We start from the raw sequence: 55,679 nt of genomic DNA, 5'->3' as shown, positions 1-55,679 counted from the left end.
AGCGGTAGACCTGGGGGCGCGCCTCTATCGCCGCCAGATAGGTGTCCAAGGTGGCCTCGACGCGCTCCCGGCGGTCGTTGGGGGCGTCGAGGGCGGCGCGCAGTGAGGCGAGCAGCGCGTCGGTGTGGCGCTTGGCGAGGGCGCGGTAGAGCCCGCTCTTGTCGCCGAAGTGGCGGTACAGGATGGGTTTGGTGATGCCCGCCTCCGCCGCGATGGCGTTCATCGAGGCGTCGGGGCCGTCCCGCAGCACCACTCGGTCCGCCGCCTCCAGCAGTTCCTTGCGCCGCCGCTGGGCAGCCTGCTGCTGATCGTCACGCTGGCTGGTGCCCGTGTCCATGAAGTCGCCTCTCGCCCCCTGTGCTTCCTTGACGCCTGCGAAACGTAACACCCCTGGCCCCGGTGAGGGGGTGGATCGGCCGCGGGAGTTGACATCGTCTACTCGCGAGTAACAGACTCTTGTTACCGACGGTAATAGTCAGGTGGAGGGGTAATGCCGGAATTCTCGTTCGAGCTCGACGACGACCAGAAGGCGGTCCGCGACTGGATTCACGGATTTGCGGTCGATGTGATGCGCCCGGCCGCCGCGGAATGGGACGAGCGGGAGGAGACCCCCTGGCCGATCATCCAGGAGGCCGCCAAGATCGGACTGTACTCGCTGGACTTCTACGCCCAGCAGTACTTCGACCCCACCGGCCTCGGCATCCCGATGACGATGGAAGAGCTCTTCTGGGGCGACGCCGGTATCGCGCTCTCCATCGTCGGCACCTCCCTGGCCGCCGTCGCCGTCCTCGCCAACGGCACCGAGGAACAGGTCGGCACCTGGATCCCGCCCATGTACGGCGACGCGAACGACGTGAAGGTCGCCGCGTTCTGCTCCTCCGAGCCGGACGCCGGATCGGACGTCGCCGCGATGCGCACCCGGGCCGTCTACGACGAGGCCAAGGACGAATGGGTGATCAACGGCACCAAGACCTGGGTCACCAACGGCGGCATCGCGGGCGTCCACGTCGTCATCGCCTCCGTCGACCCGGAGCTGGGCGCGCGCGGCCACGCCTCCTTCGTGGTGCCCCCGGGCACGCCCGGCCTCTCCCAGGGGCAGAAGTTCAAGAAGCACGGCATCCGTGCCTCGCACACCGCCGAGGTGGTCCTGGAGGACGTCCGCGTCCCCGGCCACTGTCTGCTCGGCGGCAAGGAGAAGCTCGACGAACGCCTCGCCCGCGCCCGCGAGCGCGCCCGCAGCGGCACCGAGCGCGGCAAGAACGCCGCCATGGCGACCTTCGAGGCATCGCGCCCGGCGGTCGGCGCCCAGGCGGTCGGCGTGGCCCGCGCGGCGTACGAGGTCGCGCTCGAATACGCCAAGACCCGGGTGCAGTTCGGCCGGCCCATCATCGACAACCAGGGCATCGCCTTCCAGCTCGCCGATATGCGCACACGGATCGACGCGGCGCGGCTGCTGGTGTGGCGCGCATCCTGGATGGCCACCGCGGGCAAGCCCTTCACCGCCGCCGAGGGGTCGATGTCCAAGCTCTTCGCCGGGGAGACGGTGAAGGCGGTGACGGCCCAGGCGGTGCAGATCCTCGGGGGCAACGGATTCACCCGTGAGTACCCGGTGGAGCGGATGCACCGCGATGCGGCGATCTTCACCATCTTCGAGGGCACGAGCGAGATCCAGCGACTGGTCATCGCCCGCACCCTGTCCGGTGTGCAGATCCGCTAGCGGCGGACGCCGGGGGCGTCAGGGTTTGTGCGCGACGCCCCCGTAGACGTCCGTCTTCTCGATGGGCGCGTCGATGTGCGTTTCGGCGGACTCGGGGCGCCACAGCGGGCAGGACACGATGCCCGGCTCGATCAGCTCCAGACCGTCGTAGAAGCGCGCGATCTGCTCGGGGCTGCGCAGGACGTACGGGACCGCGCCGGTGTCGTCGTAGCCCTGCTGGGCCTGCTTGAGCGCCTGGTCGGTGTCCGTGCTGTCGTAGTGCACGAAGTAGCTGCCGGCGGGGAGCGCGTCCTGGAGCCGCCGGGCGATCGACCGGGCCTCGTCGTAGTCCTGGACATGGCCCAGGATGCCCATCAGCATCAGCGCGACGGGGCGGCTGAAGTCCAGCGTCTTGCTCGCGGCCTCCAGGATTCGGTCGGGCTCGTGCAGATCGGCGTCGATGTAGTCGGTGACGCCCTCGGGGGTGCTGGTGAGCAGGGCCTGGGCGTGCCGGAGCACCAGGGGGTCGTTGTCGACATAGACGATCCGGGCCTCGGGGGCGACCCGCTGGGCGACCTGGTGGGTGTTGTCGTACGTCGGCAGCCCGGTGCCGATGTCCAGGAACTGGCGGATCCCGGCCTCCCCGGCCACATGCGTCACCGTACGGATCAGATACGCCCGGGACGCACGGGCCATCACCTCGATGGTCGGCGCGACCTCGCGGTACTGGTCGCCGGCCACCCGGTCGACCTCGTAGTTGTCCTTGCCGCCCATCCAGTAGTTCCAGATGCGGGCCGAATGCGGCACGGACGTGTCGATCTTGCCTAAGGCGGCCTGCCGACCGGGGGTGGACGAGCCGTGAGTCATCTGGGGATTCTCCTGCCATGCGTGAGGCCGTGCTCGGAGCTCCAACTTACCGCCGAGGCAGGCTACTTCACCGCGTCCGGGCGCACGGTGAACACCGGGGCGTGCTGGGCGAGGGTGGTGAAGGCGCGCTCGTAGGCGGCGGCCGCGGCCTCGGTCTCCGCCATGGCCGCGGCCGCCGTGGCCCCCCGCCCGGTCAACCGCTCGGTGGACGCGGGCGGTGACGCCGCCAGATGGACGAAGGCGCCGCCGCGCTCGGCCACCGTCTCGGCGAAGTCGAAGGCCTCGATCCATGTCACCCGGGAGTGTCCCCGGCGCAGCGGCCCGTAGACGAGCTCGCCGACGAACCCGGAGTCCACCGCGAGCGGGCCGGCGAGCCGCAGCCTCTGGCCTGCGGAGCTGGCCAACGTTGCGCAGATTGCGGTAGATTGCCGCCCCCACGCGGGAGTCCTCGAAGGCACAGATCCGGCTTTGCCGGTGGACCCGGTTTCACACGGGACGTTCGACCGGGTAGGTGCGGGGCGCAGTCGATCGCCCCTGCTCCGCTTCGATGGAGCTGGACGCAAGCGATGTGTCACAGCCAGTGACGCCCGTTGTGCAAGCTCGTCGATTTATCGACGAGTAGTTGACTGTGCGTGGCCCGGACGCCCGAGGGGAGTCCGGGACTCGTTCCGCAAGGCTTCGCGGGGTGGCGGGGACCGTTCAGGCGATGAGGAAGTCGGCCCGGCCGGCCTTCGCGGCCTCGAGGAACGAGGCGACCTCGGCCCGGGAGTAGATCAGGGCCGGTCCGGCCGGGTCCGTGGACTGGCGGAGCGCGACGCGGCCGTCCGGCAGTCTCTTGGCCTCGATGCAGGTGCCGCCGTTGGTGCCGCTCCAGGGCTTCTCCCAGCCCTCCGTACCGAGGTCCATGGCCGGCATTCCGCTGTAGACCGGGTCTGTCATGTCAGAGCTCCTTACGCAGTTCGGCCAGGATGGGAATCGTCTCGCCGACCGGCTCGGCCTGGACGGCCATCCGGTCCAACACCTCGAGACAGGTGACGACTTCGCCCGGCTGGTCCACATAGACCGCGCCGGTGACGCTTTCGGTGTAGACGACGTCGGGCAGTTCGGTGAATCCGAAGCGGAAGTAGTGCAGCGGGCCGAAGGCCCCGGGGTGCGGCCCCGCCGCGAACCGCATGATCTGCAGCCGGACCTTGGGCATCGCCAGGGCCTCGATGAGATGGTCGATCTGCCGGCGCATCACCTCGGCCCCGCCGACCGGGCGGCGCAGCGCGGTCTCCTCCAAGATGGCCCAGAGGGCCGGGGCGTCCGGTTTGGAGAGCAGGGCCTGGCGCTTGACGCGCAGGGCGATCCGGCGCTCGATCTCGTCGTCCGCGTCGTTGGGGAACCCGGCGCGCAGCACCGCGCGGGCGTAGTCCTCGGTCTGCAGCAGTCCGGGGACGTAGTGCGGTTCGTAGGCGCGGATGACGGTGGCCTCGCTCTCCAGGCTCACATACGCGCTGAACCACTCCGGTACGACATCGCGGAACTGGTGCCACCAGCCGGGCTGGTTGGCCTCCCGGGTCAGGACCAGGAAGTCGTCGATCTCCGGGGACGGGACGCCGTAGGTCCGCAGCAGCTCCTTGACGTACGGGATCTTCAGGCCGACCTCGGCCTTCTCCATCCGGCGGACCGTCAGCGGGGTCACCTCGACGGCCCGGGCGGCCTCCTCGAAAGACACCTGTGCCCGCTCCCGCAGATGGCGTAGGCGCTTGCCCAGGACCATGCGTAAGACGGTGGGGGCGGCGCTCCCCGGCCGTGCCTCACTCACGTCCTGCCTCCCGGAATCACCGTCATGTGGGTGCAGTGTGCCATGACCTCGGAGCACCGGACAGAGCGATGCGGATCGTTCTGAAATTATCAGGACGAAGCTTGCGAGCTGAGACTGTCGACGCGCATAGTGGGGCACGTGACCCATCTCACGCATCACGGCTGGTGCCCTCAACCACCCTTCTCCGCTAAGGCGTTACGGGCACTCGGCGGCTCGGCGGCGCGCGGCACCGTCATGGGCCGGAGGTGGCCGCGGTGACCAACAGCGCCGCGTCGGGTACCCGGCCCCGGGGCTCGGCCACCAACCAGGCTCTGGCCGCGGCCCTCAAGGAATCCGGCTGCTCATACGCCTCATTGGCCCTGCGCGTCAATGAGCTGGGGCGCCATCAGGGACACTCCTCCAACTACGACAAGGCGTCCGTTACCCGCTGGCTCCAGGGCGGCCAGCCGCGCGGTACGACACCGGAACTGATCGCGGCCGTGCTCTCCCACCGGCTCGGCCGGCCGGTGGCCCCTGCCGAGCTCGGCTTCATCCCCGACCGACAGCGCCCGGTCGTCGCCAGGGCGCTGGCCTACCGGGAGGACGTGGCGGAAACCTTGCACACGCTCGCCGAACTCGGCTCCACCGACATATCCCGCCGCAGCCTGCTGGGCGCGGTCCCCTTCGTCGCCGGCGCGCTGGTGACCCCGCAGCGCGAATGGCTGCTGTGGCTGGTCGAGAACCAGGGCACCGGTCCAGCCGCCGGCGATCCGGCCGCGGCAGCCGACGCCGGCCGGATCGAGCAGGTCCGCGCCGCGATCAGCATGTTCGACGAGATGGACAACCGATTCGGCGGCGGCCAGGTCCGCGCCGGCATCGTCCTGTACCTGTCGACCGAGGTCGTCCCCATGCTCCAGCGCCGCGGCGTGCCCGTGGGCGAGCGACGCGAACTGTTCACCGCCGCGGCCAAGCTGGCCGCGATGGCCGGCTGGAGCAGCTACGACAACGCCGAATACGGCCTGGCCCAGCGCTATATGACCCAGGCGCTGCGGCTGTGCGCCGAAGGCGGCGACAAGGTCCTCGGCGGCCAGATCCTGGCCGGCCTGTCCCATCTGGCCACCAACCTCGGCCAGCCCCAGGCCGGTGTCGAACTCGCCCGGGTGGGCGTGGCCACGGCGAAGAACGCGGGCAGCCCGCTGGGCCTGATGCGGCTGCACGCCATGGCGGCCCGCGGCTACGCGGCCCTCGACGAGCCCCGCGAGGCCGCCCGCGCGCTGCGCTCGGCGGACGCCGCGATGGACGCGAGCCGGGGCGCCGAGGAGGAGTCGGAGTGGGTCCGCTTCCTCGACCACCACTATCTGGCGGCCGAGGCCGCGCTGTGCTTCCGCGACCTCGGCAGCGCGGCGCAGGCGGAGCGCGCCGCCGACGAGTCGGTGCGGGCCAACGGCGACCGGCGCCGCCGCCAGGCCATCAGCCGCTCGGTCCTGGCCACCGCCCATCTCCAGCAGAACCGGCTCGACGAGGCGATCGGCACCGCGGACGTGGCGCTCAGCGCGCTCAGCGGGGTGCACAGCGAGCGCTCGGTGCAGGCCCTGCGCGACTTCCGCACCCGGTTGCGGCCGCACCGCGGTGAGCCCATGGTCCGCGACTTCGAGCTCCGCTCCCGGACCCTGCTCGGCGCCGCGGCCTGAGCCGCGCCACGGCGCTCCTCCCTGGCTCCTTCCGGGCCCCACCGCCATGCGGCCCGGAAGGGGGCCTCACCCGGACCCCGCACCGCCGGGGGTGTGCAGGGCCCGGGCGAGGCCAATGGCGTCTGCGAAAGGGATCCACTGAAAGGGATCCACCAAACGGGGTCCGCCAAGGGGATCCACTGAAGGGGTCTAATAGCCCTCCGCGCTGGGCGCGTTCTGGGCCCGGTCGACCGGGACATGGGCCCCGGAGACCCCGCTGGACGCGTCCGAGAGAAGGAACGCGACGACCCGCGCCACCTCCTGCGGCGCGACCAGTTCGCCGTTCGGAAACTCCGTCGCGAACCTGGCGAACGCCTCCGGCTGCGCGACGCGCATCCGGTCCCAGCGCTTGCCGGGGATGAGCATCGACCCGGGGGAGACGGCGTTCACCCGGATCCCGTCGGGCCCGAGTTCACGGGCCAGCGAGGCCGCGAGATGGATCTGGGCGGCCTTCGCCGCGCCGTACTGGGCCTGCGGCCCCGGCTTCCAGCCGGAGATGGAGGCGATCACCACGACCGATCCGCCCCCGGTGCCGCGCGCCCCGCGCAGATACGGCACGGCGGCCCGCACCAGCCGGGCGGTGTGGCCGACGTTCAACTCCCAGGTGGCGGCCCAGTCGTGGGCGTCGGCATCCTCCAGGCCGCCACCGCGGGCGCCGCCGACGCAGGCCACCACGCCGTCCAGTCCGTCGAAACGTTCCGCCGCGCCCTCGACGAACTCCTCCAGCAGACCCGGCTCGACGACATCGAGCGCCTGGGTGAACAGCGCGTCCCGCTCCTGGTCGTCGGGCAGCGACTTCGCCAGGGCCGCCAGATCGGGCGCGGACCGCGCACAGGTGGCAACCGAGGCGCCGTCGGCCAACAACAGGCGCACGATCTGCTCGCCCAGGCCCCGTGTGCCCCCCGTGACCACGATCCGCTTGCCGTCCACGCCGGACCGCGCGGCCGGGCAGGGCTCCTGCCGGCGGTCCTCACTCACGCTCACCACGCCCGGACCGTACAGTCCGACGGGCGTGCGACCCGAACCACTACGCCTGTACAACCGAACAACCCCCGTGCCCCCTCGCCGACCGGACCGTCCAACCGTTTGTCTACGTGAACGGTGACCGACGTAGTCCCGCTGTCTTCGAAGGAGGAAACCATGCCGCAACCCGGCAGCCACCGCGACCGGGCCGCAGCCGCCCGTGGCGGCCGGCCCCGGCGGGCGGGACGAGGGGCGCGCACCCCTCGCCCCCGGCGCGGATGCCGCGGTGGGGGCCGTAGGCATGCGCTTACCCGCTTACCGGGGCATCAACCACCCCCACCGCGCGCGTTATCGGCGCGACAGGCCGGCCAGACCCGCCGGACCCGACAGACACCGCAGGCCGGACGGAACCGACAGGCAGGACAGGCGCGATGGGCTCGGCCGGCGGGGAGGGGCCGGTGATCTCCTTGGCGACCCGCCGTTTCTTCCGGGCCGAGTTCCCGGCCCGGACCGACCGGGCCTTCGCCGTCCGCCGGATGCTCACCGCCTTCCTGAAGTACTGGCAGCTCGACCATGCCGTGGAGAGCGCGGTGCTGGCCACCAACGAGCTGTTCGCCAACGCCGTGGAGCACGGCAGCAGCGGCCCCGCCGACACCGTCACCGTCACCGTGGGCGTGGAGCCCGCGGGGGACGAGTTGCGCATCGAGGTGGCCGACGGCTCGCCGGTCCGGCCGGTCTTCCGTACGGCGGCCGAGACGGAGGAGTCCGGGCGGGGGCTGGCCATCGTCGACGGCCTGGCCAACGACTGGGGCACCGAACCGCCGGACGGGGACGGCCCGGGCAAGAAGGTGTGGTTCACGCTGGCGCTCGGGCGGACGCGTTAGGGAGCGGTGAGGCGCGGTAGGGCGCACAGACGGCCGGGCCGAGGGTGGGGCGGCGCGACCGGAGCGGACGAGTCAACAGGGGAGACCGGAGGCGACATGCGTGGGCGAGGCACCGTGGAGACCGCCGCGGCCGACTGGCTGCTGTCGTCGGCCGGCGAGGAGCCCGGCCGGGTGCGTGTGCAGTGGGCCAGCGGAAACGGCCTCGCCGACCTCCCGGTGGGCCGGCTCTTCGACCTGGTCCGGATGTCCGAGGGCACCGGGATGGCCGTGGTCCGGACACTGCGGCGGCACGAGGCGGTGATCGGCCCGGTGATGCTGGCCACCGCCAGCCATGTGCTCTCCTTCCTCGTACCGCCCGGCTCGGCCCAGGAGTGGAAGGCGTGGCTGCGGGGCTCCGGCCACGGCCGCCGCCGCGCCGTGGCCGCCGCCGGGCCGGGCCGGGTGCTGCGCTGCCCCCGGCCCGGATGCGTACGGCAGGGCCACATCTGGCTGGTCGGGCCGGGCGGCCCGCTCACCGACAGCCGGGTGCTGTGGGCCGCGCTGCGGGACAGTGCGCCCCCCAGCCCCCGGGACCGCGCCCCGTACGCCCTCTTCCGATAAGCCGTGCCACGACGCCGGCCCCGCTCAGGCCCACTCCGCGCGGTGCTCGACGGCGAAGTCGCGGAAGGAGCGTGGAGCGCGCCCGGTGACGCGGCGCACCGTGTCGGTCGTACGGTCCTCCGCGCCGCGCCGGACGGCCTCGTCGAGCCCGGCCAGCATGGTGGCGAACTCCTTCGGGTATCCCGCGTCGGCCAGCCGCCCGGCCAGGGTCGCGGTGTCCACCGGGACATGGCGGACGGCCCGGCCGGACACCTCGGCGATGATGCGCGCCGCGTCGCCGTAGCCGATCGCCTCGGGCCCGGTGATGGTGTGCGCGGTGTCGTGCGGCCGTTCGTCCAGGAGGGCGCGGGCGGCGACGGCGGCGATGTCGCCCGCGTCGACGAAGCCGACCCCGGCATCCCCGGTGGCGGTGACGATCTCACCGCGCGTACGGATCCCCTGGGCCACCGGGTGGTCGCCGGTGAAGTTCTGCATGAACCACGAGGGCCGCAGCACCGCCCACTCGGGCACGGTGTCCTGGACGAGCCGGTGCAGCGCCCCAAGGCCCGGCATCTCTGGGCTGACCGCGGAGGAGCTGAGCAGCACCACGCGCCGTACGCCCCGGCGGACCGCGTCGGCCAGGAACGGCTCGACCAGCGCCAGCGGCTCGGCCTCCGCCACCGGGGCGATGAGATAGAGATGGGTCACCCCGTCCAGCGCCGCGGCGTGGGTGGCCGGGTCGCGCCAGTCGAACCGGACGGTCTCGTACGGCCGTGCCCCGGGGGCCGGGCGGCGGGCGGCGGCCCTGATCCGGGCGCCGTGGGCGGCGAGGAGCGGCAGCAGCCGGGAGCCGGTGTTCCCGGTCGCGCCGGTGACCAAAACGGTGGGGCCGGTGGGGCCGGTGGGGTCAGCCATCGGCCCGGCCTCCCGCGTACACGGCGGTCAGCTCGTCGAGGATGCCCAGCACCTGGCCGGCGGCGAGCGGGTTCCAGTAGTCGCGGTAGGAGGTGATCTCGCCGTCCTCGACCGTGATGAAGGCGACGTACGCCATGCGGTACGGGCGGCCGGTGCGGACGGCGATCCCCTCCACCGCCCACTCGACGATCAGGGCGTTCGGGTCTTCGGTGCGGTGCCTGACGTCGTGGGTCACCGCGCGCGCATCCAGCAGGTCGGTGTAGTCGCGCAGATACTCCCGCACCGCCTCGCGCCCCTCCAGTCGGCTGGGCCGGCCGGGCGGCGCGAACGGGAACTCCATGGTCCCGTCGGCGGCCCACAGGTCGGCGAACCCGAGCATGTCGTGGGCGAGCAGCAGCTCCTTGGCCCGGTCGAACACCTCGACGGCCGTACGGGGGCGGGGGGTGCGGTGGGTCTGGTCGGTCTGGTGGGTTGTGTTCATGGGCGAGCGTCCCTCGGAAACTCTCGGAAACGAGATTGGACGGGACGGTACCGTTCCGTCCTTCCGGTCGAGCGTAAACGGAACGGTACCGTTCCGTCCATCTGCTACCGTCTGCGCATGCCTGAGCCGACCCGACGCGCCCCGAGCGGCGCCGCAGCCCTGCGCGCCGACAAGACCGCGGCCATCGCCGAGGCCGTGCTCGACGAGCTCGCCGAGCACGGCTACGGACGGCTCTCGATGGAGGCGGTGGCCAAACGGGCGGGGGTCGGCAAGAGCGCTCTGTACCGCCGCTGGCCCTCCAAGCAGCACATGATCATCGCGGTCACCTCCGAGCTGAGCGTCGAACTCGCCGAGGCACCCGACACCGGCTCGCTGCGCGGCGATGTGCTGGCCATGCTCGGCGCGGTGGCCGACTGGCTCACCCATCCGCGGTTCTCGCGGATCTTCCCGGACCTCATCGCCGAGGCCAACCGCGACCCCGAGCTGGCCCAGGCGCTGGCCAGGTCCATCGGTGAACCGCGCCGCTCGCGCGTGACCGACGTGCTCGACCGGGCGGTGCGGCGCGGCGAGCTGCCCCCGGACACGGACCGCGAGCTGGCGCTCGATCTGCTCGGGGCGCTGGTCTACTGGCATGTGTCCATCCGCGGGGTGCGCCCCGACGCCGACTATCTGGAGCGCACCGCCCACACCGTGCTGCGCGCCCTGGGAGCCCGGATGGCCCAGTGAAACAGGGCATGGCGGGACGAGTGGCCCCATCATCGCTGAGTCGGCGGAGGTCCGTCGTCACCTCCACCTCTCGGAAGGAGCCCGCCATGGCAACCGGCCTCTCGGTCCACATCGGCCTCAACCAGGTCGACCCCGCGCGCTACGACGGCTGGAGCGGCGACCTCAACGCCTGCGAGCAGGACGCGAGCGATATGGCGCGGCTCGCCGGGTCCGCGGGCTTCACCGTCACCGACCCGCTGCTCACCTCCGCCGCCACGGCCGACGCGGTCTCCGCGGCCGTGGAGTCCGCGGCCGGCCGGCTCACCGGCGGCGACATTCTCTTCCTCACCTACTCGGGCCACGGCGGGCAGGTGCCGGACCTCAACCACGACGAGACCGGCGACCGGCTGGACGAGACCTGGGTGCTCTACGACCGGCAGCTGGTCGACGACGAGCTCTTCGACCTGTTCGGGAGGTTCGCCAAGGGGGTGCGGATCTGGATGCTCTCCGACAGCTGTCACAGCGGAACGGTGGCCAAGGTCCTGCCCGAGGTGCTCAGCCCCCGCGAGCTCGACCGGCGGTTCAGCACCGACCAGCCGGACGAGGTCGCCAAGCGGATCAGGGTGATGCCGCTTCCGGTGCAGTCCGTCGTCTACAAGCGGGACCGCGCGTTCTACGACGGGATCCAGAACGCCCGCACCGCCAAGGACCTCGCCGAGATCGACGCCACCGTGCTGCAGATCTCCGGCTGCCAGGACAACCAGACCTCCGCGGACGGGATGGTCAACGGCCTGTTCACGGGCACCCTCCTGGACGTCTGGCGGGACGGCGCCTTCGAGGGCAGCTACCGCAGGCTGCACCGGGAGGTCACCAAGCGGATGCCCCCGGACCAGACCCCCAATCTGTTCCAGGCCGGCCCGCCGCTGCCCGCCTTCGCCCGGCAGCGGCCCTTCACCATCTGACCGTCCCTGGCGTGTCGCGGCCGTGCCCGCCGATGACCTGGGTGTGCGGGGCCGGGCCTGGAGAGGTATGACAGAAGAAGGGCACGCCCGCCCGGCCGATCGCTGGTGCCGCGTCGGCCCGCCCCTGCGTACGGGCAGCGGGGAATGAGGTACCCGGATGACTTCGCAAAACCGCCCGCCGAACGCGCGAGACCGCCCGCGAGGGGACGGCGAGGCGGAGCTCAACGATCTCGCCGCCCCGGGAGGTCTGCTCGATCTGCTACGGGTCGCCGCCGTGGTGCTGGACAGCGACGGCCGTGTCGCCCTGTGGAGCCCGGAGGCCGAGCAGCTGCTCGGCTACCGCGCCTCCGAGGCCCTGGGCCAGAACGCCGCCCGGCTGCTGGTCGACCGCGAGAACCGGCGGTCCGCGGTGGAACTGTTCCAGCGGGTGCAGGCGGGCAAGATGTGGGCGGGCGTCTTTCCGGTCCGGCACAAGGACGGCACCGCCCTGCGGGTGGAGTTCCGCACCATGGGCCTGCGCGACTCCCACGGCGACGCCTACGCGCTCGGGCTCGCGGCCGACGAGGGCACCGTACGGCAGCTGGAGACCGACCTGGCCGTCTCCGGCTTCCTGGTCGAGCAGTCCCCCGTGGGCCTCGCCGTATTCGACACGGACCTGCGGTGGATCCTCGCCAACCCGGCCCTGCTGGAGATGAACGGCCTGTCCGAGCGCGACCTGCGGGGCCGGAGCCTGACGGACGTGCTGCCGGGTCTTGACGCCTCGGCCATCGAGGGCGCGATGCTGCACGTCCTGGAGTCCGGGCAGCCGCTGCTCGACCAGCAGACCGTCGGCCGGACCCCGGCCGACCCGGACCATGAGCACGCCTGGTCGGAGTCGTACTACCGGCTGGAGGACCCCGGCGGACGGGTCCTGGGCATCGCGGTCTCGGTGTTCGATGTGTCCCGGCGCCACCGGGAGGCCAGCGAGGTCGCCGAGGCCCGTGAGCGGCTGGCCCTGATCGCCGCGGCCGGAGTCCGCATCGGCACCACCTTGGACCTGCGGCAGACCGCCCAGGAGCTGGCCGATGTGACCGTGCCCCGGCTGGCCGACCTCGCCGCCGTGGATGTGCTGGACGCCGTGGTGCACCGCGAGCCCATGGCCCGGGTGGGCGCCGACGGCTGGGCCCGCTTCCGGGCGCTGGCCGTGGCGGCGGGCTACCCCACCAACGCCGTGCACGCGGCGGACCCGGTCGGCGAGATCGCCCGGTACGACCCGAGCCGCATGATCACGCGCTGTGTCCGTGACGCCCAGCCGATCTTCCTGCCCCAGGTGACCGACGGGGACCTGCGGCGCATCGCGCGCGACGAGGCGTCCGCCGCCGTACTGAGCAAGGAGGGCGTCCACTCCTATCTGGCGGCCCCGCTGATCGCCCGCGGCAGCGTGCTCGGCACCCTCAGCCTGCACCGGACGATCAACGCCCGGCCCTTCGACGAGCAGGACCTCACCCTCGCCTGCGAACTGGCCACCCGCGCCGCGCTGTGCATCGACAACGCCCGCCTGTACGCCCGGGAGCGCGACGCGGCACTTACCCTGCAGCGCAGCCTGCTGTCCCAGCAGCCGCGCGATCTGGACGGCCTGGAGATCGCCTCCCGGTATCTGCCCGCGGTCAGCGCGGCCGGCGGCGACTGGTTCGATGTGCTCTCGCTCAAGGACGGCAAGGTGGCCCTGGTGGTCGGCGATGTGATGGGCAAGGGCATCCACGCCGCGGCGATCATGGGCCAGCTGCGCACCGCCACCCGCGCCTTCGCCCAGCTCGACCTGTCGCCCGCCGAACTGCTGCGCCACCTCGACGACATCACCATCACCCTGGGCGACTCGATCGCCACTTGCCTGTACGCGGTCTGCGATCCGCGCAGCGGCCGCTGCCTGCTGTCCACCGCCGGCCATCTGCCACCGGTGCTGGTGCGCCCCGGCGGGCGGGCCGAACTCCTCGACATGCCCAGCGGCGCGCCGCTGGGCGTGGGCGGCGTGCCGTTCGCCTCGGTCGAATGCGAGCTGTCGCCGGGCACCCTGCTCGCCCTGTTCACCGACGGTCTGGTCGAGAAGCGCCACCAGTCCATCGACGTGGGCCTGCGCACCCTGCTGGAGCTGCTGAGCCGCCAGCAGGGCCCGCTGGAACGGACCTGCGACCAGGTGCTGGCCGCCCTGCACGGGGCGCCGGACGACGATGTGGCGCTGCTCCTGGCGCGGCTGCGCGACCGTTCGCCGCATGGGGGAAGCGCTGGTCAGTGACGTACACCCGTGAGCATCGGCGGTGACGCCGGGCGTCACTTCCTGGCGCGGCTCGGCTGCACCCGCTTCGGCTCGCCCTTCACCTTCGGATGGTCGGGCGGATACGGCAGATCGCCCAGGCCGTGCTCGCGCTCGTCACGGTCGGCCAGCTCCAGGGCGGCCTCCAGGCGGCAGACCTGCCCGTCCATCTCGGCGTGCACATCGCCCAGCTCCCGGAACCGCACCGGCATGGTGGCCAGATCGAAGTCCCGCGGCCTGGCGTCGGGCACCTCCTCCCAGCGCAGCGGCGCCGAGACCGGGGCGTGCGGCCGGGGGCGTACGGAATAGGCGCTGGCGATGGTCCGGTCGCGGGCCGTCTGGTTGTAGTCCACGAACACCTTCTCGCCGCGCTCCTCCTTCCACCACGCCGTGGTGATCCGCCGCGGCGCGCGCCGCTCCAGCTCACGCGCGATGGCGATGGCGGCCCGGCGCACCTGGGTGAAGGTCCACTCCGGCGCGATGGGCACGAACACATGCAGCCCGCGGCCGCCCGAGGTCTTCGGCCACCCCCGCAGCCCCAGCTCCTCCAGCACCGGCCGCAGCTGGCCGGCCGCCCACACCGCGTCCTCGTAGTCGGTCCCCGGCTGCGGGTCCAGATCGATCCGCAGCTCGTCGGGGTGGTCGGTGTCCAGCCGCCGGACCGGCCACGGGTGGAAGGTCAGACACCCCAGGTTCGCCGCCCAGACGACGGCCGCGGGCTCGGTGGGGCAGATCTCGTCCGCATGGCGCCCGCTGGGGAAGGAGATCCGCCCGGTCGGAATCCACTCGGGCAGGTTCTTCGGCGCCCGCTTCTGGAAGAACGACTCGCCCTCTACGCCGTCCGGGTAGCGCTCCAGCGTCGTCGGCCGGTCCCGCAGCGCCCGCAGGACGCCGTCGCCGACGGCCAGGTAGTAGCGGGCGACGTCCAGCTTGGTGAAGCCCCGCTGCGGAAAATAGACCTTGCCGGGGTTGGTCAGCCGTACCGTGCGCTCGCCGACCGTGAGCTCCGCCGTCTCTGCCATGGATTCAACGCTAGGCCCGCGGGGCACAGGCCACCTCCCGGCGGGCGCCGGGCCGGGGAGGGACGGAGAATCGGGGCATGGACCTTCCGGTGATGCCGCCGGTGGAGCCGATGCTGGCCAAGTCCGTGGCCGCCATCCCGCCGGGCATGTGGTACGAGGCGAAATGGGACGGCTTCCGGGCGCTCGTCTTCCGCGACCGGGACGAGATCGAGCTGGTCAGCCGCTCGGGCAAACCGCTGACCCGCTACTTCCCGGAACTGGTCGGCGCGCTCCGGGCGAATCTGCCGCCGCGCTGCGTCCTCGACGGCGAGATCGTGATCGTACGCGGGAGCCGTCTGGACTTCGACGCGCTCCTGGAGCGCATCCACCCAGCCGATTCGCGGGTGCGCCGGCTCGCCGAGGCGACCCCGGCGAGCTTCGTGGCCTTCGACCTGCTCGCGCTGGGGGACGAGTCCCTGATGGACACGCCGCTGCGGCAGCGGCGGGACGCGCTGACCGAGGCGCTGCGCCAGGCCGCGGACCCGGTCCACACCGCGCCCTGGACCGATGACCAGGCCCTCGCCGAGCAGTGGTTCCAGCAGTTCGAGGGCGCGGGTCTGGACGGCGTCATCGCCAAACACCCCGACCTCGGCTACCGGCCGGGGGAGCGGGTCATGGTCAAGGTGAAACACGAGCGGACCGCTGACTGCGTGGTGGCGGGGATGCGGCAGCACAAGTCAGGCCCGGTCGTCGGGTCGCTGCTGCTGGGCCTGTACGACGCCGCCGGCCGGCTCCAGCACGTCGGCGTGTGCGGCGCCTTCTCGGTGCGGCGCCGGCAGGAGCTCATGGCCGAGCTGGAACCGCTGCGGATGGACACCCTCGCAGGACACCCCTGGGCCGACTGGGCCAGCGAGGAGGCGCAGACGCGCGGCCGGATGCCCGGCGCGCCCAGCCGCTGGACCGGCGTCAAGGACCTGTCGTGGATGCCGCTGCGGCCGGAGCGGGTGTGCGAGGTGGCGTACGACCATATGCAGGGCGACCGCTTCCGCCATACGGCCAGGTTCCGCCGCTGGCGGCCCGACCGCGAGCCACGCGGCTGCACCTACGCCCAGCTGGAAGAGCCGGTGCGCTACGACCTGCGGGCGGTGCTGGGTACCTGACGCCCCCTCAGCGCCCCTCAGCAACCCCCGGGCGCTCCAGGAGTGCTTCCGTGCGACCCCCCGCCGGATGAGCGACGGCGGACACCGCGGCCGATCCCGACTGGTGGGCGGGGCAGGCTCGTTAAGGTTGACGTATGACGGCCTATACGCCTTCCTGGCTACCGCAGCCGAACACCGCGTACGCGGTGGAGGTCGCGCGGAGGATCGGCTTCGCCACGGTCATCCTGCTCGACACCACGGACCCCGCGGTCTCGCACATCCCGGTGCAGGTCGACCCCGGCGACGACGAGCGCCCCCTGACGCTGTTCTTCCATGTGGCGGCGCACAACGCCATCGCCGAGCGGATCGACGACGACTCGCGGTTCCTGGTCGTCTTCCGCGCCGTGGACGGCTATATCTCGCCAACGTGGTACGACCACGAGAACGTGCCGACCTGGAACTACGCCGCCGTCCATATGTACGGCGGCGCCGAACCGCTCACCGACAGCGGACTGCGCGCGCACCTCGGCGCGCTCCTGGACCACCACGAGCCCGCCCTGGAGGTCCGTGAGGAGTTCATCGAGCAGTACCTGCCCGATATCCGGGGCTTTCGGATGACCACCCCCCGCGTCGAGCCCGCCTTCAAGCTGAGCCAGGACAAGAACCGCCCCTCGTTCGACGGGGCTCTCGCCGGTGTCCGGGCACGTCAGGAAGGGGCGCTGGCCGACGAGATGGCGAATCTCAGACGGCAGCTCGGCGACGGGGGCTGAGGACCAGCTGACGACCGAGGGGGCGGAGCGAATGCTGGACCTAGTCGAAATCCTCGCGGGGATCGCGACGATCGCCGCCACGCTGACCACGTTCGCCTATACCGTCTATCGGGCCCTCGGACGGGGCAGGCGCGATCCCACCGGCGGCCCACTCGCCCCACGCGGCCATATCCCCCCGCTCGCCCCCGGCGCGTTCGTCAACCGTGACGAGGCGGTGTGCCAGCTCCGCGCCGCCGCCGGCCGGCCCCACACCCGGATGGTCGCCCTCGTCGGCGGTGGCGGGATCGGCAAAACAGCCCTTGCCATCCGGTTCGCGCGAGCTGCCGAAGGCGCCGTCCCGCAGCGCGGGCGGCTGCTCCGCCGCCTGGGCCGCAGGCCCTCGCCCGCCGTGTTCGAGAAGGTCGTCTGGGCGACGACCCGGCTTCGGCCGGTCGGCCTGGACTTCCTCGGCGATGTCATCCTGGCGATGGCCCCCAGCCATATCCCCCTGGCGCAGACACTCACCCGGCGCGTCGACCAACTGGTGGGGCTGCTGCGCGCCGAGCGCCATCTCCTGGTGATCGACAATGCCGAGACGGTGCTGGCCACGACCAGCGCGACCGACCGCGCGACCCACGAGGAATACCAGTACATCTTCCGGGCGATCGCGGAGTCCGAGCACCGCTCCGTCGTGCTCATCACCTCCCGGACCCCGATTCCGGTCCACCCACGGCTCTACGACAGCGGGCACTGCGTCGAGATCCCCCTGCACGAGATGAGCCCCGACGCCGCCCGGCGGCTGTTCGACATCCGGCTCGCCCAGCTGCACGAGGCCGGGCAGCAGCTGGACCCGCCGCCCGAAGGGGTCGGCCCTCCAGGCAATCCGCTGTTCGTGGAACTCGCCGCGCTGCAGTGCGTATCGAGGGACGACGGGCACACCACGCGCTTTCCGCCGTCCGGGACCGCCGACGACTTCCGGGACGTCGTCCAGTGGCATATGAAGCATCTGTCCGCGATGACCCGCCGGATCGCGCTGCAGGTGGCACTGGCCGTCGACGGCGTCAGCGGTGAGCGGGTCCGTGAACTCCTCGGCGGTGACGTCACCGAGGCCCGTGCGGCGCGTGCGGTCACCGATCTCCGGTTCACGCTGGGGCTGCGCCAGGGCGAGGACGGCCGGTACCACTTCCACCAGGTGGTGGCCGAGTTGCTGGGCCAGTGGCTGGTGTCCGCCTGCGCACGGGAGCTGCGGCGCGGGGAGTTCGACGTACTGCGCTGGGTCCTGCTGTGCTGTGCGTGGGATTCGCGCAACCAGCGTGACGCGACCCGCCGGCGAGTCGTCGTACCGCTGCTGGATCTGCTGGCCGAGGAGGGCGGTTCGGTGACCGCCCCGCTGGTCGCCGCGCTGGACCTGGCTCGGGGGCGCGGGCGGGGGCCCGAGCGGGGTGCAGCGGCGCACCACGGCCCCCACCTCGTCGGCCTGCTGGCGGCGCGGGGGCAGCGGCTCACCGGCCTGGACCTGTCCGCGATGACGTATCGCTTCGTCGACTTCACCGAGGTGGAGCTCCACCGCTGCGATCTGTCCGGCGCCCTGTTCGTCGACTGCCGCTTCGTGGTGCCCCACGGCGGCGTCCTCGATCTGACCTGGTCCGCGGACGACAGCCGCATCGTGGGCGTGGACGCGCTGGGCAACGCGCTGACCTGGCGGGCCACCGACTTCGCCGGTCCGGTGGCCAGGCGGGTGAGCCACAACTGGCTGCGGGCGGCGGGGACTTTGGCCGACGACCTCGCCGTCGTGGGCGGTGACGACAGCGAGCTGATCCTCATCGACACGGTGCGCGACACCGTGCTCGACCGGCGGCGGGCCGAGGGGATGTTCTGGATCCGCGCCATCGGCACCACCCCCGGTGGGCGGGCCCTGTTCGCCGGCGGTGAGGACGGTGCGGTGCGCCGCTGGTCGATCGCCGGCGGACGGCTCACTCTGGACGGCACCTGGCCGACGCGGGCGCGCAGCATCCGGGCGATCACGGCGATCGACGAGCATCAGGCGGTGGTCGCCTGCAGCAATGGCTCGTTCGCGGTGGTCGGCCCGGGGGCCGATGACATCCGCCATATCGAGGTCGGCGGCTCCGACCAGGCGCGCTGTGTCGGCGTCAACAGCTCCACCGGACTGGTGGCGGTAGCCTCCAACGACGTCCTGTGGATCGGCGACACATCGGGCAGCCGGGTGGCCGAGCGGTCGGCGAACGCGCCCATCCGCGCGCTGACCTGGACCGCCGACGGCATGGGCGTGCTGACCTCCGGCGAGGACGGAGTGATCTGGCACTGGCGGGTCACGGCGGACGACGAGCTGAGCGTCGCCGAGCCCACCGGGGTGGCCGTCCTGCGGGAGCGGGTCACCGCGATGCGCCTGGCACACGGCGGCAGCAAGCTCGCCACATCCTGCGAGGGGGAGAAGACGTATCTCGTCGACATCTCCACCGGAGAGGTCAACGCCCTGTCCAACGGCTCGACCCGGCGGACCTGGAGCATCGGTGCCGCGCCCGACGGCAGCCAGGTGGTCACCGCCGGCGAAGACCGGCTCGCCCGTGTTTGGCGGGTCACCAGGGGGTCGGCACGGCTCGCGGAAACCGGGTCGCTGCAGCACGGCGGCCGGGTCTGGCGGTCCTGTTTCAGCCTCTGCGGAAACCACATCGTGACCGCCAGCGACGACGGCGTGGTGCGCGTGTGGAACGCGGGCAACCTGCGGATCGAGGCGGAGCTGACCGGCCACACCGACTGGGTCCTCGAAGCGAGCACCTTGGTACGGGACGGCCGTGAGTACATCCTGAGCGGCAGCAATGACCGGCGCATCGGCGTATGGACCCTCGACGGCGACCATGTGACCTGGCACACCCACCACGAGGCGCGGGTGCTGAGGGTGCGGCGGTGGCGGGACGGCCTCGCGGTGTCCACCAGCAGCGACGAGACCGTGGTGGTGTTCGACCCGCTGGACCCGTCCCGGGAGGTCACCCGGATCAGCTGCCCCGGGCATCGGGCTTGGGGCCTGGACACCCACCCGGACGGCGAGGAATTCGCCACGACCGGCGACGACGGCCGGATCATCGTATGGGGGCGACGGGGCGACACCTTCGCACCCGAGGTGATCGACACCATGCCCGACATGGTGCTCGGCGCGTACTACTGCCAGGGCGGAAGCCTGCTCGTGGTCGGCAGCCTCATCGAGGACGGGATGCGCGCCTACCGCCGGGTCCCCGGCGGCGGATGGCAGCGGGTCACCGACCTGGACGGGGCTGACCGGATCCGTACGTTCTGCTCCATCGCGGACGGCTCGGTGCTGCTCGCGGCGGGTGCCGATGACGAGATCCGGGCATACTCCATCCCTGAGCTGCGCCACCTGGGCACGACGCCTCTGCCGGCCTTCTACGAGGGGTCGTCGTTCGCGGGGGCGCGGCAGCTGACCGCCGGTCAGCGGTCCGCCATCACCACGCTGGGGGCGGTCGGCGCCTCCAACTGACAGGGGAGGCAGCGGGTGCGATCTCACCGGGACTGGCGCATCGTCATACGGGACAGCCGCATCCACGGCCGCGGTGCGTACGCCACTGCGCCGATCGGCCGCGGGGAGATCGTCGCGGTGCGCTCGGGGTCGGTCGTCGGCTATGCCGAGGCCCGGCGGCGCGACGCCGCGTTCGGCGGCTACAGCATGCAGGTGGACGACGGCCTCCACCTGTGCCCGGACAGCGTCGACGAGGTCGACGACATCGCTGTGTACATCAACCACTCCTGCGAACCCAACGTGGGGATCCGGGGGCAGATCACCTTCGTGGCGCTGCGGGACATCGCCACCGGCGAGGAGCTGACCTTCGACTACGCGACGAATGTCGCCACGCCCTACCTCGTCGACTGCCGCTGCGGCAGCGCGTCGTGCCGGTCCACGGTGACGGGGGACGACTGGCGGCTGCCGGAGCTGCAGTCCCGTTACGCGGGCCACTTCGACGCGGTCATCTCCCGCTATCTGGCCGAGCAGGCTGTGCCCTCCGCGCCCGCCACGTCGCCCTCCGCGCCCGCTGTGCCGAGCGCTCCGCCGACGCCGTTCCCCCTCGAAGGCTGTGTCTTCGACCGCGTCGTCGCCGGTCTGGAAGGGGTACCCGCCTTCGACGCCTGGCGCGCCGGGGACATCGACCGGCGGACCTACGTCGATGAACTCCCCGCGATCCTGGAGTTACCGCAGTCGCTGCCGCTGACGGAGAACGAACGGGCGCTCAGCGCCCGGCTCAACTGGCGGGCCGGCGACTTCACCCAGGCCTGCCTGCGCCGACTGGTCGACGCGGGCGCGCTGCCCACCACCGCGTACGACTGGACCGCGCTCCGCCGCCATCTGCGGCTGCTCGCCGCCCACTGGGACCATGAGGGGCGTACAACGTTCATCTTCCCGGAGGAGGCGGCGCTGCTCTACGCGGTGGCGCAGATCCGCGCACCCCGGCGCATCGCCGTCCTCGGGTCCTACTACGGCTACTGGGCGTCGTTCGCCATCGCGGCGACGGCCGGGCGCGGCCATGGCGGCCAAGTCGTGCTCATCGACATCGACCCCGCCGTCTGTGAGCAGGCGGAGCGCAACCTGCGGCGGGTCGGACTGCGGAACAGCGTCGAGATCGTCTGCCAGGACGCGGTCGCCTATATGAAGGCCCACACGGGGGAGATGTTCGACCTGATGGTCCTCGACGCCGAAGGGCCCAAGTCGGGGCCCGATCCGCGGTATCTGGGGAAGGCCGTGTACGCACCGATTGCCGAGGCAGCGGTGAAGTGGCTGGCCCCGTCGGGCTGCCTGGTCGCCCACAACATCCTGCTGGACCGTCGCGTCGGCCACCCGTACTTCGACCGGCTCGTCCGCCACAATGAGGAGGAACTGGCCGAGTTTCTGGCGCTCATGGAGTCGGCCGACACCTCGCGGCTGCACATGGAGACGACCGAGGGCGTCGGAGTCTACTGGCGGTAGCCGTCTGTCGGCGGTGGCTCAAGGCCGCCGGGGGGACCGGCGGGAGCCGCCCGGCCCTCCTGCGGGGGTCGCGGTCATGTCCAGGAACCAGTCGCGGGCCGCCGCGGCCGCCTGGGCCAGCGTCCCCGGCTCCTCGAACAGATGGGTCGCGCCGGGCACCACGTGCACGGAGTGGGGCGCCGCCAGCATGGCCGCCGCCTGCTCATTGAGCCGCAGCACCTCGTGGTCCTCGCCGCCCACCACCAGCAGCACCGGAGCGCGGACCCGGGACAGCACCCCGCCCGCCAGATCGGGACGGCCGCCGCGCGAGACCACCGCCCGCACCCGCTCCGGCCGCTCCGCCGCGGCCACCAGCGCCGCCGCCGCGCCCGTGCTGGCGCCGAACAGCCCGACCGGCAGGGCGGCGGTCGCCGGATGCCCGCCGAGCCAGTCCACCGCCGCCACCAGGCGCCGGCCCAGCAGGGGGATGTCGAAGCGGTGCTCGGCGGTGATCGCGTCCACCCGCTCCTCGTCCATGGTCAGCAGGTCGAACAGCAGCGTTCCCAGGCGCGCCTGCTTCAGCACCTCGGCCACCGAGCGGTTGCGCGGGCTGTGCCGGGAACTGCCGCTGCCGTGGGCGAAGGCCACCACGCCGCGCGCCCCGTCGGGCACCACCAGATCGCCCACCAGCAGCGCGCCGTCCGCGGCGATACGGGCCGTCTCCGAGACCATCGGCCACCTCCTGCGCCGTCCGGGCGGGGCCCGGCGGGGTCAGGCATGGGCCAGCAGGCCCTGCCTCAATTCGCTGTAGAGCCGGGAGAGCCTACGGGATATGTGCATCTGCGAGAAGCCGAGGATCTCGCCGATCTGGCTCTGCGAGAGGCCGACGAAGAACCGCAGATACAGCACGTAGCGGTCCTGTTCCGAAAGGTGGGTGATCAGCGCCCGCAGCGCCTCCCGGTTGACGACCCGTTCGATCGCCGCGTCGTCCGCGCCCACCGTCTCCGCCAGCAGCCGCTCCTCGGCGCCCTGGACCGCGGCGTTGAGCGACAGCGGGGTGCAGGAGGCGCTGGCCTCCAGGCCCGCCTTCACATCTTCCTTGGGCATACCGGTGCGAGTGGAGATCTCGGTGATGGTGGGGGTGCGGCCGCCGAGTTCCTGTTCGAGGGCGTCGCGCGCCGAGCGGGTGCGGGAGCGGACTTCCTGGATGTTACGGGGCACATGTAGCGTCCACAGATAGTCGCGGAAGTGCCGCTTGAGCTCACCGGTGATGACCGGGATCGCATACGAGGGAAAAGCGTGGCCGAGATCGGGATCGTAGCGGTCGACCGCCTTCACCAGGGCGAGCGAGGCGACCTGGGTGAGGTCTTCCATGTTCTCGCCCTTATTGCGGAAACGCAGCGCCAGGCGTTTCGCCACGGGCAGCCACGCACAGATGATCGCCTCACGCAGGGCGTCGCGCTCCGGCCCCGACGGAAGCCGGGAAAGGCGAGCGAAGTCGCCGTCGGTGTCGGGAGTGTCGTCATGGCGCCGGTGGCGAGTCGCGGTTGCTGACATGGTCACTCGTCTCCGTGGTCCGATGTCACATCCTGCCCGCGGCACATAGATGCGCTAATGTCCCGCTGCGCTCGGTCTCCCTCTGGCTCTGGTTGATCGAATTCAGGGTCGCCACCAGATTCGCACGGTCCCGAATACCTCGCAATTCGGCCGAATTGCCCCTGTTCCGTCCCCCGTGCGGGGGAACCCGAACGGGTCGGGCTGCTTCGGCCCGGTCGCCGGGGGTACCCGGACGGGATGGATGTCACCCTTCGCCTCGCCCAGCGGCCCGAGGCCGATGAACTGCTCGGGCGCAGCCCGCTGGCCGCGCTGACCGGCATGCTGCTCGATCAGCAGGTGCCCATGGAGTGGGCCTTCTCCGGCCCGTACACCATCGCGCAGCGCATGGGCGGCGACGACCTGGACGCGCAGGAGATCGCCGCCTGCGACCCGGAGCGGTTCGTCGAGGTGCTGTCTGCCAAGCCCGCGGTGCACCGTTACCCCGGGGCCATGGCCAAGCGGGTGCAGCAGCTGTGCCAGTACCTGGTCGACAACTACGACGGCGACGCCGCCGCTCTGTGGCGGGACGTCGCCACCGGCAAGGAACTGCTCGACCGGCTGAACGCGCTGCCCGGCTTCGGCAAGCAGAAGTCGCAGATCTTCCTGGCGCTGCTCGGCAAGCAGTACGGCGTACGGCCGGAGGGGTGGCGCGAGGCGGCGGGCGCTTACGGCGAGGAGGGCTCGTACCGCTCGGTCGCCGACATCACGGGGCCCGAGTCGCTGGACAAGGTCCGCGCCTTCAAGCAGGAGGCCAAGCGGGCCGCCAAAGTGGCGGCGCCCAAGCGAACCAAGCCCTAGCGGGTAGTCATGGCCGGGCCGGGCGTGCCGTAGGCCGCGCTGGGGCGCGCCTGGCGGGTGAGCGGCCCGGGGGCGGGGGAGGGGTCCGGGACCGGATCGGGGCCCGGCGGCTGGGGCACCGGGTGCGGCGGCGGACCCGGCATCGGACCGGGCGGTGGGCTCGGGGGCGGGCTGGGCGGCGGACTGGGCACGGGATCCGGCGACGGGTCGGGCGGCGGCCCGGGGGTCGGCCCCGGTTCGGGGCCAGGCCCGGGACCCGGCTCCGGCCCGCCCGGGCCGGGCGACGGGGTCGGCGACGGCGGCGCGGGGTCGCGGTCGTGGTCGTCGGCGGAGAGGTGCCGGGGATCGGCCTGCCGGTACACGGTGACCTCCAGAATTTCTACGACGGTCACTCATCCATCGCGACGCGAGTGCCCCGCCGTCCCCCGGCCATGCCTCCTGGGCCCTCCCCACCGAAATGCCGGGAAATTCAGCGGCGGGCGGAGAACGGCCTCACTAGCATCGGCGTGCCATGCGACGCTTCCCTGATCCGGAATCCGGAACGCCAGATCATCGCTCACCCACATCCTATCTGTTATGGCTTGCCCGTAATCTCCGCCATTCCATTTTCCTGGGCGTTTTGTGCGGAATTATCTGTGTGCTGGCCCAGGCACTCGTACCGGCCGTGATCGGCGCCGCCATCGACACCGGGATCATCGACCGGGACCGGCGGACGCTGCTGCTGTGGGGCGGCGCGGTGCTGGGGCTCGGTGTGGTGCAGGCCACCACCGGCATTCTGCGCGACCGCTGCACCCTCACCACCCGGCTCGGCGCCTCGTACCGCACCATGCAGCTCATCACCCGCCAGACCGCCACGCTCGGCGCCACCCTGCCGGGGCGCGTGGCCAAGGGCGAGATCGTCAACGCCGGTGTGGCGGACATCGACCGGATCGGCGAGGCGCTGGCCGGCACCGCCCGTGGCAGCGGCGCGGTCGTGGCCATCGCCGCCATCGCCGCGATCATGCTGGATGCCTCCTGGCGGCTCGGCGTCGTGGTGCTGGCCGGTGTGCCGCTCATGGTCTGGGCGGTCGCGCTGCTGATCCGCCCGCTGCACCGGCGTCAGGAGCGGCTGCGCGAGCACCAGGCCGAACTGACCGGCCGGGCCGTCGACATCGTCAGCGGTCTGCGCGTACTGCGCGGCATCGGCGGCGAGGAGGTCTTCGCCGAGCGCTACCGCGCCGACTCCCAGCGGCTGCGCGGCGCGGGGGTGGCGCTCGCCCGTGTCGATGCCCTGTTCGGCGCCGCCAAGGTGCTGCTCCCGTCCCTGTTGACCTGCGTCGTCGTCTGGCTGGGGGCGCTCTATGTGGCCGACGGCCGGATCGGCGCCGGTCAGCTCATCGCGTTCTACGGCTACGCCGTCTACCTGGGCGATCCGCTGCGCCGGCTCACTGACGCCGCCGGGCAGCTGACCCGGGGCCATGTCGCCGCCCGCCGCGTCACCGACTTTCTCGCGCTCACGCGCGAACTCTCCTCCGGCACCGGTTTGCCACGGCCGCACACCGCTGGGAGGGACCACCTGCCCAGTCGGGGTGGCCCCCTGGCCGACCCCGACTCCGGGCTGGCCGTGGCAGCGGGCCGGTTCACCGCCGTGGCCTGCGCCTCCCCGGCCGACGCCGCCACCCTCGCCGACCGGCTGGGCCGCTACACGGACTCAGCCGTCACCTGGCAGGAGGCGCCGCTCGCCGATCTGCCGCTGGAGGAGGTGCGGCGGCGCATCCTCGTCGCCACCAACGACGACCTGCTCTTCGCCGGTCCGCTGGGCGACGAACTGGACCCGCCCAGGCCCCGCCCCGGCTCCCGCGAGCTGCTGGAACGGGCGCTGGACACCGCCTCGGCGCGCGACATCGTCGAGGCGCTGCCGGACGGTCTGAACACCGTGATCGCCGCGTCCGGGCGCGACCTCTCCGGCGGCCAGCAGCAGCGGCTGCGGCTGGTACGGGCCCTGATGGCCGACCCGGAGGTGCTGGTCCTGGTCGAGCCCACCAGCGCGGTCGACGCCCACACCGAGGCCCGCGTAGCCCGCGGGCTCGGCGCCCACCGCGCGGGCCGCACCACCGTCGTGTTCACCACCAGCCCGATCCTGCTCGACCGGGCGGACCACGTCGTCCACGTCGAGAGCGCGAAGGCCGTCGCGCAGGGCACACACGCCGAACTCCTCGACGACCCCCGCTACCGGGCTGTGGTCGCCCGAGAGGAAGACGCGCTATGAGCACCCCGTTGCCCGTCGCCTCTGCGAAGGAGGTCCGCGGCCATGTCCGCCGGCTGGCCCGGCGTCACCCGCGTGAGCTGGCCGCCGCCCTGACGCTGTACGGCCTGGCCGCCGTCTGCGGCCTGGTGGGCCCCTGGCTGCTGGGCGGTCTGGTCGAGGACGCCGGGCGCGGCGCCGCCGACATCCCCCGTACCGCGCTGCTGATCTGCGCGTTCATCGTGGCCCAGGCGCTGCTGACGCACGCCGCCGGATACGCCTCGGCCAGGCTGGGCGAGCAGGTCCTGGCCGAGCTGCGCGAGCGGTTCGTCGACGATGTGCTGACGCTGCCGCTCGCCACCGTCGAACGGGCGGGCTCGGGCGATCTGGTCACCCGCACCACCCGCGATGTGGACGTGCTGGCGCGCGTGGTGCGCGGCGCCGTGCCCGCCGCCGTCACCGCGCTGGTCACGATCCTCGTCACCCTCGGGGCCATGGCCGTGGTCGGCCCGCTGCTCGCCTTCCCCTGTCTGATCGCCGTTCCCGTCCTGTGGGCCGCCTCCCGGTGGTTCTTCGGCCGCGCCCGCGATGCCTTCCTGGCCCAGAGCGCCACGTACTCCCAGCTCACCGAGGGCCTGACGGAGACCGTCGAGGGGGCACGTACGGTCGAGGCGCTGCGTATCGCCGAGCGCCGCACCGCCCGCACGGACCAGGACATCGCCGGGTCCTACGCCGCCGAGCGGCACACGGTGGGGCTGCTCACGGTCTTCCTGCCGATCATCGACACCGCGTATGCGCTGCCGGTGGCCGCCACGCTGGTCATCGGCGGGTTCTTCGCCATCGACGGCCAGGTCTCGCTGGCGTCGGTCACCGCGGCCACGCTCTACGTCCAGCAGCTGCTGGGGCCGGTCGACACCTTGCTGTACTCGCTGGGCGATCTGCAGACCGGCTCCGCCTCACTGGCGCGGCTGCTGGGGGTCGGCCACGGGGCCGGCGCCACGGGAGCCGCGCCCGGCGGGAGCGGGCGGAGCCGGGCGGCCCGAGGGGATCTCAAGGGGCGCCGGGCGCTTGAGGTCAGCGGGGTGAGTTACGCCTACCGCGACGGCCGGAACGTATTGCGCGGCATCGATCTGAGGATCGAGCGCGGGGAGCGGCTGGCCGTCGTCGGCCCGTCGGGCGCGGGCAAGTCGACCCTCGGCCGGCTGCTCGCCGGGATCCACTCGCCGCGCACCGGCGCGGTCACCGTCGGGGGCGTGGCGCTGACGGATCTCTCACCCGCCGAACTGCGCGGCGAGGTCGCCCTGGTCACCCAGGAGACGTATGTCTTCCGTGGCACGGTGCGCGACAACCTGCTCATCGCCCGGCCCGGGGCGGACGACGCCGAACTGGAGCGGGCGCTGCGGGCGGTCGGCGCCTGGGAGTGGGCCGCGCTGACGGGGCTCGACGCCCGGGTGGGGGCCGGTGGCGCGGCGCTGCCGCCCGACCGCGCGCAGCAACTCTCCCTGGCCCGGCTGATCCTCGCCGATCCGCACACACTCGTGCTGGACGAGGCCACCTCGCTGCTCGATCCGCGCGCGGCCCGGGACACCGAACGGTCGCTCGCCGCGGTCCTCGAAGGGCGCACCGTCGTGGCCATCGCCCACCGGCTGCACACCGCGCATGACGCGGACCGGGTGGCGGTGATGGAGGACGGGCGGATCACCGAACTCGGGCCGCACGAGGAGCTGGTGCGGCGCGGCGGTGCGTACGCCGCGCTCTGGGCGTCCTGGCACGGCCGCACCTGACCAGCCCGGCCGCGCCGGGTGGGGGTAACGTCAGGGAACCCCACCCCGTGCTCGGGGCAGGGGGTCGGTGTGCGTCTGCTTACGGATTCACTGCGGTGGCGGGCACTCCCAGTGTGGTGGCAGCCCAGTTCACGAGAAGACGCCATCGAGAACGGAGTGAAGACCACCACCCGCCGGCGGCTTCACGTACCGGGCCATGCGGGCCCTGCTCATGTCCGCCCGGATCTCCGGGCGCAAGGAGCACAGGGGGGCGATCAAGGGGAAGGCGGTCTGCCCCGCGATCATCTCCGCGGAGAAGAGCGACGCCCTGCGAGCGCTGCTGTCCAGCGCCCTGAGGCATTCGAGGAGGAGTTCGGTGCGCGGGACGCCGTCGCCTTTCATTGCCGGGTGTGCGGACTCTCCCTGTCGACATCCGAGGAACTCCCAGCGGCTGCTATGGACAAGGGCACATCACTGGTGGATCAGGGTGGCTCCCGGGTTCTTACCGATCCCGAGGAAGTAATCCTGCACTTCAACGTAAACGAACCAAGGCGGCCGTTTTTGGGGGAATTGACTTCATCAATCTTCTATCGGCCGAAGAGAACCGCGACGCTCGGAGGCGTGACCTCAATCTGGTCGCACATGTAGTACAGATGCGGCTACCGTCGTCGCATGGACGCATACCTCTCCTTCGAGAGCTTCTATGAGGGCGCCAAGACGGCCGCGCACCGAGCCATGGACGACCATGGGCGGGGCGAGTACGACGAGTTCGCCCTCCACGCCGGAGTTGCGATCGAACGCCTGGCCAAGGCGGTGCTGGTCTCGAAAAACCCGATCTACATCGCCGAGATGCGAGGTAGCGCGGAGATGCTCTTCCACCTTGGCGGGAACCGGACAGCGAGCAAGGTGCGGACCATCGGGGCTGCCGAAGCTATCAGCCGACTACGAACGCTCCAGATCCTCCCACCCGACGGGCAACTGGATCTCCTGATCGACTTGCGAAACGGGGTGGCCCACTCGGCAGGTACCGAACAGGGAAAGTCCCTGCTTGCCGCCCTGGCAAAGGTCGTGCATGCCCTGCATGACGGACTGGGCAAACCTGTCATGCCTTTCTGGGATAGGTGGAACGGTGCAGTTCAAATTGCCGTCGATCATCAGCGTGATCAAACGGAACGCGATGTACAGGTCCGCATTCGTCAGGCACGACATCGATTCGAAGACCGTTTCAAGGGACTCCCGGATGACGTTCTGGAGGGAGTGCAATCTCCTCTGAGGAAGCGTCGCAGCGAATGGTTTCCCGGTGGAATTCACAAGGAAACCGGCAGGCCCGGACCGCCTATGGGTTGGTTTCCTTGCCCCGCCTGCACCAACAAGGCGTTGATCGTGCTGGCGACCCCGAACGGAGATGACCCTAACGACAATGAACTCTTTGGGTGCTTCCTTTGCGGGCTCCGACTCGTAGGATCCGACGAGTTCAAGGCTGCCAAGCTCGTCCTACCGGAGGCTCCCGTCTTCTGATCGATGCGCCCACTGGCCCCGGCGCTCTGCCAGGGCTTGCTCATGTCTGAACGGCGCCGGGTTTCCTGCGCACCCTCCCCGCAAGGAGGTCCTTCACGGTCCCTGATCTGCTGACAGTCCTCGCCGCAGTCCAGGAGGCGAGCAGCAGCCCCGGCATGGGCAAGCTGATCGGTGGCTTCGCGCAATACAACATCGTCGGCTGCACAGCAAAGGACGTCATGGGCTCCGGCGATGTCGCCTCGTGCGAGGCGTGGCAGAAGAAGCGGGTCCTCACTGGCACGGCGGCCACCTGGCTGCCGGGGAAGACGACCTGGGGTGTTCTTCGCGTTCCCAAGAGCTGATCAGCCGTGTCGCTGACGGGATACGCAAGCGCCCCCGGCCTCCCTCGCGGAGGTTGAGGGCGCCTTTCGCGTTCTCTGGTAGGAATCCCCCGTGGATGCAGGAGTGGCAGCCGTCGTGGGTGCGGCCATCGGTGGTGGGCTGGCGGGCCTTACGGCGATCGGAACGAGCCTGTTCGGACTCGGAACGGCTCGACTCCAACTCGCCGCTCAGGAGAAGGAATCAGCTCGCCAACGGCGCTTCGAGAGTCTCCAGGAGCGGCGCGGCCCCCGCTCACAGGCGTACGCCGAGTTCATCGCGGCAGGCCAGGAACTGGTGGACGCGCTCTACGGTCAAAAGCATGACTTCCTGCGGCAGTTCGAGACCCTTCAGAGCAACATCCGCAAACGCCGTTCCACCGTGGCCATCGCAGGACCGGAAGCCGTCGTGATCGCGGCAGGAGAGTTTGCCGATGAGGTCCGGACCTTCAGGAACGAACTCGCGCACGGAGACATGAGAAGCCACCCCTTCAACCAGAGGCGCAGGCTCGAACGTCGGCTGGACGCCTTTGCCAAGGCGGCACGAACTGCGTTGGAGGACGAGGGCCACCCTCCCGAAGGCCCTAGTCCAACGGCAGCTCCGCGAGCATGACGGCATACACCGGAGAGTCTGGGAATGGCTGGCGCTCCCCCACCCTCCGAAACCCCCAGGTCTCGTACAGAGCCTGCACCCGAGCGTGTTCGGTGTCGGCAAGCAGGACCACGAGGTCCTCGTCCCGCTCCTCCATAAGTGCGCGGGTCAGCCGCTCGGCCAGCCCCTTCTTGCGCCACTTCGTACGGACAGCCATCTCGGAGAAAGAGAACGTACGACACTTCTCCGGGGTCGGGTCTAGATGCTCACGCCACCATTCACGACCGGGGTTGGCCGGGGCGCCGTAGGCGAAGCCCACGGCCTCGTCACTATTGAACGCGATCATGCAGGAGAACTCCGGGTGGCCACCCCAGCGGTCCACAAACCAGGGGAAGCGCTGGTTGAACTCGAAGTCCATCGCGTCCGCGTAGGCGTCGGCATGCACGTCGATCAGCGTCTGGCGTATCTCTGGAAGGTCCTCGTGGGTGAAGGAACGGACGTCCAGATCGACGGTGCTCAAGTTCGGCTCCATTCGGTTCGGTAGCGGTCTCCCCACTCTTGGGCGACGCTCGCGTCCGGCGCAAGAGTGATCAAGTCGCGGTAGTAGTCGCCGAGGAGAGAACGCAGCCGGCCGGGGATCGGATGTCCGACCATTAACTCGAAGACCGTGGAGGCGGTGGCGCACGCCTGATCGACATCCCGCTGGTGGAGCTGGGCTAGAGCGAGCCGCGTCGTGGCCAGAGCTAGGTTCCTGCGGAACTGCTTGGGGATGTTGGCCAGGGCCCGGTGAGATGCGGCCTCAGCCTCCGCCGGATCGCCGATCCGGTCCCGGACGATGGCGGTGATGGCGGTCAACTCGGCGGGTCCGTAGAAGGCCACCCAGCTCGGCCGGTGCTCGGCGAAGGACGCCTTGCCCAGCGCCTCATGGGCGTATCCGAGGGACCGTAAGGCGGCCTGACGGTCGCCGAGGTTCGAGTGCCCGATGGCCGTACGGGCATGCGCAAGGGAGGCGAACAACGGGTCGCGGCGCGTAATCGTGGTGTACTGGGCGGCTAGGCCCGAGTCGACGGCCTCGACATGCTCCCCGCGCTGGTGGGCCAGCATCGCGTAGGAGTTCCAGACCCTCAGCTCGGCGATGGGGTCGTTAGCCATCCCGGCGAGGTAGAGCGCCTTGCCCAGGAGAGCTTGGGCCCGATCGGCCTGTCGGGCATCCAGAGCACTCCAGGCGGCCGTTGCGGTGTAGTCGGCGGCAACGCTGAACAGCCGCAGCCGGATGCGCTGGGAAGCCCCCTGCTTCTGTTTCTCCAGGGCCTCGGCGGCACCAGCGAGTGCCGCGCGCTCCAGACCATCGTGGCCTCCCCTGCTGTCATCCAGGGCCATCAGGGCGTCCAAGCCCGAGCGGAGCCGGATCACGTCAGAGGTGCCCACGTGGTGCTGCGCGATGAGAGGGACGGCGACCGCGGCCGTCGTACCAGTGCTGGCGGTCAGGAAATTCCTGCGCCTCACGGGTACCTCCGGTTCTGTGGTGGGGCATCTCTGGACGGGTGGGACGAAGCCTAGTTCTTCGGCACTACATCCGAATACTGCCTCTAACGCTGCCCTCTGCCGAGGGTGCGGCCAGCGAGTTTTCCGGTCAGCCAGTTGCGGACCGTCCGGTCGCTCACTGTGCCTTCGTATCCGTTGCGGATCAGGCGAGTGTTCACCGCGTCGGCCAACTCGGCCTGGGTGAGTCCGCTCTCCCGTATGGCGCTGATTAGGCTCTCGTTTCCCCTCCATGTACCCAGAGCAGTCATTTAGGTCCACTCCGTGAGTGGAGTCGCCGAGAAATTTCCGATTGGGCGGTTTGCGTACCCGAGCGATATTTCCTGCCCAGGCGCGGCGAGCCGTCGTTCACTCGGACAAGGCCGCTCACTTCGCACTCACTGAGGTTCTGATGACTGTGACCGCTACGCCTCGCCCAACAGGGCGCCCCGGATACTCCCAGACCATGCGCCGCGTCCCAGAGAGCGCGGAAGCCGCCCGCAAGCTGGTACGCGCCGCACTGGCCGCCTGGGGCCAGGAGGACTTGATCGACGACGCCGCACTGGTGATCAGCGAGTTGGTCTCCAACGCTGTCAACCACGCTCGCTTGGAGTCGATCCGGGTCGTCGTTACCCGACCGTCCGAGAATTTCATCCGTCTCGGTGTCGTGGACCGGTCCCGCTCCGTACCCCTCATGCGGACGGACTCCAACGGAGACAACACCCGCGGCCGGGGGCTGCTGCTGGTCGAAGCTCTCACGGATTAGTGGGGAACGGACCTGTACCGCTGGGGCAAGCAGGTCTGGGGCGAGATGAAGTGCGAGCCGGCTCAGTGAAAACCTGCAGCCACACCGTCCGGTGGAGAAGGCTGGCGGGAAACGGCGGAGGCACGCAGGCGCCGGCGGCGGAGCGCCCCCGACACCCCGCCCGGATCACTCCGCGTCGACGAGAACGACCTCGACCCCGGCCGCCCGCAGCGCCCGCACCTCGTCCGGGTCGGCCGCGCGGTCCGTCACCAGCGTCCACCCCGGCGGCAGCTGGACCCAGGTGTGGAAGGGGCGGCGGCCGATCTTCGCCGAGTGGGCCAGTACGTAGACGGCGTCGGCCCGGCGGGCCATCAGCTCCTTGAGGCGGGTCTGCCGCAGGTCCGCCTCGCACAGGCCGTCGTGGGCCGTCACGCCGTCGGCGCCGAGGAAGACCCGGTCGAAGGTCATCCGCTCCAACGCGGCCTCGGCGAGCGGCCCGACGAAGCTCTGGCTCAGCGGGCGCAGCGTGCCGCCGAGGCACTCCACCCGTACGCCGTCCACGTCGGACAGCTCCTGCAGCGCGGTGAGCCCGGTGGTCGCCACCGTCAGATCCTGGGCGGCGCGCAGCTCATGGGCCAGGGCGCCGACGGTCGAGCCCGCGTCGAGCAGGACCGTCTCGCCCGTACGGATCCGCTCCGCCGCCCACCGGGCGATGGCCCGCTTGGCCTCGAACGCCTCGCCGGTGCGCTGGCGCAGCGACGCCTCGGGGTGCGCCACCAGGGCCATCGCCCCGCCGTACGTGCGGGCGAGCCGACCGGCGGCGGTCAGCTGGGCGAGGTCGCGGCGGATGGTGGAGGCGGTGACCCCGAAGGTGCGGGACAGCTCCTCCACACTCGCCAGACCCGTGGTGGTGGCGAGGTGGACGATCTGGTCGCGGCGGCCCCGGGCTCCCTGGGCTGGCATCGTCAACTCGTCACTCGTCCTTCTGGTCTTGCGTCACCGGCTGGTCTCGCTTCACCGGGCTGTCTCGCGTCACCGGGCGGTCTCGCTTCACCGGGCGGGGGCCGAGGACATCTCGGCCGCCTGCCGCAGGGCCTCGATCATGCTACCGGCGTCCGCCTTTCCGGTACCGGCGATGTCGAAAGCGGTGCCGTGGTCGACGGAGGTGCGGATGACGGGCAGCCCGACGGTCAGGTTGACCCCGGCCTCCAGGCCGAGCACCTTGACCGGGCCGTGGCCCTGGTCGTGGTACATCGCCACGATCAGGTCGTAGTCGCCGCGGCCGGCCAGGAAGAAGGCGGTGTCGGCGGGGAGCGGGCCGCGGGCGTCGATGCCGTCGGCGCGCAGCACCTCCAGCGCGGGGACGATCTTCTCCTCTTCCTCGCCGTACCCGAACAGCCCGTTCTCGCCCGCGTGCGGGTTGATACCGCAGACGCCGATGACGGGGTTCGGGGTGCCGGCGCGGACCATCGCCTCGTGGCCGCGGCGTACGGTGCGCTCGACGAGGCCGGGTTCGATCCGGTTGACCGCGTCGATCAGGCCGATGTGCGTGGTGACATGGATGACCTTCACGGTCGGGGTGGCCAGCATCATGGACACCTCGTCGACTCCGGTGAGATGGGCGAGGAGTTCGGTGTGGCCGGGGAAGACATGGCCGCCGGCGTGCAGGGCTTCCTTGTTCAGCGGTGCGGTGCAGATGCCCTGCACCGCACCGCTCATGGCCAGTTCGGCGGCCACCGCTATGTACTGGTAGGCGGCGTCCCCGGCCACCGCGGACAGCTGCCCCCAGGGCAGGTCGGCGGGGAGCAGGTCCAGGTCGATCACATTGATCCGTCCCGGGGTGAACTCGGCCTCCCCGGGCCCGGAGACGGGGGCGATCTCGCAGTCGAGGCCCCGCAGCCGGGCGGCCTGGCGCAGCCGCGCCGCGTCCCCGATGGCCACAGGGCGGCAGCGCCGCAGCGTGTCCTGGTCGAGCAGGGCGGGGACGACCACCTCCGGCCCGATGCCCGCGCCGTCGCCCATGGTGACCGCGATGAGGGGGAGCGGGCCGTAGGCGGGGGAGGCGGGGTTGGGGGATGGGTTCATGGACGGAACCTTCCGTTGAGTCGGGTGGGGGCGCAGCGCGTGGACGATCTGCCGCAGGGAGTCGGCGTCGCCGAAGCTGCCCGGGCGGGTCACGACGGATCGCCCGTCGGGGGTACGCAGGTGTACGGCGCCGTGGTGCACCTGGCCGACGGGGTGGAGCTCGGTGACGCCGAGCGCGTCCAGCACCCGCCGGGCGGTCTCCCCGCCGGTCAGGACGAGGTCGACGGGCCCGTCGTGGCGGGCGAGCGCGGCGGCGACGGTGCGGGCGAGGCCGTGCACCAGGCGCCGGGGCGAGAGGTCCGCCGGGGCCGGGCCGGGCGCGGGGGTGATGACGGTGACCGCGTCGTCGTGGAGCGGCGGTGGGGCTGTCGGCGCGGCCGAGTCGTCCGCGCACAGGGCTTCGAGGGGGAGGCGCAGGACGGTGGCGCCGTCGCCGGCCAGCCGCCGGATCTGCTCGGCGGCCGAGGGTTCGGCGGTGCCGACCACGACCAGCAGTGGCCGGGGCTCGGCCGCCTCGCGCTCCTGTTCCGCGCGAGCCTGCGGGACGGTGGCTTCCCGGGCCTCCGAGACCGTCGCCGCGGGCCCGGCGAGTGCGTGTTGGACCGTGCCGGGCAGGGCTTCGATACGGACCGGCCGCCCCGGGCCGGCCGCCGCGCGCGGGCCCGTCGCGACCGACGTGGCCGGGGGCGGCGCGGCGGGCTCGGCGTCGGTCTCGGGCTCGCCGTCGGGCTCCCCGCCCGCCAGATGGCGGCCGAGGGCGGCAGCCAGGCCGCCGGAGCCGACCAGCCGGGTGCCCGGCCCGCCCGTCCCGCCGGACCCGTCGGCCAGCACGGCCTCGACGATCGCGTCCAGGTCGGCGTCGGTCTCCGCGTCGCAGATGGCCACCCGCCCCTCGGCCAGGGCGGCCCGCAGCGCGGTCAGCAGGGTGCGCCGGGAGCCCCGTACGGCCGCGAGCGGGACGAGCGCGGTGCGGGCCGGGCCGAGGGCGGCGGCCACCGAGCTCGGCGGGGCCACCGGCTCGGCGCGCCAGGCGTCGCTGTGGTGCAGCGGGGTGGTGCCGAGGTGGACGACGCCCGCGCGCACCGCACGCCCGGCGGCGGGCAGTGCGGGTGCGACGACCACGCTCGCGCCGTCCGCGGCGAGGGCGGCCACCTCGGCGGCCACATTGCCGCGCAGCAGCGAGTCGATCTTCTTCAGTACGAGGGTGTCGCCCGGGGGCGGCAGGGCCAGCGCGGCGCGGACCGCCTCGGCCGCCGCGGCGGCGGGCAGATGGCGCGAGTCGAGGTCCAGCACGGTCGCCTCGCCCGGGTGGCGCGGGGCGGCCGAGCCCCCAACGAGCACCACCCGACTGCGCGTTGTGCGCGATTCAAGCCCGGCGGCCGTCTCGGCCGCGCCGGACAGGTCGTCCGCGACGGCGAGCAGCCGCCTGCTGGGCGTCGGTTCCACCGGTACCTCCTCGAACGACCAGGGACAGCGAGGGACAGCGCAGAAGAACGGCGCGGAACCGCGGGGACGGCGCAAGGCGGCGGCACGCGCCGCCCCGACGGTCTCGATGATGACACACCCTGCGCGAAGTGTGCGAGGGGTATTGCGTGAAACGCGCATCCGTGCCACGGTGACGCCGCGACACTAAGACCGTCCGGCAGGAGAGGCCCGCGACGCCGCGGGTCCCACCGCCGGACGGTCTACGATCCGCCCGGCGGCGATCCGGGCGGATCGAGCGAGCCGGTCGCTCCCCTGAAATGCCGAGAGGTCGACGATGACCCGTATCTCATCCGGTCCGCACCCCAGCCGGCGGACCGTGCTGCGCCTGGGCGCGAGTGCCACAGCCGGCCTCGCCCTCGGCCCCCTGGCCGGGTGCGCGGGGCCCACCGGTGCCCCCGGCCCCGGCACCATCAGCCTGGGGCTGAACCGCTCCCTGGTCAGCCTCGACAACAAGCTCAACCAGTTCGACGCGGCGGTCACGGTGCAGCGCGCCGTCCGCCAGGGTCTCACCCGGATCGGCAAGGGCCTGAACACCGAGCTGGTGCTCGCCGACCGCTTCGAGATGACCGAGCCCACCCGCTGGACGGTCCGGCTGCGCGCCGGAGTGCGGTACTCCGACGGCACCCCGGTCACGGTCAAGGACGTGGCCACCGCCCTGAAGATGTACGCGGGCGTCAACGGGTCCTTTCTGATCGGCCTGTTCCCCGAGCTGCCCACCGTCGAGCCGGTGGACGAGCGCACCTTCTATCTGCGCACCGAGCACCCGGTGCCGATCCTCGACCAGCTGATGGCCAACATCCTGATCAGCCCGGCCGCCAAGAACCGCCCCGAGGAGCTGTCCGGCGGGGTGGGCTCGGGCCCGTACGTCGTCACCTCGGCGAACTCCGGCACCGGCGAATACTCCCTGGCCGCCAACCGCAACTACTGGGGACGGCGCCCCGCCACCGAGAAGGTGCGGGTGCGCTTCGTCCCCGAGGAGTCCAGCCGCGTCGTCGCGGTGCGCAGCGGTGAGCTTGACGTGATCGACACCATCACCCCCGACTCCGCGGAGCAGCTGCGCGGTCTGCCCGGCGTGCGGCTCGACCGCACCTCGGGCACCCGGGTCAACCAGCTGTTCTTCAACTTCCGCAAACCCCGGGGGCACCCGCTGGCCGACCCCCGGGTGCGCGAGGCGCTCAGCTACGCCATCGACGGCGAGGCCCTGGTGCGCGATGTGCTCACCGGCTCCGCCCAGCAGGCCGAGGGCGTGGTCCCGCTGGCCCTGCGGGGCGCGGTGCGCACCGGGTCGTACGTCTACGACCCCGGCAAGGCCCGCAGGCGGCTGGCCGCACTGGGCGCCGGCGACCTCAAGGTGAAGATCATCTGGGAGTCGGGCGAGTTCCCCGCGGACACCTCGGTGATGGAGGCCGTACTGGAGATGTTGCGTGCCGTCGGCGTCCGCGCCTCCCTCCAGCAGTTCCAGCCCGGTGGCGACATCCTGCAGTGGCGGCAGGGCCGCCGCGGCGACTGGGACGTCCTCGGCAACGGCTACTCCGTCCCCACCGGCTACGCCAGCACCAGCCTCCAGGGCATGTACGGAGGCACCCCGGCGAAGGAGAAGACCCGGGACACCTACCAGGGCTATGTCTTCCCCGAGATCGCGGCCCGGCTGGCCGACGCCTCCTCCGAGAGCGACGAGAAGACCCGGAACAAGAAGCTCGCCGACGTCCAGAAGACGATCTGGGACACCCGACCCTGCCTGTGGGCCTTCATCCCCAATGTGGTGCTGGCCCGCCGCACCCGCGTACACGACGTGCGGCTCCTGCAGGTCAACTCCTACGACCTCGCCGCCGTGCGCCTGGAGGGCTGAGCCGTGATCCGCTATCTGCTCCGCCGCCTCGGCCAGAGCGTCCTGACCATCTTCCTCACCCTCTCCACCGTCTTCGTGCTGGTGCGCATGGCCCCCGGCGACCCCGCCGCGGCCCTGGCCGGCCCCAACCCGACCAGCGCGGACCTGGCGCGGATCCGCGAACAGTTCGGCCTCGACGACAGCCTGCTGACGCAGTACTGGGTCTTCCTGCGCGATCTGTTCACCGGCGACCTGGGGACCAGCTACTCCTTCCACGCCCCCGCCTTCGACGTGGTGCTCGACCGCGTCCCGTACACCATCACCCTCTCCGCCGCCGCGATCGCGCTCACCACGCTCGTCGCCGTACCGCTCGGCGTATGGATGGCCCGCCGCGCCGACACCAAGCGCGAACTGGGCGCCAACGTCCTCACCATCGCCGGACAGTCCATGCCGGACTTCTGGATCGGCGTGATGCTGCTGACCGTCTTCGCCGTGCTGGTGCCGGTGCTCCCCGCCTCCGGGTTCACCACCTGGGGCGGTCTGGTCCTGCCGACCGTCACCGTGGCGATCCTCCAGATGGCGCTGATCTCCCGGCTGGTCCGCCGTGAGATGGTGGCCGCCCTCGCCTCTTCGTACATCACCGTCGCCCGCTCCCGCGGTGTCTCGGAGCGCGCGCTGACCTGGCGTTACGCCCTGGGCAACTCCGCCATCCCGGTGCTGACCGCGCTCGGCACCCGGTTCGCCGCGATGCTCAACGGCGTGGTGGTGGTCGAGGTGGTCTTCGGCTGGCCCGGTGTCGGCTCCCTGGTCGTCCGCGCCCTGGAGACCCGCGACTACCCGCTCATCCAGGCCACCGTCCTGGTCACCGCCGCCCTGGCGGTCTTCGTCCAACTCCTCATCGACCTGGCCTACCCGCTGCTCGACCCGCGGGTACGCCTGGGAAAGGCGGCCTGAGAGATGAAAGGCGCCCTCGAACCCCCGGCCCCGGCCGAGACGGCCGCAGCGGCCCGCCCGAGCGCGGTCACCGCGAAGGACCTGGCCCGCGCCACCGCCACCCGGCGCAGCCGCAGCGCGAGCCTGAAACTGTGGGCCGGCGCCATGTGCACCCTGCTGGTGGTGGTCCCCGTGGCCCTCGCCCAGCTGCTGCCGCTGGCCGGAGCCGACGACCAGGACCTCTCCGCGCGCCGACTGCCGCCGCTGACCGACGGCCACCTCTTCGGCACCGACCAGCTCGGCCGCGACCTGCTCTCCCGGGTGCTGCACGGCGGCCAGGTGTCGCTGGCCATCGGCGTACTGGCGGTCGTCGTCTCCGGCCTCATCGGCATCGTCGCCGGCGCCGCGGCCGGATACTTCGGCCGCTGGGTCGACACGGTCGTCTCCCGGCTGCTGGAAGCCCAGATGTCGCTGCCGCTGCTGATGATGCTGCTGCTGGTCGTCGCCCTCTTCGGCCCCTCCGTCACCGTCATCACCTGCGTGATCGCCGTCGCCCAGTGGCCCGAAGTCGCCCGGCTCACCCGATCGCTGGTCCTGGTCGAACGGGAGAAGCCGTACGTGGCCGCCGCCCGGGTACTCGGACTGCGCCAGGTCGCCATCCTGGCCCGCCACATCATCCCCAACATCGTCCGCCAGGCGTCCCTGGTCGTCCTCCTGCTGCTCGCCCAGGCGGTGCTGCTGGAGAGCGCGCTGAGCTACCTCGGCGCCGGACCCCAGCGGCCGTTCGCCACCTGGGGGCGGATCATCTCCGACGGGCAGGACTACATCACCACCTCCTGGTGGCTGGTGACCCTGCCGGGCCTGGTCATCGTGCTCCTGGTGGTCGGGGTCAACCTGCTGGGCGACGGTCTGCGCGACCGTACCCGCCGACGCGCCACGGAGGCCTCCTCATGAGCGAGACCAGCGAGACGGCCCCCCTGCTGGAGGTCGAGGACCTGCAGATCGAACTGATCACCGACCGCGGCGTGGTCCGCGCCGTCGACGGCGTCGGCTTCACCATCGCCCCGGGCGAGACGGTCACGCTCATCGGCGAGTCCGGCTCCGGCAAGTCCACCACCGCCATGGGCCTGCTGCGGCTGCTGCCCGACGGGCTGGCCGTACTGTCCGGCACCGCCCGAGTGCTCGGCTGCGACATCATCGCCGACCCCAAGGCCATCCGGCGGATCCGCGGCCGCGGCGTCTCCCTCATCCCGCAGGACCCGATGACCGCGCTCAGCCCCGTGCACACCATCGGCCACCAGCTGGGCGAGGCGCTGCGGCTGCGCCACCCCGAACTGTCCAAGGCCGAGGCGCGCACCCGAGGCATCGAACTCCTCGGCCGGGTGCGCATTCCGCACCCCGAGACCCGCTGGGGCGCCTATCCGCACCAGTTCTCCGGCGGCATGCTGCAGCGTGTCCTCATCGCCATCGCCCTGGCCGCCGAGCCGAAGCTGCTGGTCGCCGACGAACCGACCTCCGCCCTGGACGTCACCGTCCAGGCCGGCGTGCTGGACCTGCTCATGGAGTTGCAGGAGCGCACCGGCATCGGCATCCTGATGATCACCCACGACCTGGGCGTGGCCCGGCTGGTGTCCGACCGTATCCACGTCATGCGCGACGGCCGGTTCGTGGAGTCCGGCCCCGTCGAGCGGATCGTCGACCACCCCGCCGAGCCGTACACCCGCGGCCTGCTCGCCGCCGTCCCCACCCTGGGCCCCTGGGACGAGAACACCCCCCAGGCCCCCGCCGCCGCACACCGGGAGGCGCTGTGACCACACCCCTGCTGGCCGTCGAGGACCTTGTCGTCGAATACCCCGTCCACGGGGGGAAGTTCCGCGCCGTGGACGGGGTCGGCTTCACCGTCGAACGCGGCGGATCGCTCGCCATCGTCGGCGAATCCGGCTGCGGCAAGTCCACCATCGCCCGCTCCCTCGTCCGGCTGCTGCGCCCCACCGAGGGCCGCATCCTGCTCGACGGCACCGATATCGCCACCCTCCCGGAGCGGCGGCTGCGCCCGCTGCGCCGCCGGGTGCAGATGGTCTTCCAGGACCCGTACGGCTCCCTGGACCCCCATCTGACCGCCGAGGAGACCGTGGCCGAGCCGCTGCGGCTGGCCGGTGTCACCTCCAAGGCCGAGCGCGCCCGCCGGGCCGCGGAGCTGATCGATCAGGTCGGTCTGCCCTCCAGCGCGCTCCACCGGCGACCTGGCGAATTCTCCGGAGGGCAGCGGCAGCGCATCGGCATCGCACGCGCCCTGGCCAGCGACCCCGAACTGCTGGTCTGCGACGAGGCCACCTCCGCGCTCGACGTCTCCGTCCAGGCGCAGGTGCTCAGGCTGCTGCGCGATCTGCAGGCCGAGCGGCAGCTCGCCTACATCGTCATCTCGCACAACCTCGGGGTGGTCCGCGAGATCAGCTCCGAGGTCATGGTGATGCGCGGTGGACGGGTCGTGGAGTCCGGCTCCACTCAGACGGTCCTCGCCGCGCCCGCCGAGCCGTACACCAGGGCGCTGCGCCGTGCCGCCCTCGACCCGACGACGATGCGGGGGCGCAAACCGCGCGCCCTGGTCTCCGCGATCGTCACCGCAGCGGAGACGGTCACCGCGTCGGGGACCACCACTCCGTCCTGACCCACCGTCCCGTTACGCCCGTTACGTGCGTTACGCCCGTCACACCCCGGCGCGCCAGGTCAGGCGCGCCGGGGCGCAGGCCGAAGGAGCCACCCCCTGATGACCCACCCCGACACCCCCTCCCGGACCTCGCCCGGCGCGGTCGAGCTGCCCGGCGTACCGGTGCCGCTCTCGCGCCTGGTGCTGGGCACCATGACCTTCGGCGACACGGTCGACCGGGCCGGTGCCGCCGCGATGCTGGACGCGGCGCTCGACGCCGGGGTGACCGGTGTGGACACCGCCAACGCGTATGCCGGCGGGGTCACCGAGACGATCCTGGCCGAGCTGCTGCCCGGCCGCCGGGACCGGATCGTACTGGCCACCAAGGCCGGAATGCCGCACCCCGACCACGGCGACCACTCCCCGCTGTCCGCGCGCGGGCTGCGGGCGGCCCTCGAAGGCAGCCTCCGGCGCCTGAACACCGACCACGTCGACCTCTTCTATCTGCACCAGCCCGACCGGTCGGCCCCGCTCGAGGAGACGCTGGGCACCGTCGCCGAATTCGTCGCCGAGGGCAAGGTCCTGGCGCTGGGCGTGTCCAACTACGCGGCCTGGCAGATCGCGGAGGTCGGCCACACCGCGGAACGGGTGGGCGCGCCGCGGCCGGTGGTCGCCCAGCAGCTGTACAACCTGCTGGCCCGGCGGGTGGAGGAGGAGTACCTGGAGTACGCGGCCACCAGCGGGGTGCGCACCATGGTCTACAACCCGCTCGGTGGCGGGCTGCTGACGGGGCGCCATGTCTTCGAGGAGACGCCCGAGTCGGGGCGGTTCGGCGACTCCCGGCTGGCCGAGATGTACCGGCAGCGCTACTGGGACCCCCGCCTCTTCGAGGCCGTCCAGGACCTGGCCCGGATCGCCGAGGGCGCGGACCTCGGGCTCGTCGAGCTGTCGCTGCGGTGGCTGCTCGGCCGGGACGGGGTGGACGCGCTGCTGCTCGGCGGCTCGCGCGTCGAGCATCTGCGGGCCAATGTGGCGGCGGCCGAGGCGGGTCCGCTGCCGGCCGATGTGGTCGCGGCCTGCGACGAGGTCGGGGCCCGGCTGCGGGGGCCGATGCCGGCGTACAACCGTTGACTTCTCCCTCCGGCATCACCGTCACCTGACACCCACACCGCACCATCGAAGGAGCCCGCGGCATGACCGCCGACCACGACACCACCCCAGCGCAGGCCGCCGAGGAGCTGCGGACCGACGGGCGGGTGCGCGAGCACCCGGACGACCCGGCGCGCGTCGAGGCGTTCCTGCCGGCCCCCGCCGTGCAGAACCACGCCGCCAACCTGGCCGTCCTGCCCGGGGGCGACCTCGGGTGCGTGTGGTTCGGCGGTACGCAGGAGGGCGTCGCCGACATCTGCGTATGGTTCTCCCGGCTCGCCCCGGGCGCGGACACCTGGACCGACCCGGTGCGGCTCTCCGACGACCTGACGCGCTCGGAGCAGAACCCCGTGCTCTTCTCCGCGCCGACCGGCGAGCTGTGGCTGCTGCACACCGCCCAGCAGGCGGGCAACCAGGACACCGCCGAGGTGCGGCTGCGCACGTCGGCGGACGGGGGCGCCACCTGGGGGCCGACGCGCACGCTGTTCCCGGCCACCGCGACGGGCGGTGTCTTCGTACGTCAGCCCCCGGTCGTCCTGGACGACGGCCGGTGGCTGCTGCCGGTGTTCCACTGCGTGGCCACCCCGGGCGTCCCGTGGGTGGGGGACCACGACACCAGCGCGGTGATGATCAGCGACGACCAGGGGCGGACCTGGCGGGAGCGGCCGGTGCCCGGGTCCACCGGATGTGTGCACATGAACATCCACCCGCTGCCCGACGGCACCCTGCTCGCCCTCTTCCGCAGCCGGTGGGCGGACGCCATTTACCGTTCGCACTCCCGCGACGGCGGCGAGACCTGGATCGAGCCGGTGGCGACGGAGCTGCCCAACAACAACTCCTCCATCCAGTACGTCCCGCTCGCCGACGGACGGCTCGCGTTGGTCTACAACCACAGCAGCGCCGCGGACGCCACCGCGCGCCGGGTCTCGCTCTACGACGAGATCGACGACGACGGCCAGGCGGGCGAGTCCCCGGCCGCCACCGCCACCGCCACCGCCGTCGCCGCCGCGCCCGAGCCGGCCGAGGGCGGCAAGACCGCCTTCTGGGGCGCCCCGCGGGCCCCGATGACGCTCGCCCTGTCGTCCGACGGCGGCCACACCTGGCCGCACCGCAGGGACCTCGACACCGGTGACGGACACTGTCTGACCAACAATTCGCGGGACCGCCTCAACCGAGAGCTGTCCTATCCCTCCGTGACACAGACACCGGACGGCGCGGTGCACATCGCGTACACCTACCACCGCCGGGCCATCAAGTACGTACGGGTGGCGCCGGATTGGGCGGCCGATGTCTGAGCCACGCCACGCGGTGGTCACCGGTGCCAGCTCCGGAATCGGCGCCGCCATCGCGGCCCGGTTGCTGGACGAGGGGTGGCGGATCACCGGAATCAGCCGTACGGAGCCGGTGTCCGCCGAGCGGATGCGCTGGCTGCCGGTCGATCTGGGGCGTCCGGAGGCGGTGCGGGACGCGCTCGCCCCGGTGGCCGGGGTGGACGCGATCGTGCACGCGGCGGGTGTTCAGCGCTCCGCCCGGCTCGGTGGGCTTTCGGCGGCCGACGGCGAGCTGATGTGGCGGGTCCATGTGCAGGCGGCCGAGGTCCTGGTCGACGCCTTGGCGGACCGGATCGCGGACGGGGGACGGGTGGTGCTCGTGGGCAGCCGCACCATGACCGGTGTGCCGGGCAAGAGCCAGTACGCGGCCACCAAGGCGGCGCTGGCGGCCATGGCCCGGTCCTGGGCCGCGGAGTTGGCGCCGCGCGCGATCACCGTGAACGTGGTGGCCCCCGGCCCCACGGACACCCCGATGCTGCGGGACCCCGGCCGCAGCGCGACCCCTCCGGTCGTGCCGCCGCTGGGCAGGCTCGTACGGCCCGAGGAGGTGGCCGGGCTGACGTCGTTTCTGCTCGGCCCGGAGGGCGGCTCGACCACCGGTCAGACGCTGGTGATGTGCGGGGGCGCGTCGCTGTAACCCCTCGGGGGAGCGCTCCTTGTGCACGGCGTTAGTCATGACCCTGTCACGAAACCTCTCCCTGCCGTTCACCTTTGGGAGATCGGCTCTCTGACACGCTTTCGGCGATCGAACGTGAATCGGGGAGAGGACCGCCTGTGCACATCACCCGTGTGACCCGCTGGAAACCCCTGGCCCTGCTGGTCTGCGCGGTGGCCGTGACCGCCACCGTGCAGACGCCCGCCACCGCCAGCACCACCTTCGCCGACTCGACGCGGGCCGTTGGCTACGACGACACGTACTACAAGGACGCGATCGGCAAGACGGGGCAACCCCTCAAAGACGCCCTGCACAAGATCATCAGCACCAACAGCAAGATTTCGTACAGCCAGGTCTGGGACGCCCTCAAGAACACCGACGAGGACCCCCGCAACTCCGCCAACGTCATCCTGCTCTACACCGGCCGCTCGCAGAGCAAGAGTTCCAACGGCGGCAACGCCAACGACTGGAACCGGGAACACGTCTGGGCCAAGTCACACGGCGACTTCGGCACCGCCACCGGTCCGGGCACCGATCTGCACCATCTGCGCCCCGAGGACGTGTCGGTCAACAGCACCCGCGGCAACAAGGACTTCGACGAGGGCGGTTCCCAGGTGTCCGAGGCACCCGGCAACTACACCGACTCCGACTCCTTCGAGCCCCGCGACGCCGTCAAGGGCGATGTGGCCCGCATGATCTTCTACATGGCCGTGCGCTACGAGGGCGGCGACGGCTTCGCCGACCTCGAGGTCAACGACAAGGCGGGCAACGGCAGTCAGCCGTATCTGGGGCGGCTGTCCGTGCTGCGCAAGTGGAGCGCCGAGGACCCGCCGGACGCCTTTGAGCAGCGGCGCAACCAGGTGATATACGACGACTACCAGCACAACCGCAACCCGTTCATCGACCACCCCGAGTGGGTCGACGAGATCTGGTAGCCACGCGCCTTCAGATCCGCTCTCAGACCCGCCCTCAAGCCTGTCGGCAGCCCCGTTCTCAGCCCTGCCGGGCCATCGGGAACAGCTCCGCGGCGATGGGGCGGGTCTGGAGCGAGGGCAGCAGCAGCGCCCATAGATCGGCCAGATGGTCCTCGATGGACCGGCGCCGGTCCAGGGCCTCGGAGACGGTGTGCACGCCGAAGAAGGCGCAGACGACGGTCCGGGCGGCGCGCTCGGGGTCGATATGCGGGGCGAGGTCGCCCTCGGCGTGCGCCCGCTCCAGCATCTCGGTCACGGCGTCGATCCAGCCGACGAAGGGCGGCGGGAGCGGCGCCGCGATCAGGGTGCGCTCGGTCCACAGCCGCGCCCCCGCCCGTACGACGATGTCGTCGCGGAAGGCGCGGGCCACCGCGAAGCTCAGCCGCACCAGCCGCTCCAGGGCCGGGGTGCCGGTGGCGGCGTCGGTGGCGGTGTTGGCGTACTGCTCGATCAGCGGCGGCCAGGTGGCGAAGTGTCCCTCGACGACGGCGAGCGCGAGTTTCTCCTTGCTCGCGTAGTGGAAGTAGATGGCGCCGCTGGTGTGGCCGGACCGAGCGGCGATATCGCTGATGCTGGTGCCGGCGTAGCCCCGTTCGTCGAAGAGGGAAGCCGCCGCTTCCAGGAGGGTTCGGCGTGTCTGCTCGGCCCGCTCTTGCACGTGGTGTCCGTCCTCGTTCCGTCGCGTGCGGTGCGTTGTCGGGGTGAACTTAGCGGACTTGTCGCATGTCATGGAGGTGAAGACCCACAGGTCCACCATTACTAGTATTTTATGGCGATCATTGGTGAGGCGTGTGGCGTCCCGGAGCCGTGGGAGCTCGTGGCGCGGCGGCTGAGCTGGTCCCGCACCGTGGCGCGCGAGGCGGTGCACCGTGCCTCGGTGGCCGAAGTGCTGCTCACCGACGTCCGCGCGCTGGGCGGCGACCGGTTCGTGGCCGCGGTGCAGTGGCCACGCTCCCATCCCACGTTTCCGCATGGCCCGGACGGCCGCCACCACCCCCTGATGGTCGCCGAAACCCTGCGCCAGCTGGGCATCTATCTGCCGTCCCGCCACTTCGCCACCCCCGCGGGGGCGCACTTCGTGATCCGGGACCTGTCCTTCACGCTCGACCCTGCCGCCGAGCCGCGGGTCGAACACGGGGCCACGGATGTGGTCTGCCGCGCCGCGGTGACCGATGTGCGCACCACGCCCTGCGGCCGGTTCGTCACCGGGCTGCGGCTCGACATCGGGCTTCTCGTGGACGGGACGGCCTTCGCGCGGGCCGGCGGCGCCGCGCGCTTCCTGGACCCACAGACGTATGAGACGGCCCGTCGCGCGGCGTCGGAGGCGACCGCGCCGCCGCGGGCCGGTGTTCCCGCCCGGCCCTCGCCGCGGTCAGTGGCGGTGCCGGCGGCGCGTGATGTCCTGGTGGTGCGGGAGGCGGGCATGCTGCGCCTGGACCCGGCGGACCTGCGCCACCCCTTCTTCTTCGACCACTGGAGCGACCATGTGCCGGGCCTGGTGCTGCTGGAAGCCGCCCGCCAGGCCGCGGCGTTGGCGACGGAGGGTGTTCACACCCGCCCCATCGGCTGCCGGCTCCGCGCCCTGCGGTTCACCGAATTCGCCCCGCCCGCCCGGGTGGAGTGCGTCCCGCACGGCAGGACCTGTGTCTTCCGGCTGAGGCAGGCGGGGGAGTGGACCGTGGTCGGCGTACTTCAGTACCCCTGAGTGACGAACGAGGCGACAAGCAAAACGCTGTCGAGCACAACGCGGTCGAGCGCAACGCCGTCGAGCAAAGCATCGACGAGCACAAGCACGACGAACAAAACGCCGACGCATAGTAATTTCTTGCTTACTGCGGGTCATCAAACTACCGTAGTGATCGTTATCTTTCGGGCAGGCGACTCTCCGCCTGTACGGCTTCCCGCGTCGCGCACGCGATCAGGCGCTCGCGCGTCGGCGGCAGCGGTTGGCGCATCCGCGCCTGAGCCGCCAGGAACCCCACGCCTGAGCCGCCAGGAACCCCACTGCGCTGCTCTTCAGCAGGTACAGGCACGCCCTGCGCCGATCGTCCACCCCCATGGAACGGCAGGCAGATGACAGCCAACACGCTTCTCGCTTGGACCCCCGCCGCCATCGTCTTCGACTGCGACGGCACCCTCATGGACTCCGAACGCCACTGGGAAAAGGCGCGCGAAGTGGTGCTCGGCCACCACGGCAGCGCTCCCGACCCGGAGTTCGCGCAGGCCACCAAGGGGCTCCACTACACCGAGTGCGGCCGCATGCTGGCCGAGTACGCGGGCGCCCCCGCGCTCGCGGAGCAGATGACCGAACAACTCCTCGCGAGTTTCCGCCAGCTGGTGGCCGACGACCCGGTCACCATGCCGGGCGCCACCGAACTCGTCCGCAAGGCAGCCGCGTTCGCCCCGCTGGCCGTCGCCAGCAACTGCCCGCGCGATGTGGTCGAGGCCGGGCTGTCGCGCGCGGGGCTGCTGCGGTACTTCGGCCATGTGCTGGTCCCGGAGGGGGAGGTGCGCCCCAAGCCGTATCCGGACGTCTATCTGGAGGCCGCCCGGCTGTGCGGTGCGGCCCCCGGCGACGCGCTGGCGGTCGAGGACTCCCACTGCGGTTTCGTGTCCGCGTCCCGGGCCGGGCTCAGGGTCCTCGCGGTGGGCCCGCGTAAACCCCTGGATGACGCTGCCGGCGAAATCCCACCGGTGGATCTGTGGGTCGCGAGCCTCGCGGATCCCGACCTGGTCAAGTGGGCGGACACCCGCAGACCCTGACCCCGGGTCAGTCGTGTTGCGCGTGGGTGGCGTGGCCCTTCCCGGGCTCCATGTCCATGCCGTCGTGCTCCGTTCCCTTGTCCTCCGTGCCGCCGTGTTCCATGCCTCCGTGGAACGTACCGGTCTCGATGGTGCCGCCGAGCTTGACGCGCAGCGGCTTCAGGGAGTCCTCCGACGGGGCCGTCACCGACCAGCGGTAGCCCACCAGATAGGTGCCGCCGTAGTCCTTGGACTCCGACAGCCAGGCGCGCTTGCCCTTGTCGGTGGCGAAGGTGACCAGGGTGTACTGGGCCTTGCCGGCCTTGCACGCCGCCTGGTGCAGCTCCTCGGCGTCCGTGACGACGTTCGCCTTGCAGCCGATGGCATCGGCGATCTTTGTCAGCGACGCGGGTCCGGCGGAGTCCGCGCCGGATTTCGCACCGGATTTCTCGGCTGACGGGGAGGTTTTCTTCTGTGCGTGGCCGGTGTGGCTCTGCGCCTCGCTCCCGGCGCAGCCGCTCACCAGCAGCACCGCGCAGAGCGCGGTGGCACGCAGTACGTGTGACACGTCAACCTCCCGGTGTTGGTCCGGCGGGGTGGCCCGGTGCCCTCATGGCCTCGGGCCCCTCGCTCGGTGGACCGCTTGCTTCGTACGGACCGCTTGTCTGTGTATCACTCCGAGGCGGCCACGCCGGCCTTCTTGGCCTTGTCGGTGACCGCGAACCACAGCCCCTGCTTGCCCTGTCCGTTGGTGTCGCCGGGCTTGGTGTCCCCGGTGAACGTGTACAGCAGCCAGCAGTCGAAGGCCAGCTGCTTGGATCCGTCGGGCCGGGTGAACGTGGTGAGCTTCTTGGGGTCGATCCCGGCGACCTTGCTGGTGTCGACCGGCTTGACGGGCTTCCAGGTCTCCAGGCAGGCGTTCAGGCAGCCGGTCTTCATCGGCCACGCGCTGTCCTTGTCGAACCGGTAGACGGTCATGCCCTGGCCGTCCACGACGATCTTGCCGAGCTTGGCGTTGCTGGTGACCGCGAGCTGGAGGCTGTTGTCCTGGGCGGCCTTCTTCCCGGCCGGCTTGCCGTCGGGCGCCAGCGCGTTCCAGGTGCCGCCCACGCCATGGCCCTTGGTGTCCCCGGCCTTGGTGTCCCCGGCGAAGCGGTACACCGGCCAGCCGCCCAGCGTGAGCTGCTTGGTGCCGTCGGCGCGGGTGACCGACCCGAGCTCCTTCTCGGCGATCCCGGTGCTGACGGTGGCGTCGCTCGCGGGCACCGGCGGCCACTTGGTGGCGCAGGCGTCGTTGCAGTTGGACTTGGGGGAGGCGCCGGAGGTGTCCTCGTCGAACCGGTACAGGGTCCAGCCCTTGCTGTCGGTCACGACGGAGCCCAGCTTGGGGACGTCCCGTACGGACAGCTGCTTGGCCGGGCCGGTCAGCGCGTCCTTGCCGGAGGTGGCGTCGCCGCTGTCGCCCCCGGCCTCGTTCCCGGCGCCCGTGCCGGCGCTGGTGCCGTAGCCCGACGCCCCCGACGTGGCGCCGACGCCCACGGTCTGGGTGCCGCCGATGGGCTGGACGTTGGCGCTGCCCGCGGACTTGTTCTCACTGGCGCCGCACGCCGCGGTCATCAGGACCATCGCGACGGAGGCCCCCGCGAACGCGATCTGCCGCTTCTTCATGCCCACTCCTTCAAGCTTGCGGTCCGGCGGCTGTTTTGCGCCGACGTCACTTGCATACGGAGGGCGCCTCGGCGGGCGTTCATGGCCTTCGGAATTTGTCATCAGACGCAAAAGTTCCGGCATTCGTTGAGCCCAAACGAATCGACGGCCGTTCCATGACGGCCGTCGAGATGAGGAAGATGAGGGAGGGTGAGGGATGCGAGCCGGGCTACGCCTCCATGCGCAGCGCGAGCGCGGGGCAGCGCCGTACCGCGCGGACGGCCTGCCCGCGCAGCTGGCGCGGCACACCGTACTTGGCCCGGTTCGGGTAGCCGTCGATGCCGAGCTCGATCACCTCGGGGAGGATGTCCGCGCACAGCCCATGGCCCTGGCACAGCGTCCAGTCCACGAGCAGCTGCTCCGACTCGTCCCGCTCGTCCCGCCGGGCGGCGGAGGGGCCCGGCGGCAGGGCCAGCGGCCCGGAGGGGGCGCCGTCGGTCAGCGGCAGCACACCGAGCGTGGGACGGCCGCAACCGGGGCCCAGCGCGTGTTCCCGGAACTCGTCCGGAAACGCCTCCAGCGCGGTAGTCACAAAGCCGGCCGTGCCATCGGGGTGGCTGCAGGCGCCACGGCGCTTCACCGACTCGATGTACGCGCTCACGGTGTCCAACGCCTCCTGGCCACCGCCCCGTTCGACCTGGCCGATGGCGTCCGCGAGCGCGGGCAGTCCGATGAAGCAGGGCCCGCACTGGTTGGCGGTCTCGCCCGCCAGCCAGCGCGCCACCCGGGCGGTCTCACCGACCGGGCAGGTGTTCTCCGGGATCGGCAGCACCGCTCCGGCCCCGAGCCGCGCGTTGTACTTCTCCATGGACTCCCGGGAGATGTTCACCGACGCCAGGCTGTCGGGCAGCAGCCACTTGCCGTGGTAGCCGCCCACCAGGACCCCCTGGCCCGGGGTGAGGCCGCACAGCTCCAGGACGTAGCTGAGCGGCACCCCGAACGGGGTCTCCATGACGAACTTCCCGCCCACCGTCAGCAGGGTGGTGCCGGGCTCGGTGGGCAGCCCCACCGAGCGGAACGGCAGGGCGCCCATCCGGGCGGCCACCGCGAGCTGGGCGAATGTCTCGGTGTTGGACAGCAGGGTCGGCAGCCCGGCCAGGCCGCTGTCGCTGGTGCGGATCTTGCGGCCGTTGGGGATGGCCGGGGCGCCGCTGATGCCGTTGATGACCGCGCCACCCTCGCCGGCCACGAAGCGGTCGTCCGTCACGCTCACCTGCACCCGCGGCCCGCTCGGGCCGCGCTCGGCGATGGCGGCGCTCAGCGACTCCTCGACATCCGGCCGGTGGACCGCGATGGCCACATCGTCGGCACCCATCGCGGTGGCGGCCAGCACGGCCCCGTCGATGACCAGATGCGGGGTGTGCAGTAGCAGCGCGGTGTCCTTGAGGCAACTGGGCTCGCCCTCACTGCCGTTGACGACCACCGCGCAGCGGCCGTCCCGGCGGCCGGCCGACTCGATGACGGCCGTCACCTTCTTGGCGAACGGAAAACCCGCGCCGCCTCGCCCGCGCAGGTCGATGTTCTCCGCGAGGGCCACCAGCTCGTCCGCGCGCAGCGCGGGCATCGAGCCATGGACGGTCAGATGACCGACGCGGTCGAGCCGGTATGTCTCGTCCAGACCGGCCAGCAGCCGGGGCGGATCGATACAGGCCAGTCTGGGTTTGGTCGAGATCACGCGCCCCACCCGCGTGAGGCGCCGAGGGGTTCGCCGTCACGGGAGGAGGCCCCGCCGGCCGTCGGGGGCCTGCCCGGCCCGCCGCCCCGGGCGCTGGGGACCACGGGGATCTGGCCGGTGACGATGGCGTCGCGCTCGCTGCGCTCGGCCCGGCGGCTGGCGAGCCGGATCCACAGGGTGATGGCCACGGCGGCCAGCGCCATGACATATCCGGCGGTCGCCCAGTCCTTCGCGGCACGGCCGCTCTTGAGACCGTGGATCAGCGCGGCGCACCACGCGGGGTACGCGGCCACATGCAGCGCCCGCCACCAGCGGTACCGCCAGCGGGACTTGCCGGCGGAGGCGAAGGAGCTGCGTACCGCTCCCGTCACCGCCGCCGTGATGAACAGGTATCCGGCCAAGGTGCCAAGTCCGATCAGCACAGGTTTATTTGCGTCAGCGAACGGTACCACGATGGCCGCAGCGCTCGTGTGACTCTCTGCCACCTTCACCCACACATGGAGCGCGAGAAAGAGCAGGCCGGCCACCGCGGCGGCGCGGTGGACACCCTGGGCGAGCAGCCGGTGCTTCGAGTGGAGGATCAGCCGGTCGGTGGCCGCCAGCCCCCACAGCACGGCGCTGCTCAGCGAGACCAGTGCGAGGACACCGGCCCCGAAGTCCAGGAAGGCCCAAGTTTTCGTGAACGCACCGGCGTTGCCGGCCACGATCAGTGAGAGTATGACCGCCGCGACAGCGGCGTACAGCGCGGAGTGGCGCGGCCAGCCGATGCCGGCCCGGACCGGGCGGGCGCGGCGGTCGGCTCGTCGCCCGCCGGGTCCTCCGGGTCCTTGTGGCATGGTTGATCCGCCGTGGCGAGCCCTGCGGCGCGGCCCCGGAATCGGGGGAGTCGGCGGCTGGGGCATGGGCATCGAAAGCCTCCCGATCGCGCCTGATCGCGCGAGTGACGAGTACGTCAAGTCGTCTTTGGGTACGGCAGCATCTCCGAACTACACGTGATCTCCATAAGATTTGTCGTAATGTGACAACTTCTTGTGGACGACCACTGCCCACACCGTCTTGGGCTGCTCCACTGTCATTTCGATGGCAAAGACCCGGCAAAGCGCCGGGACCGGTAGGGGAGGGGTTCCTCCAAGATTCATCGGAGGACCCTCGACTCCCTTTTCCGGAGTGGACGACCGGCGACGGAGGCAACCTCCACGGGCCTGACCGACCCCCCAACGGCCAGGCCTCCCCCCGGCAAGAACGAGGTAATGATGGGCGAACTCGCGAACCGCATCTGGTCCCCCCGTCCCACCCGTGGCGAGCGGACCCGCGTCCTGCGCAATGAACTCCCGTCCCTGGCCGAAGAGGTGATTGAGACCCTTCGGCGCAGAATTCCGGGATTCGCCAACCTCTTGGAGGACACTGAGCGTGACAAGGTGCGATGGACGGTCGAACAGGCTCTGCTGACCGCACTCGGCTACCGGACCCCAGGTGACGAGGCCACCGAGCATGTGGCGGCCGATGGCGCCCGGGGCCGTGGCCCCCTGACCGAGGTGCCGCCCGAGCGGGCCAGGCGCGATCTCTTCGACGCCCTGGTCGGCGAGGTACCCGTATCCGAGCGTGGCTTGGCCGAGCTGTCCCGGGCCGCCCGCTGGCCGCTGCCTGAAACGATCCAGGCCATCGCACTGCCCACCCCGGGCGAAGCGCCGCAGCTGGCCGCGGTGTTCGGCGACACCCTGATCGGCGCCGTCGGCGACGAGCTCTGCCTGCTGATCCCTGACCCGGACACAGGCACCGACACCGGCACAGCCGTCGGCACCGCCACCGGCGCCGGCCCGGACACTCCCCTGACCGAGGGAGCGCCCGCCGAGCCGGACCCCGACCGGGACACCGGCACCGAGCCCGGCTCCGCGCGTGGCGCGCTGGAAACCGCGCTGCGGGGCCGTACCGCCGCCGTCGGCCATGTCGTTCCGCTGAACGACGCGGCCTCCTCGGTGCGGTGGGCCCGCCGGCTGCTGACCATGACCCATGCGCGCAGCGGCCCCGAGGCCCGGATACTCTTCGTGGACGACCACCTCTCCACGCTGCTGCTGCTCCAGGACGAGTCGCTGGTACGGGCCTTGGCCTCGCGCTGGCTCAAGCCGCTGGCCGGGCTGACCCCCCGGCAGAGCGAGCGGCTGCAGATGACCCTGCTCGCCTGGCTCGAGGGCGGTGGCGCGCCCGAGGCGGCCAAGGCGCTCAAAGTGCACCCGCAGACCGTGCGTTACCGGCTGCGGCAGATCGAGAAGCTCTTCGGGCCGGGCCTGCGGGACCCGCGGATACGTTTTGAGCTGGAGATGGCCCTGCGCGGCCGACGCCTGATGGCGCAGATGGACCGGATCCGGCGCCACTACTCCCGGGCGGTCACCCGCAGGGGCCGTGGAGCGCCGACCGGCCTGCGGCCCGTGGGCGGCATCGCGAGGGAGGCGCGCGTCAACGGACTGTGAGCCAGGGGCCGCATGAGCCCCACCACATGGAACTGCCGGCCGCGATCCGCGGCCGGCAGTTCCATGTGTGCGCTTGCCGTCCGGGCGCTCAGCCCCGGCACCCCGAAGCCCCGGAGGCCCCCGAAGTCTCTGCGGCCTCCGTAGCCTCCGCGGACTCCGTAGGCGGTGTGGAACCCGTGGCGCGGGTGGCGTCGGGCATGGCCGCGTTGAGGGCCAGCAACTCGGTGTACGCGTGCGCGCAGAAGCGACACTCGGCCAGATGGCGAGCGAGGGCGCGGCCACGTACGGCGCCACGCCGCACCGAAGCGCCGATCATGGAGCCGAAGTGGCGGCAGCGGTCGTCGTCCGCCGCCGTGGATCGCATATGAGCGCGCAGATACGCCTCGCGCAGCCCCTCGCGGGCCCGGAAGGCCAATGAGGTGAGACCGCTGGGGGACAGGCCCATCAGCGCGGCCACGCGCTGCGGGGAGGCGTCCTCCACCAGCGTGTGCCACAGCACGGTCCGCCACCGCGCGGGGAGGGCCTGGAAACTGCGGATCAGAAGTGTGCGGTCCTCGTCCGCCAGCAGACGCTGCTGGGGGTCCGCCTCGGTCGACCGCTGCTGCCACGACTCGAAGTCCGCGGTGAGCACCACCTGACGCGCACCGGCGCTCCACTCGATCGCGGTGTGGCGGATGACGGTCAGCAGATACGGGCGCCAGGGGCCACGCGGGCCCCCGCCCGACCGGACGGCCTGGAACGTACGGATGAACGCCTCGGACACCAGGTCTTCGGCGTCGTGGAGGGCCCGGCAACAGGTGCGGGCGTAGGCGAGGGCCGCGTCGCGGTGGCGGCGGTAGAGGATTTCCCCGGCCGTCGGGCTCGCGGTGCCCAGGCGGTACGCCTCCTGGAGCCGCCGGGTGAGCTCCTGGTCCGAGGGTGTCGGCTCGCGGCCCCGGGGATTTTGTCCCGTCCGTGCGGGTGACCGCGTGGGCGGCTGCTCGGGCAACGGGGCGGGTTCGGGCCCGTCGGGTAAGTGCTCGGGATCGGATTCGCCCGGCTGGTCCGGACGGTTCGGCTGGTCCGGGCGGTCCGGGTGCCCGGCCGCAGGATCACCGGCGGCCGTGGCGGCCTCGTGCTGCGCGGTCTCGTGCTGCCCCGGAACGCGGCGTGCGCCGACCGGAGACCC

Annotated in this window: 53 protein-coding genes (1 of these 53 running past the window's edge); 30 read left to right on the top strand and 23 right to left on the bottom strand. The window is 71.7% G+C overall.

Annotated elements, in window-relative coordinates:
• Positions 1 to 337 carry the 5' portion of a TetR family transcriptional regulator gene (locus ACFV2X_RS15060; RefSeq protein ID WP_385616183.1) on the bottom strand. Its footprint begins 314 nt before the window's first position, so the window shows 337 of its 651 coding nt (coding positions 1-337); it begins with the start codon at positions 335 to 337; the stop codon falls past the left edge of the window.
• Positions 338 to 490: 153 nt separating this feature from the next.
• Here ACFV2X_RS15060 and ACFV2X_RS15055 point away from each other — a divergent pair, with 153 nt between their 5' ends.
• Entirely contained in the window at positions 491 to 1,717 is a 1,227-nt protein-coding gene (locus ACFV2X_RS15055) for an acyl-CoA dehydrogenase family protein (RefSeq protein WP_385616180.1), read from the top strand.
• Positions 1,718 to 1,735: 18 nt separating this feature from the next.
• Here the strand turns inward: ACFV2X_RS15055 and ACFV2X_RS15050 are convergent, their stop codons facing one another.
• From ACFV2X_RS15050 to ACFV2X_RS15035, 4 genes are all read right to left on the bottom strand, one after another.
• Entirely contained in the window at positions 1,736 to 2,563 is an 828-nt protein-coding gene (locus ACFV2X_RS15050; protein ID WP_385616177.1) for an SAM-dependent methyltransferase, read from the bottom strand.
• 62 nt (positions 2,564 to 2,625) lie between these two features.
• Positions 2,626 to 2,967 carry a hypothetical protein gene (locus ACFV2X_RS15045; protein ID WP_385616174.1) on the bottom strand — a complete coding sequence of 114 codons (342 nt, stop codon included), beginning with the start codon at positions 2,965 to 2,967 and terminating at the stop codon, positions 2,626 to 2,628.
• A 295-nt stretch (positions 2,968 to 3,262) separates the two neighbouring features.
• On the bottom strand, positions 3,263 to 3,502 hold the full coding sequence (locus ACFV2X_RS15040) for a DUF397 domain-containing protein (protein ID WP_385616172.1): 240 nt from the start codon (positions 3,500 to 3,502) through the stop codon (positions 3,263 to 3,265).
• Between the two features lies 1 nt (position 3,503).
• Positions 3,504 to 4,325, bottom strand: coding sequence for a helix-turn-helix domain-containing protein (locus tag ACFV2X_RS15035; protein ID WP_385616447.1), 822 nt, complete (start codon positions 4,323 to 4,325; stop codon positions 3,504 to 3,506).
• A gap of 290 nt (positions 4,326 to 4,615) precedes the next feature.
• Here ACFV2X_RS15035 and ACFV2X_RS15030 point away from each other — a divergent pair, with 290 nt between their 5' ends.
• The gene (locus ACFV2X_RS15030; RefSeq protein WP_385616169.1) at positions 4,616 to 6,040 is read left to right on the top strand and encodes a hypothetical protein; all 1,425 of its coding nucleotides are present in this window, start codon (positions 4,616 to 4,618) and stop codon (positions 6,038 to 6,040) included.
• A 189-nt stretch (positions 6,041 to 6,229) separates the two neighbouring features.
• On the opposite strand, the gene ACFV2X_RS15025 is transcribed toward ACFV2X_RS15030, so the two are convergent.
• Entirely contained in the window at positions 6,230 to 7,057 is an 828-nt protein-coding gene (locus tag ACFV2X_RS15025; protein WP_385616445.1) for an SDR family NAD(P)-dependent oxidoreductase, read from the bottom strand.
• A 443-nt stretch (positions 7,058 to 7,500) separates the two neighbouring features.
• Here ACFV2X_RS15025 and ACFV2X_RS15020 point away from each other — a divergent pair, with 443 nt between their 5' ends.
• Together ACFV2X_RS15020 and ACFV2X_RS15015 are read left to right on the top strand one after the other, a co-directional pair.
• Entirely contained in the window at positions 7,501 to 7,926 is a 426-nt protein-coding gene (locus ACFV2X_RS15020) for an ATP-binding protein (RefSeq protein ID WP_385616166.1), read from the top strand.
• Positions 7,927 to 8,022: 96 nt separating this feature from the next.
• Positions 8,023 to 8,526, top strand: a complete 504-nt coding sequence (locus tag ACFV2X_RS15015; RefSeq protein WP_385616163.1) for a hypothetical protein — start codon at positions 8,023 to 8,025, stop codon at positions 8,524 to 8,526.
• A gap of 24 nt (positions 8,527 to 8,550) precedes the next feature.
• Here ACFV2X_RS15015 and ACFV2X_RS15010 read toward each other — a convergent pair whose 3' ends face one another.
• Positions 8,551 to 9,420 (bottom strand): NAD(P)H-binding protein, encoded by an 870-nt coding sequence (locus tag ACFV2X_RS15010; RefSeq protein WP_385616160.1) that lies wholly within the window; start codon positions 9,418 to 9,420, stop codon positions 8,551 to 8,553.
• Positions 9,413 to 9,901, bottom strand: a complete 489-nt coding sequence (locus ACFV2X_RS15005) for a nuclear transport factor 2 family protein (protein WP_385616157.1) — start codon at positions 9,899 to 9,901, stop codon at positions 9,413 to 9,415. The genes ACFV2X_RS15010 and ACFV2X_RS15005 overlap by 8 nt, the downstream gene beginning before the upstream one ends.
• 117 nt (positions 9,902 to 10,018) lie before the next feature.
• Between ACFV2X_RS15005 and ACFV2X_RS15000 the strand changes: the two genes are divergently transcribed.
• The 3 genes from ACFV2X_RS15000 (at position 10,019) to ACFV2X_RS14990 (ending at position 13,840) form a co-directional block, all read left to right on the top strand.
• On the top strand, positions 10,019 to 10,627 hold the full coding sequence (locus tag ACFV2X_RS15000) for a TetR/AcrR family transcriptional regulator (protein ID WP_385616154.1): 609 nt from the start codon (positions 10,019 to 10,021) through the stop codon (positions 10,625 to 10,627).
• 86 nt (positions 10,628 to 10,713) lie between these two features.
• The gene (locus tag ACFV2X_RS14995; protein ID WP_385616151.1) at positions 10,714 to 11,568 is read left to right on the top strand and encodes a caspase family protein; all 855 of its coding nucleotides are present in this window, start codon (positions 10,714 to 10,716) and stop codon (positions 11,566 to 11,568) included.
• Positions 11,569 to 11,725: 157 nt separating this feature from the next.
• The gene (locus ACFV2X_RS14990) at positions 11,726 to 13,840 is read left to right on the top strand and encodes a SpoIIE family protein phosphatase (RefSeq protein WP_385616148.1); all 2,115 of its coding nucleotides are present in this window, start codon (positions 11,726 to 11,728) and stop codon (positions 13,838 to 13,840) included.
• A 35-nt stretch (positions 13,841 to 13,875) separates the two neighbouring features.
• Here ACFV2X_RS14990 and ligD read toward each other — a convergent pair whose 3' ends face one another.
• Entirely contained in the window at positions 13,876 to 14,880 is a 1,005-nt protein-coding gene (gene ligD, locus ACFV2X_RS14985) for a non-homologous end-joining DNA ligase (protein WP_385616146.1), read from the bottom strand.
• 77 nt (positions 14,881 to 14,957) lie between these two features.
• Between ligD and ACFV2X_RS14980 the strand changes: the two genes are divergently transcribed.
• The 4 genes from ACFV2X_RS14980 (at position 14,958) to ACFV2X_RS14965 (ending at position 21,740) form a co-directional block, all read left to right on the top strand.
• Positions 14,958 to 16,019 carry an ATP-dependent DNA ligase gene (locus ACFV2X_RS14980; RefSeq protein WP_385616143.1) on the top strand — a complete coding sequence of 354 codons (1,062 nt, stop codon included), beginning with the start codon at positions 14,958 to 14,960 and terminating at the stop codon, positions 16,017 to 16,019.
• Between the two features lie 134 nt (positions 16,020 to 16,153).
• The gene (locus ACFV2X_RS14975) at positions 16,154 to 16,768 is read left to right on the top strand and encodes an FMN-binding negative transcriptional regulator (RefSeq protein WP_385616140.1); all 615 of its coding nucleotides are present in this window, start codon (positions 16,154 to 16,156) and stop codon (positions 16,766 to 16,768) included.
• A gap of 31 nt (positions 16,769 to 16,799) precedes the next feature.
• Positions 16,800 to 20,261 carry a hypothetical protein gene (locus ACFV2X_RS14970; RefSeq protein WP_385616137.1) on the top strand — a complete coding sequence of 1,154 codons (3,462 nt, stop codon included), beginning with the start codon at positions 16,800 to 16,802 and terminating at the stop codon, positions 20,259 to 20,261.
• 15 nt (positions 20,262 to 20,276) lie between these two features.
• Positions 20,277 to 21,740, top strand: coding sequence for an SET domain-containing protein-lysine N-methyltransferase (locus ACFV2X_RS14965; protein ID WP_385616133.1), 1,464 nt, complete (start codon positions 20,277 to 20,279; stop codon positions 21,738 to 21,740).
• A gap of 18 nt (positions 21,741 to 21,758) precedes the next feature.
• On the opposite strand, the gene ACFV2X_RS14960 is transcribed toward ACFV2X_RS14965, so the two are convergent.
• On the bottom strand, positions 21,759 to 22,451 hold the full coding sequence (locus ACFV2X_RS14960) for a dienelactone hydrolase family protein (RefSeq protein ID WP_385616130.1): 693 nt from the start codon (positions 22,449 to 22,451) through the stop codon (positions 21,759 to 21,761).
• 39 nt (positions 22,452 to 22,490) lie between these two features.
• On the bottom strand, positions 22,491 to 23,276 hold the full coding sequence (locus ACFV2X_RS14955) for a SigB/SigF/SigG family RNA polymerase sigma factor (RefSeq protein ID WP_089508149.1): 786 nt from the start codon (positions 23,274 to 23,276) through the stop codon (positions 22,491 to 22,493).
• A gap of 237 nt (positions 23,277 to 23,513) precedes the next feature.
• Between ACFV2X_RS14955 and ACFV2X_RS14950 the strand changes: the two genes are divergently transcribed.
• Complete coding sequence (locus ACFV2X_RS14950) at positions 23,514 to 24,113, top strand: HhH-GPD-type base excision DNA repair protein (RefSeq protein WP_385616127.1); 600 nt, start codon at positions 23,514 to 23,516, stop codon at positions 24,111 to 24,113.
• Here the strand turns inward: ACFV2X_RS14950 and ACFV2X_RS14945 are convergent.
• Positions 24,110 to 24,505: a hypothetical protein gene (locus tag ACFV2X_RS14945; protein ID WP_385616125.1), complete on the bottom strand. Its 396-nt coding sequence runs from the start codon at positions 24,503 to 24,505 to the stop codon at positions 24,110 to 24,112. The genes ACFV2X_RS14950 and ACFV2X_RS14945 overlap by 4 nt on opposite strands.
• A gap of 245 nt (positions 24,506 to 24,750) precedes the next feature.
• Here ACFV2X_RS14945 and ACFV2X_RS14940 point away from each other — a divergent pair, with 245 nt between their 5' ends.
• Together ACFV2X_RS14940 and ACFV2X_RS14935 are read left to right on the top strand one after the other, a co-directional pair.
• Entirely contained in the window at positions 24,751 to 26,361 is a 1,611-nt protein-coding gene (locus ACFV2X_RS14940) for an ABC transporter ATP-binding protein (protein ID WP_385616122.1), read from the top strand.
• Positions 26,358 to 28,121, top strand: coding sequence for an ABC transporter ATP-binding protein (locus ACFV2X_RS14935; RefSeq protein ID WP_385616119.1), 1,764 nt, complete (start codon positions 26,358 to 26,360; stop codon positions 28,119 to 28,121). The genes ACFV2X_RS14940 and ACFV2X_RS14935 overlap by 4 nt, the downstream gene beginning before the upstream one ends.
• Before the next feature lie 129 nt (positions 28,122 to 28,250).
• Here the strand turns inward: ACFV2X_RS14935 and ACFV2X_RS14930 are convergent, their stop codons facing one another.
• A complete protein-coding gene (locus ACFV2X_RS14930) occupies positions 28,251 to 28,502 on the bottom strand; it encodes a hypothetical protein (RefSeq protein WP_385616116.1) in 252 nt (83 codons plus the stop codon).
• Between the two features lie 270 nt (positions 28,503 to 28,772).
• Between ACFV2X_RS14930 and ACFV2X_RS14925 the strand changes: the two genes are divergently transcribed.
• From ACFV2X_RS14925 to ACFV2X_RS14915, 3 genes are all read left to right on the top strand, one after another.
• Positions 28,773 to 29,618, top strand: coding sequence for a hypothetical protein (locus ACFV2X_RS14925; protein WP_385616113.1), 846 nt, complete (start codon positions 28,773 to 28,775; stop codon positions 29,616 to 29,618).
• A gap of 155 nt (positions 29,619 to 29,773) precedes the next feature.
• Complete coding sequence (locus ACFV2X_RS14920) at positions 29,774 to 29,959, top strand: hypothetical protein (protein ID WP_385616111.1); 186 nt, start codon at positions 29,774 to 29,776, stop codon at positions 29,957 to 29,959.
• 115 nt (positions 29,960 to 30,074) lie between these two features.
• Positions 30,075 to 30,587, top strand: a complete 513-nt coding sequence (locus ACFV2X_RS14915; RefSeq protein ID WP_385616108.1) for a hypothetical protein — start codon at positions 30,075 to 30,077, stop codon at positions 30,585 to 30,587.
• Here ACFV2X_RS14915 and ACFV2X_RS14910 read toward each other — a convergent pair.
• Both ACFV2X_RS14910 and ACFV2X_RS14905 read right to left on the bottom strand, forming a co-directional pair.
• Complete coding sequence (locus ACFV2X_RS14910) at positions 30,559 to 31,098, bottom strand: GNAT family N-acetyltransferase (RefSeq protein ID WP_385616105.1); 540 nt, start codon at positions 31,096 to 31,098, stop codon at positions 30,559 to 30,561. The two genes, ACFV2X_RS14915 and ACFV2X_RS14910, sit on opposite strands and share 29 nt — an antisense overlap.
• Positions 31,083 to 32,072: a hypothetical protein gene (locus tag ACFV2X_RS14905; protein ID WP_385616102.1), complete on the bottom strand. Its 990-nt coding sequence runs from the start codon at positions 32,070 to 32,072 to the stop codon at positions 31,083 to 31,085. The genes ACFV2X_RS14910 and ACFV2X_RS14905 overlap by 16 nt, the downstream gene beginning before the upstream one ends.
• 481 nt (positions 32,073 to 32,553) lie before the next feature.
• On the opposite strand from ACFV2X_RS14905, the gene ACFV2X_RS14900 reads away from it, so the two are divergent.
• A complete protein-coding gene (locus tag ACFV2X_RS14900; protein ID WP_385616099.1) occupies positions 32,554 to 32,853 on the top strand; it encodes an ATP-binding protein in 300 nt (99 codons plus the stop codon).
• Between the two features lie 165 nt (positions 32,854 to 33,018).
• Here ACFV2X_RS14900 and ACFV2X_RS14895 read toward each other — a convergent pair whose 3' ends face one another.
• Both ACFV2X_RS14895 and pdxA read right to left on the bottom strand, forming a co-directional pair.
• Positions 33,019 to 33,795, bottom strand: a complete 777-nt coding sequence (locus ACFV2X_RS14895) for a DeoR/GlpR family DNA-binding transcription regulator (protein ID WP_385616096.1) — start codon at positions 33,793 to 33,795, stop codon at positions 33,019 to 33,021.
• A gap of 87 nt (positions 33,796 to 33,882) precedes the next feature.
• Complete coding sequence (gene pdxA, locus ACFV2X_RS14890; RefSeq protein WP_385616093.1) at positions 33,883 to 36,363, bottom strand: 4-hydroxythreonine-4-phosphate dehydrogenase PdxA; 2,481 nt, start codon at positions 36,361 to 36,363, stop codon at positions 33,883 to 33,885.
• 313 nt (positions 36,364 to 36,676) lie between these two features.
• On the opposite strand from pdxA, the gene ACFV2X_RS14885 reads away from it, so the two are divergent.
• The 9 genes from ACFV2X_RS14885 (at position 36,677) to ACFV2X_RS14845 (ending at position 45,880) form a co-directional block, all read left to right on the top strand.
• A complete protein-coding gene (locus ACFV2X_RS14885) occupies positions 36,677 to 38,251 on the top strand; it encodes an ABC transporter substrate-binding protein (RefSeq protein WP_385616090.1) in 1,575 nt (524 codons plus the stop codon).
• 3 nt (positions 38,252 to 38,254) lie between these two features.
• A complete protein-coding gene (locus ACFV2X_RS14880; RefSeq protein WP_385616087.1) occupies positions 38,255 to 39,184 on the top strand; it encodes an ABC transporter permease in 930 nt (309 codons plus the stop codon).
• A gap of 3 nt (positions 39,185 to 39,187) precedes the next feature.
• Positions 39,188 to 40,117 carry an ABC transporter permease gene (locus ACFV2X_RS14875; protein ID WP_385616084.1) on the top strand — a complete coding sequence of 310 codons (930 nt, stop codon included), beginning with the start codon at positions 39,188 to 39,190 and terminating at the stop codon, positions 40,115 to 40,117.
• Positions 40,114 to 40,974 carry an ABC transporter ATP-binding protein gene (locus ACFV2X_RS14870; RefSeq protein ID WP_385616081.1) on the top strand — a complete coding sequence of 287 codons (861 nt, stop codon included), beginning with the start codon at positions 40,114 to 40,116 and terminating at the stop codon, positions 40,972 to 40,974. The genes ACFV2X_RS14875 and ACFV2X_RS14870 overlap by 4 nt, the downstream gene beginning before the upstream one ends.
• Positions 40,971 to 41,831 (top strand): ATP-binding cassette domain-containing protein, encoded by an 861-nt coding sequence (locus ACFV2X_RS14865; RefSeq protein ID WP_385616079.1) that lies wholly within the window; start codon positions 40,971 to 40,973, stop codon positions 41,829 to 41,831. Before ACFV2X_RS14870 ends, ACFV2X_RS14865 begins: the two co-directional genes overlap by 4 nt.
• A gap of 99 nt (positions 41,832 to 41,930) precedes the next feature.
• A complete protein-coding gene (locus ACFV2X_RS14860) occupies positions 41,931 to 42,941 on the top strand; it encodes an aldo/keto reductase (protein ID WP_385616076.1) in 1,011 nt (336 codons plus the stop codon).
• Positions 42,942 to 43,003: 62 nt separating this feature from the next.
• Positions 43,004 to 44,254, top strand: a complete 1,251-nt coding sequence (locus tag ACFV2X_RS14855) for an exo-alpha-sialidase (protein WP_385616074.1) — start codon at positions 43,004 to 43,006, stop codon at positions 44,252 to 44,254.
• On the top strand, positions 44,247 to 44,927 hold the full coding sequence (locus tag ACFV2X_RS14850) for an SDR family NAD(P)-dependent oxidoreductase (protein ID WP_385616071.1): 681 nt from the start codon (positions 44,247 to 44,249) through the stop codon (positions 44,925 to 44,927). The genes ACFV2X_RS14855 and ACFV2X_RS14850 overlap by 8 nt, the downstream gene beginning before the upstream one ends.
• Positions 44,928 to 45,064: 137 nt before the next feature.
• Positions 45,065 to 45,880, top strand: a complete 816-nt coding sequence (locus ACFV2X_RS14845; protein ID WP_385616068.1) for an endonuclease I family protein — start codon at positions 45,065 to 45,067, stop codon at positions 45,878 to 45,880.
• A 58-nt stretch (positions 45,881 to 45,938) separates the two neighbouring features.
• On the opposite strand, the gene ACFV2X_RS14840 is transcribed toward ACFV2X_RS14845, so the two are convergent.
• The gene (locus ACFV2X_RS14840) at positions 45,939 to 46,577 is read right to left on the bottom strand and encodes a ScbR family autoregulator-binding transcription factor (RefSeq protein WP_385616443.1); all 639 of its coding nucleotides are present in this window, start codon (positions 46,575 to 46,577) and stop codon (positions 45,939 to 45,941) included.
• Positions 46,578 to 46,688: 111 nt separating this feature from the next.
• On the opposite strand from ACFV2X_RS14840, the gene ACFV2X_RS14835 reads away from it, so the two are divergent.
• Together ACFV2X_RS14835 and ACFV2X_RS14830 are read left to right on the top strand one after the other, a co-directional pair.
• Positions 46,689 to 47,624: a ScbA/BarX family gamma-butyrolactone biosynthesis protein gene (locus ACFV2X_RS14835; RefSeq protein ID WP_385616065.1), complete on the top strand. Its 936-nt coding sequence runs from the start codon at positions 46,689 to 46,691 to the stop codon at positions 47,622 to 47,624.
• A gap of 368 nt (positions 47,625 to 47,992) precedes the next feature.
• Positions 47,993 to 48,682, top strand: a complete 690-nt coding sequence (locus ACFV2X_RS14830; protein ID WP_385616062.1) for an HAD family hydrolase — start codon at positions 47,993 to 47,995, stop codon at positions 48,680 to 48,682.
• Positions 48,683 to 48,689: 7 nt separating this feature from the next.
• On the opposite strand, the gene ACFV2X_RS14825 is transcribed toward ACFV2X_RS14830, so the two are convergent.
• From ACFV2X_RS14825 to ACFV2X_RS14810, 4 genes are all read right to left on the bottom strand, one after another.
• Positions 48,690 to 49,229: a hypothetical protein gene (locus ACFV2X_RS14825; protein WP_385616060.1), complete on the bottom strand. Its 540-nt coding sequence runs from the start codon at positions 49,227 to 49,229 to the stop codon at positions 48,690 to 48,692.
• Positions 49,230 to 49,333: 104 nt separating this feature from the next.
• Positions 49,334 to 50,329, bottom strand: coding sequence for an SCO0930 family lipoprotein (locus ACFV2X_RS14820; protein WP_385616057.1), 996 nt, complete (start codon positions 50,327 to 50,329; stop codon positions 49,334 to 49,336).
• A gap of 208 nt (positions 50,330 to 50,537) precedes the next feature.
• Entirely contained in the window at positions 50,538 to 52,052 is a 1,515-nt protein-coding gene (locus ACFV2X_RS14815; RefSeq protein WP_385616054.1) for an NADH-ubiquinone oxidoreductase-F iron-sulfur binding region domain-containing protein, read from the bottom strand.
• The gene (locus ACFV2X_RS14810) at positions 52,040 to 52,879 is read right to left on the bottom strand and encodes a hypothetical protein (RefSeq protein ID WP_385616051.1); all 840 of its coding nucleotides are present in this window, start codon (positions 52,877 to 52,879) and stop codon (positions 52,040 to 52,042) included. Before ACFV2X_RS14810 ends, ACFV2X_RS14815 begins: the two co-directional genes overlap by 13 nt.
• A gap of 414 nt (positions 52,880 to 53,293) precedes the next feature.
• Here ACFV2X_RS14810 and ACFV2X_RS14805 point away from each other — a divergent pair, with 414 nt between their 5' ends.
• Positions 53,294 to 54,511 (top strand): PucR family transcriptional regulator, encoded by a 1,218-nt coding sequence (locus ACFV2X_RS14805; protein WP_385616048.1) that lies wholly within the window; start codon positions 53,294 to 53,296, stop codon positions 54,509 to 54,511.
• Positions 54,512 to 54,599: 88 nt separating this feature from the next.
• Here the strand turns inward: ACFV2X_RS14805 and ACFV2X_RS14800 are convergent.
• A partial coding sequence (locus tag ACFV2X_RS14800; protein WP_385616045.1) for a sigma-70 family RNA polymerase sigma factor occupies positions 54,600 to 55,679 on the bottom strand: 1,080 nt, incomplete at its 5' end.

Source organism: Streptomyces sp. NPDC059679 (genome assembly GCF_042734105.1).
Taxonomy (GTDB): Bacteria; Actinomycetota; Actinomycetes; order Streptomycetales; family Streptomycetaceae; genus Streptomyces.
This window is presented reverse-complemented; position numbering and strand designations above follow the sequence as displayed.

Coding starts and splice junctions, on each gene's coding strand:
- ACFV2X_RS15055 (WP_385616180.1), top strand. CDS start 491: ATGCCGGAATTCTCGTTCGAGCTCGACGACGACCAGAAGGCGGTCCGC.
- ACFV2X_RS15050 (WP_385616177.1), bottom strand. CDS start 2,563: ATGACTCACGGCTCGTCCACCCCCGGTCGGCAGGCCGCCTTAGGCAAG.
- ACFV2X_RS15040 (WP_385616172.1), bottom strand. CDS start 3,502: ATGACAGACCCGGTCTACAGCGGAATGCCGGCCATGGACCTCGGTACG.
- ACFV2X_RS15035 (WP_385616447.1), bottom strand. CDS start 4,325: ATGGTCCTGGGCAAGCGCCTACGCCATCTGCGGGAGCGGGCACAGGTG.
- ACFV2X_RS15015 (WP_385616163.1), top strand. CDS start 8,023: ATGCGTGGGCGAGGCACCGTGGAGACCGCCGCGGCCGACTGGCTGCTG.
- ACFV2X_RS15010 (WP_385616160.1), bottom strand. CDS start 9,420: ATGGCTGACCCCACCGGCCCCACCGGCCCCACCGTTTTGGTCACCGGC.
- ACFV2X_RS15005 (WP_385616157.1), bottom strand. CDS start 9,901: ATGAACACAACCCACCAGACCGACCAGACCCACCGCACCCCCCGCCCC.
- ACFV2X_RS15000 (WP_385616154.1), top strand. CDS start 10,019: ATGCCTGAGCCGACCCGACGCGCCCCGAGCGGCGCCGCAGCCCTGCGC.
- ACFV2X_RS14995 (WP_385616151.1), top strand. CDS start 10,714: ATGGCAACCGGCCTCTCGGTCCACATCGGCCTCAACCAGGTCGACCCC.
- ACFV2X_RS14990 (WP_385616148.1), top strand. CDS start 11,726: ATGACTTCGCAAAACCGCCCGCCGAACGCGCGAGACCGCCCGCGAGGG.
- ligD (WP_385616146.1), bottom strand. CDS start 14,880: ATGGCAGAGACGGCGGAGCTCACGGTCGGCGAGCGCACGGTACGGCTG.
- ACFV2X_RS14980 (WP_385616143.1), top strand. CDS start 14,958: ATGGACCTTCCGGTGATGCCGCCGGTGGAGCCGATGCTGGCCAAGTCC.
- ACFV2X_RS14975 (WP_385616140.1), top strand. CDS start 16,154: ATGACGGCCTATACGCCTTCCTGGCTACCGCAGCCGAACACCGCGTAC.
- ACFV2X_RS14970 (WP_385616137.1), top strand. CDS start 16,800: ATGCTGGACCTAGTCGAAATCCTCGCGGGGATCGCGACGATCGCCGCC.
- ACFV2X_RS14960 (WP_385616130.1), bottom strand. CDS start 22,451: ATGGTCTCGGAGACGGCCCGTATCGCCGCGGACGGCGCGCTGCTGGTG.
- ACFV2X_RS14955 (WP_089508149.1), bottom strand. CDS start 23,276: ATGTCAGCAACCGCGACTCGCCACCGGCGCCATGACGACACTCCCGAC.
- ACFV2X_RS14950 (WP_385616127.1), top strand. CDS start 23,514: ATGGATGTCACCCTTCGCCTCGCCCAGCGGCCCGAGGCCGATGAACTG.
- ACFV2X_RS14935 (WP_385616119.1), top strand. CDS start 26,358: ATGAGCACCCCGTTGCCCGTCGCCTCTGCGAAGGAGGTCCGCGGCCAT.
- ACFV2X_RS14930 (WP_385616116.1), bottom strand. CDS start 28,502: ATGAAAGGCGACGGCGTCCCGCGCACCGAACTCCTCCTCGAATGCCTC.
- ACFV2X_RS14925 (WP_385616113.1), top strand. CDS start 28,773: ATGGACGCATACCTCTCCTTCGAGAGCTTCTATGAGGGCGCCAAGACG.
- ACFV2X_RS14920 (WP_385616111.1), top strand. CDS start 29,774: ATGGGCAAGCTGATCGGTGGCTTCGCGCAATACAACATCGTCGGCTGC.
- ACFV2X_RS14910 (WP_385616105.1), bottom strand. CDS start 31,098: ATGGAGCCGAACTTGAGCACCGTCGATCTGGACGTCCGTTCCTTCACC.
- ACFV2X_RS14900 (WP_385616099.1), top strand. CDS start 32,554: ATGCGCCGCGTCCCAGAGAGCGCGGAAGCCGCCCGCAAGCTGGTACGC.
- ACFV2X_RS14895 (WP_385616096.1), bottom strand. CDS start 33,795: ATGCCAGCCCAGGGAGCCCGGGGCCGCCGCGACCAGATCGTCCACCTC.
- ACFV2X_RS14885 (WP_385616090.1), top strand. CDS start 36,677: ATGACCCGTATCTCATCCGGTCCGCACCCCAGCCGGCGGACCGTGCTG.
- ACFV2X_RS14875 (WP_385616084.1), top strand. CDS start 39,188: ATGAAAGGCGCCCTCGAACCCCCGGCCCCGGCCGAGACGGCCGCAGCG.
- ACFV2X_RS14870 (WP_385616081.1), top strand. CDS start 40,114: ATGAGCGAGACCAGCGAGACGGCCCCCCTGCTGGAGGTCGAGGACCTG.
- ACFV2X_RS14860 (WP_385616076.1), top strand. CDS start 41,931: ATGACCCACCCCGACACCCCCTCCCGGACCTCGCCCGGCGCGGTCGAG.
- ACFV2X_RS14855 (WP_385616074.1), top strand. CDS start 43,004: ATGACCGCCGACCACGACACCACCCCAGCGCAGGCCGCCGAGGAGCTG.
- ACFV2X_RS14850 (WP_385616071.1), top strand. CDS start 44,247: ATGTCTGAGCCACGCCACGCGGTGGTCACCGGTGCCAGCTCCGGAATC.
- ACFV2X_RS14835 (WP_385616065.1), top strand. CDS start 46,689: ATGGCGATCATTGGTGAGGCGTGTGGCGTCCCGGAGCCGTGGGAGCTC.
- ACFV2X_RS14830 (WP_385616062.1), top strand. CDS start 47,993: ATGACAGCCAACACGCTTCTCGCTTGGACCCCCGCCGCCATCGTCTTC.
- ACFV2X_RS14820 (WP_385616057.1), bottom strand. CDS start 50,329: ATGAAGAAGCGGCAGATCGCGTTCGCGGGGGCCTCCGTCGCGATGGTC.
- ACFV2X_RS14810 (WP_385616051.1), bottom strand. CDS start 52,879: ATGCCACAAGGACCCGGAGGACCCGGCGGGCGACGAGCCGACCGCCGC.
- ACFV2X_RS14805 (WP_385616048.1), top strand. CDS start 53,294: ATGATGGGCGAACTCGCGAACCGCATCTGGTCCCCCCGTCCCACCCGT.